Below are 57,671 nucleotides of genomic sequence, written 5' to 3'. Positions count from 1 at the left end.
CCTGAGCTAGCTCAAAAAGTTGCAAAACGTTTGTTTATTGAGTTAGGTGATGCCGTTGTTGGCCGTTTTAGCGACGGTGAAATTAGCGTTCAAATCAACGAAAACGTTCGTGGTTCAGATGTATTCATCATCCAATCAACATGTGCTCCTACAAATGATAATTTAATGGAGTTAATCGTCATGGTTGATGCGCTACGTCGTGCATCTGCTGGTCGTATCACAGCCGTTATTCCTTATTTCGGTTACGCACGTCAAGACCGCCGTGTGCGCTCTGCTCGTGTTCCAATTACTGCTAAAGTTGTTGCAGACTTCCTTTCAAGCGTAGGTGTTGACCGTGTCCTTACCGTCGACCTACACGCAGAACAAATCCAAGGCTTCTTCGACGTACCTGTTGACAATGTATTCGGTAGCCCAGTGCTAATCGAAGACATGAAAGAGCGTAAGTTCGAAGATGTAGTAGTAGTTTCACCTGATATCGGTGGTGTGGTTCGTGCTCGTGCGATTGCAAAACTGTTAGATGATAAAGACCTAGCGATCATTGATAAGCGTCGTCCACAGGCTAACGTTTCTCAAGTTATGCACATCATTGGTGATGTTGCTGGTCGTGACTGTATCATTGTCGATGACATGATAGATACAGGCGGTACTTTATGTAAAGCAGCAGCAGCACTTAAAGAGCACGGTGCAAAACGCGTATTCGCTTATGCAACCCACCCAGTACTTTCGGGCAATGCTGCGGAAAACCTACGCAACTCAGTTATCGATGAAGTTATCGTGACTGACTCAATTCCACTTTCTGATGAATTGAAAGCGCTTGATAACATCAAAGTACTAACACTTGCAGATATGATGGCCGAAACTATCCGCCGTATCAGCAACGAAGAGTCAATCTCTGCGATGTTTCAACACTAATCGGCACCAAAACTGATTAGCCAAAAAGCACCTCTGGTGCTTTTTTTGTTTTATAGGTTTCATTGCAAGTGCGTTAGTGGTATATTGGCGCGCCTTTTTTAGGCAGGGAGCTTGGTCGCGAGCTCTCTGACACATTAACTTAAATTATTTTGGAGACATCCATGTCTGTATACAAATTAGACGCTGAAGTACGTTCTGACCTAGGTACTGGTGCGAGCCGCCGCCTACGTCGCGCTGACAAAGTTCCTGCAATCCTATACGGTGCTGGTAAAGATGCAGTTTCACTAACTCTTGATCACAACAAAGTATTGAAAGCGCAAGAAGACGAAGGTTTCTACACTCACATCCTAACGCTAAACATTGGCGGTGAGTCTGTTGAAGCAATTCTTAAAGATATGCAACGTCACCCGTACAAGCCTAAGATCACTCACTTAGACTTCCAACGCGTTGATGCTTCTCAAAAGCTTCACACTAAAGTTCCTGTTCACTTCATCAACGAAGAGAAAGCAACTAAAGGTGGCAACACTATCGTTCACCAACTAACTGAAATTGAAATCACTTGTCTTCCAGCAAGACTTCCTGAGTTCATCGAAGTTGACGTAGCGACTCTAGCTGTTGGCGCAACTCTACACCTATCTGATATCAAGCTTCCAGCTGGCGTTGTTTCAGTTGAACTTGCTAAAGGTGCAGATCACGACCAAGCGGTTGTTTCAGTAAACGCTCCTAAAGCAGCTCCTGCTGAAGAGTCTGCTGAAGACGCAGCTGAGTAATTGTTCAGGTGTTAACACCTTGAATAATATTCAAATGCTTGTGGGCCTGGCTAATCCAGGCCCCGAATACGCAAACACCCGTCATAACGCTGGCGCTTGGTTTATCGAAGAACTAGCCAGAAGATACAACTGCCTCCTAAAACCAGACGCTAAACATCACGGCCTCACTGGCAAAGTGCTCATCAATAATCAAGAGTTTAAATTGCTGATCCCTACGACTTATATGAACTTAAGTGGTAAAGCGGTCGCGAGTCTTGCCAATTTTTATAAGATCCCCGTTGAGAGTATTCTTGTTGCTCACGATGAAATGGATTTAGAACCCGGTATCGCCAAACTCAAAAAAGGTGGTGGTCACGGCGGTCACAATGGCTTAAAAGACATAATCGCTAAAATGGCAAATAACAAAGAATTTATGCGATTGCGTGTTGGTATTGGTCACCCAGGACACAGAGACAAAGTCACAGGGTGGGTTTTAGGCAAAGCACCACAAGCTGATCAAGAGAAAATTGATGCTGCTGTGGATGAAGCAGTCCGATGTATGGAAATACTCGCAAAAGACGGTGTGTTAAAAGCGCAAAATCGACTACATTCATTTAAACCGTAACAGTTCACTGCTGCGATTGATTGAGTAATACCTAAGCTTCTCGTTCGCCATGATGCGTGCTTGAGATAATACGGTAGAAATTTAGGAATAAACACTATGGGTTTTAAATGTGGCATTGTTGGTTTACCTAACGTAGGTAAATCTACTTTATTTAATGCGTTGACTAAAGCGGGCATTGAGGCCGCAAACTTTCCTTTCTGTACTATCGAACCGAATACCGGTGTAGTACCTGTACCAGATGCTCGTCTTGACCAGCTAGCTGAAATTGTAAATCCTCAGCGTACTATCCCAACTTCAATGGAGTTTGTGGATATCGCCGGTTTGGTAAAAGGCGCATCAAAAGGCGAAGGTTTAGGTAACCAATTTTTGGCAAACATCCGTGAAACGGATGCTATCGGTCACGTAGTTCGCTGTTTTGAAAATGAAAATATCGTTCACGTTGCTGGCCAAATCGATCCTGCTGAAGACATTGATGTTATCAACACTGAGCTGGTACTTGCAGACATGGATACTGCTGATCGCGCAGTGTTACGTAACGCGAAGAAAGCGAAAGGCGGCGATAAAGACGCGAAATTTGAACTAGTTGTACTTGAAAAAGTAAAAGCGCACTTGGACGAAGGCTTAACGCTTCGCTCACTTGAGCTAAATAAAGAAGAAGCGGCAGCAATAAGCTACCTAAACTTTTTAACGATCAAGCCAACTATGTACATCGCCAATGTTAACGAAGATGGCTTTGAAAACAACCCATTCCTAGACAAAGTACGTGAAATTGCAGCAGCAGAAGACGCGGTTGTGATCCCTGTATGTGCAGCAATTGAGGCTGAACTTTCTGAACTTGAAGAAGAAGATAAGAAAGAGTTTATGGATGACTTAGGCTTAGAAGAGCCAGGCCTAAACCGCGTGATCCGTGGTGGTTATGAGTTGTTAAAACTGCAAACTTACTTTACAGCTGGCGTAAAAGAAGTGCGTGCATGGACTATCCCTGTTGGCGCGACAGCACCTCAAGCTGCTGGTAAAATCCACACAGACTTTGAACGTGGTTTTATTCGTGCACAGACTATCGGCTTTGATGATTATATCGAGTTCCGTGGTGAATCTGGTGCGAAAGACGCAGGTAAAATGCGTCAAGAAGGTAAAGAATACATCGTGAAAGATGGCGATGTGATGAACTTCTTATTTAACGTGTAACCATAGTTACTACACGCTATTTCAATAAAAGGAGCTTCGGCTCCTTTTTAGTTTTATCAACTCTGCTTTTTAATCAAATAAGTACCTTGTTCTTCAGAGTAAGTTATAGACTTCAAAGGAATAAAAATTCACAGGTTTTGTTAAAAATTTGCAATTGCCCCGCTTGATTTGATATAAAAACAAGCCGTTTCGCTTAATTTATCTGCAAACAAACTGTGTTAGCAGATTTTTTGCAAAAAAGGTGTTGACGGCTTGGGGGCATATACGCATAATACGCCCCGCATCAGCGATGATGAGAAGTTAAAGAGATGGCTATGTAGCTCAGCTGGTTAGAGCACATCACTCATAATGATGGGGTCCCCTGTTCAAATCAGGGCATAGCCACCATGCTTTAACTACTACCAAAACTCATCGATTTTTTGTTGCAAAAAATATGCGGAAGTAATGGAATTGGCAGTTGTCTTAATATAGACGCTGGATTTAGGTTCCAATAACTAATGCAAAAAGATGTGCGGAAGTGGCGGAATTGGTAGACGCGCTGGATTTAGGTTCCAGTATCTTCGGATGTGAGAGTTCAAGTCTCTCTTTCCGCACCATGTTCTCGATTGGAACTAAAACAATCAAATTTTCGTTGGAGTATCGCCAAGCGGTAAGGCAGCGGGTTTTGATCCCGCCATTCCCAGGTTCAAATCCTGGTACTCCAGCCAATGGCTATGTAGCTCAGCTGGTTAGAGCACATCACTCATAATGATGGGGTCCCCTGTTCAAATCAGGGCATAGCCACCATTTACAAATGCGGAAGTGGCGGAATTGGTAGACGCGCTGGATTTAGGTTCCAGTATCTTCGGATGTGAGAGTTCAAGTCTCTCTTTCCGCACCATGTTCTCGATTGGAACTAAAACAATCAAATTTTCGTTGGAGTATCGCCAAGCGGTAAGGCAGCGGGTTTTGATCCCGCCATTCCCAGGTTCAAATCCTGGTACTCCAGCCAACTTTCTGAAGTTGAGGAATGAGCAGATGTCTTGAAATAGGCGCTGGGTTTAGGTTCCAAATACTCCAGACAATATAATGCGGAAGTGGCGGAATTGGTAGACGCGCTGGATTTAGGTTCCAGTATCTTCGGATGTGAGAGTTCAAGTCTCTCTTTCCGCACCATGTTCTTTCAAGTAGAACTCAAACTCTTGAACTTACCTCTATTGCTGGGTATCGTCTCGACACAAAGTGGAAGCGGTAAGGTAGCCTAACTCAAATCTGGGCTAAATAAGATTTGAACTTACCTCTATTGCTGGGTATTGCCTCGACACGAAGTGGAAGCGGTAAGGTAGCCTAACTCAAATCTGGGCTAAATAAGATTTGAACTTACCTCTATTGCTGGAGTATCGCCAAGCGGTAAGGCAGCGGGTTTTGATCCCGCCATTCCCAGGTTCAAATCCTGGTACTCCAGCCATCTCTTTTTGAGATGTTAGGTACAAATAATATATCTACTGTGCGGAAGTGGCGGAATTGGTAGACGCGCTGGATTTAGGTTCCAGTATCTTCGGATGTGAGAGTTCAAGTCTCTCTTTCCGCACCATTTAGTAACAATTTCTTTCCTCTTTATTCATTCCTAGCTCATTTTTCTAATGTTACTTTTAAACTTTCTCCATGTTAGGAAAGAAAGTGCTAAAGTCTTTATTTCTTTTATTCTCATTAATCATTTTCAGTATACCTAGCTTTGTAGAAGCAAAGGCTAGCTCGATTTGCTCTCCATCACACATAGAAATAGCACTCAAGCATTTTAGCTACTGTCAGCCCTCGGAGCAGGCAAATAAAGTTTCATTTCAAACTTTCATTAGCGATACCTACTCAGTTGTAATTAGCGACAACTCTTCTGAACTAACGTTAAGCTGGATAACTGGCGCGACTGCACTTGCTGGTCTACCTAACAAGTACGATTTAACACCTCTTGAGTTTATGACACGAGCTTTCAATGGCACCTTTGATATACAGAGTGAAGACATGCAGAAAGTCAGTGCTGAGCTTGGCGTTATAGACGAAGCAAATGTGTTTACCGCTACTCACGGAGCAAAACATATTTTTTCTTCTATCAGACCTTCAGGAGTTCAAACTGCTTACATTTTGCAGCCCAACAGTGATTGGTTATTAAGGCTAGATGGCAAATTTGATATTAATACCTTGATGTATGTCGTCGATAAGCTAACACTGATGAGATGATTTCGGCACTAAATAATGAAGCGTGCAGTAATACCAATTTATCTTAATACTTGCCCCTTCAAAAAGATCACTTAATTAAGTAAATTGGTGTAACACGCTCAGTGTAGAGAACAAAGATTAAAAACCAACCCCTCCCATGGCGTGCTTAAGCACTTCTTTTTTTAACGGTCCGGCTTTATTCGCCACATTCAGCGCCAGATTTCTCAAATGCTTTAACGGTGTTACTTGATTCGAAAAGCCAAAATAACACGCATCCATCATACTCATCATCAAGAGGTTGTCTTTTCTACGCTTTGACTCGTAATGATGTAGTGCACTGCCGTCACCAATATCTTCTTTTGACTCAATCGCTTCAGCAAGTGCCGCTACGTCTTTAAAGCCAAGATTTACTCCCTGCCCTGCTAACGGATTAATGGTATGAGCTGCATCTCCTACTAATACCACTCGTTCGCTCACGTATTGGTTAGCATGTTGCCTTGCTAAAGGAAAAACCGCCACTTCTTCAATCTCAAAATCACCGGGTAGCTCAAAAAATGCAGCCTTTACTTCTTGTTTTAGCGCCTGCTTATCTAGTTGCTTAAGTAAATTGAGTTTATTGCCGTTGTCATACCAAATCAGATTGGCATACGGATACTGCATAGGTAAAAAGGCAATGGGACCTGATGGCTTAAATTGCTGCCATGTTTTTTCTTGTTGCGGCGCGTCGAGTTTAATCAGCAGCCCCATACAATGTTGCTCATATTGCCACCCCGTCACGCCTATACCACTCATTTGTCTGACGATAGAACGGCCACCATCAGCAGCAATTAACAAATCAGCGGTAAAGGATGCTGCTTGATACTCAATCGTCACGGAATCCTCATTATGAACAATGCGCTTTGGGATCCCCTCTGGTGAAACCACTTTGATATCAAATTCCTCAAACTGTTGCCACAATGCAGCTTGGATGAGGTTATTCTCAATTAAGTGGCCTAAGTGCGAGGCGTTTAGCGCTTCACAATCGAATATCAATTGTCCTGGCTTATCCTCATAGGCTTCTAGCTGCTTGTAAACCGCGGCTCTGGTGCTTCTTAACACAGGCATAGCACCAAGCTCATCTAGTAACTGCTCGGAAAAGCGATTGATAGCAGAAACGCGAATATCTACCTTATCACTTGCGAGTATTTCACCAGGTGAGATGGGAGAATGTTCAATAATGGTTACGTCAACACCTTGCTTCGCTAGCTTAACAGCACACGCCGCACCAACCATGCCACCACCGACTATCAGAGCCTTGTTTTTCATGCCTTATTCCACTTAATTGAGTCTTTGCGCATTGTAACGCATATAAAAACAGATGTTTGCTTAAAACACCCTGTATTGATCCACATTTTGAAAGTTAAAATCTATACTTGGCTAGACAAGATAGGTCATATAAAATACGCGTCCTTTAGGCATAATGATATCAATTCAGCATCGCCTGCACGAGAAACGCGTAGTGCTAAACACCGAGTTGTAAACGAGGCAATATTTAAATGAGTAAAAAACTGCATATTAAAACCTGGGGTTGTCAGATGAACGAGTATGACTCCCAGAAAATGGCGGATCTTTTGGATTCAACAAATGGCTATCAGCTTACAGAAGAAGCTGAGCAAGCTGATGTGATCCTACTCAATACTTGCTCGATTCGTGAGAAGGCACAGGAAAAAGTATTCCACCAACTTGGTCGTTGGAAACTACTAAAAGACACAAACCCTGATCTTGTTATCGGTGTTGGTGGCTGCGTAGCATCACAAGAAGGCGACACCATTCGTCAGCGCGCTCCATTTGTTGATATCGTGTTTGGCCCACAAACATTGCACCGTCTACCAGAGATGATCAAGCAGGTGCAAAGCAAAGAAGGTGCTGTCGTTGATATTTCATTCCCTGAAATTGAAAAATTTGACCGTCTCCCTGAACCAAAGGCTGAAGGCCCGAGTGCATTTGTTTCAATTATGGAAGGTTGCTCTAAGTACTGTACGTTCTGTGTAGTACCGTACACGCGTGGCGAAGAAGTAAGCCGTCCTTTAGATGATGTGATCCTTGAAGTTGCTCAGCTTGCGGAGCAAGGTGTACGTGAAGTGAACTTACTCGGTCAGAACGTAAATGCTTACCGTGGTGAAATGCACGATGGTGAAATTTGTTACTTCTCTGACTTAATTCGCTACGTTGCAGCAATTGACGGTATTGACCGTATTCGTTATACAACATCTCACCCAGTTGAATTTACACCAGATATCATTGAAGCCTATGCGGATGTGCCAGAGCTTGTTGACCATTTACACCTACCGGTACAAAGTGGTTCAGACCGTATTCTAAACCTGATGAAACGCGGTCATACTGCGCTTGAGTACAAGTCAACGATCCGCAAGCTACGGAAGATCCGTCCGAACCTAAGCATGTCTTCAGATTTCATCATTGGTTTCCCAGGCGAATCGAACGCAGACTTTGAAGCAACGATGAACCTGATTAATGATATCGGTTTTGATATGAGTTTTAGTTTCATCTACTCAGCGCGGCCTGGCACACCAGCAGCCGACTTACCTGATGATGTTGCAGAATCAGAAAAGAAAGAACGCCTGTATCTGCTACAGAACCGTATCAACCAAATGGCGCAGGATATCAGCCGCAAGATGCACGATACCGAGCAGCGTATTTTGGTTGAGGGCCCATCGAAGAAAAACCCAATGGAACTGCGTGGTAGAACCGAAAATAACCGCGTTGTAAACTTCGAAGGTCCACACTCAGTGATCGGCCAATTCGTCGATGTGCGTATTACTGAGGCGTTACCAAACTCTTTACGTGGTGAACTTATCCGTACTGAAGCAGAAATGGATTTACGTCGTGACGTAAAACCGTCGGATATCTTAAATAAAGCACCACAAGAACCTGAAATTAATGAATTAGGTGTTGGTACTTTTACCCCCTAGCATTTTTAAATTGTGCGCTAGCTTCGGCTAGCGTCATTTTTATAGGAAGACATTTTGAGTAATCAGATAAAGAATATAGAAATTTACTTAGAACCCGCAGATAACCACCGCCTTTCTTCACTTTGTGGTCCGTTCGACGAAAATCTAAAACAAATAGAACGTCGCCTTGGAGTTGAAATCGCGCACCGTGACAATTGGTTTAAAGTGACCGGACAAGCGGTAACGGCAAAAGCAGCTGTGGATATTCTGAAATCTCTATATGTTGATACTCAGCCTGTGAAAGGAAAAATGACAGAAATCGAACCGGATCAGGTTCATCTGGCCATCACAGAAGCGAACGTACTTGAACAAGACGCCCCAACCGTGTGGGACAAAGAAGTCTATATTAAGACTCGTCGCGGTGTGGTTAAGCCTCGTAACCCAAATCAGAGCCAATATGTCGCTAATATCTTAACTCACGATATTACCTTTGGTGTTGGTCCTGCGGGTACTGGTAAAACCTACCTTGCTGTTGCAGCAGCGGTTGATGCGCTAGAACGTCAAGAGATACGTCGCATCCTCCTCACTCGTCCAGCGGTTGAAGCTGGTGAAAAGCTGGGCTTCTTACCGGGTGATTTAACACAAAAAATCGACCCTTACCTTCGTCCACTTTATGATGCCCTATTCGAGATGCTTGGTTTTGAAAAAGTTGAGCGCTTAATCGAAAAAAATGTCATCGAAGTTGCACCTTTGGCGTATATGCGTGGTCGAACACTCAATGACGCGTTTATTATCTTGGACGAGAGCCAAAATACCACGACTGAACAAATGAAGATGTTTCTAACGCGGATTGGCTTTAATTCAAAAGCGGTGATCACCGGTGATATCACGCAGATCGATTTACCTCGTGGTGCGCGCTCTGGACTTCGTCATGCGATAGAAGTGCTCAATGATGTAGAAGAGATTTCATTTAACTTCTTTAAATCTCACGATGTAGTTAGACACCCTGTGGTTGCTCGTATCGTCGAAGCATACGAGAAGAAAGAAGAACAAGAGCGTCTCGCTAAAGCTGAAAAGCATCAAGCGAAACAGCAACCTTCTGAGGAATAAACCATGGACTTAATGCTAGATTTGCAATTGGCTTGTGAGTTTGAAAACTTGCCATCCGAAGCACAATTTCAATTATGGGCAGAACATGCATTAACGCAATTTCGCGAAGAAGCGGAATTAACGATTCGCATCGCTGACGAGCACGAAAGCCAAGAGCTCAATAGCCAGTACAGGGGCAAAGACAAGCCAACCAACGTGTTGTCTTTCCCATTTGATGCGCCACCGGGGATTGAGTTGCCACTTATTGGTGATTTAATTATCTGTCCCCAAGTGGTATACCAAGAATCCGTAGAGCAAGAAAAGACCTTTCATGACCACTTCGCCCATATGGTTATCCATGGTTGCTTGCATTTACTTGGATTTGACCATATAAATGAACAAGACGCGGTAGAAATGGAAACAATAGAGAAGCAAATTCTCGCTTCTTTGAATATCGCAGATCCTTACAGAGACGATTGTTAAATTAACGGAGCAGACACAACTAATGAGCGACGATAACTCGCAAAGTAGTCAGGGTTCTTCTAGCAAGACCTGGCTGGGACGCATCACACAGATGCTGCAAGGGGAACCCCAAAATAAAGAAGAACTGGCTGAAGTCATCGCTGATGCGCAAGAGCGCCAGCTGATTGACCCAGAAACCAAAGATATGATGGAAGGTGTACTCAGCGTTTCAGAGCTGAAAGTACGTGACATCATGATCCCACGTTCGCAAATGATTACACTTGATGTAGATGAGCCGCTCAGTGCTCAACTCCCTATGATGGTAGAATCTTCACACTCGCGTTTTCCTGTGATTTGTGAAGACAAAGACCACGTAGAAGGCATCTTACTTGCCAAAGATCTCTTACCTTTGATTTTGCGCGAAGAGAGCGATTTGCCAAGTATCCGCGAATATCTTCGTCCCGCTGTGGTCGTGCCTGAAAGTAAGCGTGTCGATACCCTGCTCAACGAATTCCGTCAAAAACGTTACCATATGGCTATCGTGATTGATGAATACGGCGGTGTATCTGGACTGGTTACTATCGAAGATATTCTCGAAACCATTGTTGGTGAAATCGAAGATGAACATGATGACGACGAAGAACAACAAGATATTCGTCAGCTGTCTAAACATGTTTATACCGTACAAGCACTCACGCCCTTGGATGAGTTCAACGAATTCTTCAAAACCAACTACGACACCCAAGAAGCCGATACCATTGGCGGTATTATTCTTCATGCATTTGGCCATATGCCAAGCCGTGGTGAAACTATAGACATAGATCCCCTTCAGTTTAAGGTAACTAACTCCGATAACCGGAGGATCTTACAAATTCAAGTAAGTGTACCTAAATCTGAACATGTTGAAGACTCTAGTATCTAACCTGAGTAATCTCGCAAAAGATAAGTTTGCATGGCTGGCACTCATTTCTGGCTGTGCGCTTACTTTTGCTTATTCCCCTTTTGGTTTTTGGCCTATCGCGTTTGTCAGCTTGATTATAGCGACTTGGCTTACCGATAAACCCTGTCCAAAGCTCGCGGCTAAGTATGGCTTCTTATTTGGCTTTGGCTGGTTTGCCCTTGGCATAAGCTGGGTGCATGTCTCTATCGCTGAATTTGGTGGTTTACCCTTACCTGTCTCAGTGCTGTTGATGGCATTACTATGTGCTTATCTTGCCATCTACCCGACATTGGCATTTGCTTTTGCTAGCTACTTTACTCGCACACCTTGGCAACGGGTGCTGGCACTTGTTGCGGGGTTTGCCATTACTGAGTGGCTGCGAGGCCACATGCTCACAGGTTTCCCTTGGCTTAGCTTTGGTTATACGTTAACTGACTCGCCATTGAGCAGTTTGGCCCCTTGGATCGGCGAATTTGGCTTAACATTGCTAGTTATTTTAGCGACAACAAGCCTTTACTATCTACTTAAACAACGTGCTATTTATCTCACCATAGTCAGCTTTGCTAGCATTGCCGGTCTATACAGTGTGCCAATCATTCAAGGCCCACTAAAATACTCGGGAGATGAAATCATCACCTTACTTGTACAAGGTAATATCAAGCAGAGTCTGCGCTGGGAGCCTGAGCAATTTTGGCCTACCATGTCTAAATATCGAGATATGACTAGACCTAACTGGCAAGGCGTTGATTTAGTGGTGTGGCCGGAAGCGGCTATTCCTGAATTTGAAGATATCGCCTACCCATTTTTAGAAGGGCTGGACAAAGCAGCCGCGTTTAATGGAACTGCACTAATAACGGGTATTCCCGATTATCAGTTTGATACCAGAACCGCGTACAACACGCTGATCACCCTTGGTAAAAAGGAAAAAGAAGACAGCGAAGGGCAATATCACTACCTGCACAAAAACCGCTACCAGAAGCACCAATTGTTGCCTATTGGTGAGTTTGTACCGTTCGAAGACCTATTGCGTCCTATAGCCCCTCTTTTTAACTTAGCGATGTCGTCATTTACTCGAGGTGATGCGATACAACCGAACCTACTTGCGAACGGTTTGCATGTGTTACCCGCTATTTGCTACGAAATCGCGTTTAGCGAGCTTGTCAGAGGTAACTTTACCTCTGAGTCAGATATTCTTTTTACTGTGAGCAACGACGCTTGGTTTGGTGATTCCCACGGCCCACATCAGCATATGCAGATCGCTCGCATGCGTGCCTTAGAATTACAGCGCCCATTAATTCGAGTAACGAATAATGGTATCACTGGTGTTTACGATCCACTTAGCAAAGTTCAGCATGCCATTCCACAATTCGAAGCCAATATACTGAAAAGTGATGTAAAACTCATTAGTGGAGTGAGCTGGTATGCAGAGCATGGTAATCACCCCATCTGGTTTATTGTCGCTTTTATTATGCTGATACTCACCGCTGCAAAGGTAAAGCCCATAGTGCTTAAGCGATTTGAGCGCAACTTTTTGTAGCTGCGGTTGTTTTAGCTATCGCGATGTGAAATCGCTCCTACATGCAATAAATAACCTCTGGTGGGAGCCGCTTTACGCGGCGAGCTTTTATGCCATATCGCGATGCAAAATCGCTCCTACACGCGATATATAAACTCTGGTAGGAGCCGCTTTACGCTGCGATTTTTTACCATATCGCTATGTAAAATCGCTCCTACACGTAATATATAACCTCTGGTGGGAGCCGCTTTACGCGGCGAGCTTTTTTGTGTCATATCGCGATGTAAAATCGCTCCTACATGCAATATATAACTCTGGCCAGAGCCACTTTACGCGGCGATTTTTTACCATATCGCGATGTAAAATCGCTCTTACATGCAATATATAACCTCTGATGGGAGCCGCTTTACGCGGCGATATCTTATGTCATATCGCGATGTAAAACCGCACCTACACGCGATATATAAACTCTGGTAGGAGCCGCTTTACGCGGCGATCTTTTGTGCCCTATCGCGATGTAAAAGCAGGTTTGTGTTATTACTCACAAGGTATAATAACACTCACTTTCAACCCACCTAATTCGCTATGCGCAACGGCAATGCTGCCACCGTGCAATTCAACCAGTTTTTGACAAATAGATAAACCTAAGCCGGAGCCACCAAGATCTCGGCTACGTGATTTATCACAGCGAAACAAACGTTCAAACAATCTTCCTAAAGCTTCATCGCCCACACCTGGGCTTGAATCTTCAATAACACATTGGATTTGCTGGCTTTGATAGCTAATATTCACGGAGACTTCTCCCGGCTTGTCGGTATAATTCACACTATTACGAGCCAAGTTGTTGAATACCTGAGCAAATCTAGTTACATCAATATCGATTTCCAGTTCATCTGGTAATTCTATATTGGCATTAAACTCAAGCCCTTCATCCGTTACAAAGTCATCAATATCTTCAACAAGACCAATAAACGCTTGTTTGGCATTGACACGCTCTAGCGCTAAGTTAAGGCTGCCAGTATCTGCCTGCGCGAGTTCATAGATATCTTTAATTAATGTGTTAAGAGTATCGAGACGGCGGTTAAGCACTTTGTAGCTCTGCTTTGGATTTTCCACCAAATTATGTTCCAGAGATTCAATATGCAGCTTAAGTACGGTAAGCGGTGTTCTTAATTCATGAGAAATATCTGCAAGTAGTTGCTGCTTTAAATCCAAGGTTTTGTTGAGAAGCTGCTTCTCGAGTTCCAGTGCACGACGTTTGTTTCTCGCAAGTAATAAGAACGCGCTCAGTAGAATGACCAAAACTCCCACCACTGCTGCCGTTACTATTTGTTCTACGCGCTGTTCGGCCAGCTCTACATCACGCTGTGTTTTTAGACTTTGTAGCTCATATTGATTCTTCTGGTACTCTGTATCCATCTGATATGCCAAGGCTTTTTGACTGGCTTCTTTTTCAAGCTGAGAAACCTTAGATTCCGCATATTGCAAGTGATAATTAAGCGCAGACTCAAAGTCACCTTTCGCGCTGTAGGCGTCCTTTAACACTCGTAATGCGGTTTCCTTGAGGCCAAGATAAACCTCATCTTGAGCAATAATTTGCTCCATACTTTGAATAAAAAAATCAGCTCGTTCAGGTAAAACAATTTGCGCATAGGTAGTCATCGTCTCTTGATAAAGCACTTTACTTTGTACCGGATCAATTAACTCTAACGCCTGTTCAACATACTCTTTAGCCTTAGCTTTTTCATTTGCTTTTAATTGAACTTCAGCCAAATTGCTCAGCGCCCAGCCCTGATTTCTGGTGTGCTCATTCTCCTCAAAAATCGTAAATGCTTTTTCAAATGACGCTTGTGCATTGTCATATTGGCTGAGTTTCATTTGTTCACGACCAATGCGGATCAACGTGTAAGCTGAATAAACGATATTGCCCGCTTTAATGTCATAGTCATATGCGGTTTGATAGGCTTCAAGCGACTTTTCATGGTCGCCAATCACTTGATGTGCACCACCTAGGTTATAGTAAACTTGTCCAAGTAAAACCGTATTTTCCTGTTTTTGGTTTTTTAGTACAGCTATCGATTGCTGCAGTAATTCAAGTGCCTTGTCCGGTAATGAAAGATCCGAGTAAACATCTGCTAACTGAGTGATCGCAGACACTTGCAAATCTGGGAGTTCATACTTCTTTGCCACTTCAATTGAGAGTTCATAACTCTCTATCGAGTCTTTATAACTGCCATTGCTTTTGTAAGCAGCAGCCCGAAAGCGATAGGCATGGCTTAACAATCGATGCATATCAAGCGCAGATAGCTGAGATACGGCTAGGTTTAAATAACTAATCGCGTCGCTAAATCTCCCCTCTTTGAGCATGAGGTCACCATACGTTAAAGAGTATTTAGCTTCATATTCGGGTAAATGATGCGAGAGTAATACCTGTTTAAAACGCTCCGCCCATTTATATGCCTCTTCGAGCTGGAAACCGTTTTTTAATGCAACCGTGGTCTTATGGTGAACGTCTGCAATTTCTTCCGGTGTTAAGCCCGACTCTAATACTTGGTCGACTTTTTGAAGTGCGCTATCACGTGTTTCTTGTTGCTGAATTTCTTTAATAAAAGCATCGTATAAACGCTCATTGGCATAAACTAGCGGGCTTAATAGTAGGCAACAAGTAAGCAGTATTATCTTAAAGTGCAACACGTAATCGTCTCTTTGTTATTATCGTTATAAATTGAGCAAAACAACAGGCGAATAGGCTATCATATTGCGTGAGCATTAAATAATAAATTGTGGTTCTATGTATGTCGAATAATAGTCTAACTCAGTTTTTGCTAGCGTTAAAAAGCGCGGATATAGAAAAAATAAAAACCGTGTACGCACACGCTCCCAAAGACGAGCAGATTGAAGTCCTCAAGTTTCTTTTTCAAAGTGCGCAGAGTAACACTACACTCTATGGCCACTATCAAGATATAGCGAGTATTTGCTTACAAGCAGCATGCTTTCCAGAAGCGATGATAGCTGCGATTAACTCTTTAGAGAAGTTTGCCTTTTTCTCCACACCTTTGATCCAAGCTGAGCAAATCAATAACCTTAACCCGCAAGGAAATAACATACTACATATTCTTTTATCGCAAATGCCTGCGAAAGATAACGGTCTAAATTATCTTAGAACCTTATTGCACTTTGAAAGTAAAGAGCTACTTCAAAATGCACTGAGTCAAAGAAATGCAAAAAAGTTAACACCTCTAGAATGCTACTTAGCTTTTAATAGCCATACTGCGCCACTGAGTATTCAAGAATTAAGCGCGTTACTTGGCTTGATGGAAATCGAAAGGCGACATATAAGCGCAGTGGAACCCCACAACGCTAAAGTGATTGAGTCCCATCTCGTACAACAACGCCGACTCAGTGAATATAAACAATTTCTGCTAGCCACTTACTACCAAAGCAATGCAGGCTAACTTTCCTCAGGCTTTACATTAAGAGGTTGGCAAACTGGCGATATATTCACTTGCCGTCATGCGGTGATAGGTGACTTGTTCGTAAAGTAAGTGCGCAGGGTTTGGGTCAACCACTTCAATTGGAATTGCTTTGTGCCTTGCTATTTCCAGGGCCATTTGAGTGATATTGACACTAAAGGAAGTGCCCATAAAAATCATGCGATCCGCAGCATACATTCGTGACTGTGCTTCGCTAATACGATACAGATCGGTGTAGTATTCGTCGAATAACAATACATAGGGTTTAAGTGACACGCCTTTTTCAGGCCCTCGTCGCGCGATCTTGAAAAGTGCTAACAGCGACTCAGCTAATCGACTTTCGTCTACCTCATCCCAAGGGGCAGTAAAGCACTCCGTGGGCTCACCTTGGGTATGAAAGGATGTCACCTGATCAACGCGTCCATGGATCGCAATAAAATGATTATTTCCCGCTTTACCATCTAAACCGTCGATATTTTGCGTGATCACATTTTTATCACTAAGCCATTGATGAACTTGATTGGGGCCGTGATTACGGTAAGTCACAAAACGATGGTAATACCATTTTAAGAATTCCGCCGGTTGTGATTTATACATTGCGCGCGTTGCCATTTCTTGAGGAGTGTAATTAGCCGAACCTATCGTCCAAAAGCCATCCTCTCCTCGAAAAGTTGGAATACCACTTTCAGCACTCACCCCAGCCCCCGTGATATACAACGTTTGCAACATGACATAACCTCAATGCTAGTAAATTCGACTCACGATAACGTAAAGTAAATGCCGAGGGCTAACAACACAAGTACACCCGCCAACCCAAACATTGGTAGTTTGCTAGCGGGCTCGGATGTTTCAAGTGTATTTGTAGATGTTACAGTGGCTCCGCTTTCAGACGATTTATCATCTACTTTAGCTGCTGTCGAGGTAATTGGTTGAGGCGAAGACTGCGGTGAGGCCTGAGCTTCTGCTGTTCCCTCAAAAGCAGTACAAGGGATCTGCCATTGATATCCTTTTCGTGAAAAGGTTTTGATAGCATCATCACCAAACAAAGCACGTAAATGGCCAATATTTTGAAATACGACCTGATCTGTGACTTTTCTATCAGGCCATACCTTTTCTAAGATGTCTTCTTTACTGTGGATAGTTTGAGGAGCGGATAAAAATAGCTCCAATATCTGAGCAGGCTTTTGTTTTAGATTTAGCTTTCTATCGTCTTTATAAAGCTTAAGTTCTTTGCTATCAAACAAAAAATCCTTAAAAGCAAATTTCATTTCCCTAGTTCCCAACTTGGTCTTAATTACTATAATAATTATTGTTTTATTCGAATTTACTACGACATAACATTGCATTTATAGCGAAACATGCCACGAAAATATAGGGCAATGTTACATCGGTTTACAAACTATTGATAAAATCGGCCTTTAGTATAGAGCGATCACTCAGAAAATCACTACCTAATCCTTAGAATAATTCGAATAGACTCAAAACCTAAGCGTATATAAACTGCGTTTTCCGTAATTGTTAGGCTGGCTCATGTTACTTGCTTTTATCTATGCCATCGTGTTGATCAAAACCTCATTACTGGGGTTAGGGATTATCAGTATTTTGCTCTCGATAGCCTTTATCGTCGCGTTACGCCTCAACCTCCCAGCCCTGCCAGTCAATGCAAAAAGCAAATTCATTAAATCCTTTAAGTTTGTTCTCTTCGCGCACCTACTCGGATATTTGCTGCTAGTGAGTAAACTTTTGTTAATTGATGGCTGGCAAGACGTGCCTATGTTCATTGCAAGTCATTTGATCATGCATCACATATGGAGTGGGCTTATTGCTGCGATTTTGACATTGACGACCATACTAAAATACCAAACGTTCATTGCAAAACCTACGGCAGCTAAAAGCACTTAGCAAGTGCAACTATTTATATTTGTAAAATAATAACAACCAAATTCGACGCCTTCTTACACTTTATGACAGCCCCCCAACAGACCTTGACACCCCCGCTATTTATACTGTCCTCAAGTTAACCACAACGGACATTGATTATGAAAATTAAAGCGCTTTTATCTCTTGCATTACTCACAACAAGTTTATCATCCTTTGCAGAACAAAATAACGAGACGCATCGCGTTGGTTTAGACATCTCTGGCGGTGGCGCTTCTTATAAAAGCTCAAGTAAAGATGGTGATGGTGTAGGCCAAGCCTACCTGTATTACAACTATCACTTTACGCCAATTTTAGCGCTTGAATTAGGTTACAACAGCGGTGAAGACTTAGATGATTGGAAGTGTGAAGACGAAAACGATCGCAAGTTTACCTGCACACAAAACAACAAAACTTTATTTGGCCTTGGTGCTAATAACTTAGAATTTGATAACTTTGTCGTTGCGGCAAAAGGCTACTATCAAATTTCTGATAATAGCTACTTTTATGGCAAGTTAGGGGCGAACTACTACGATTACGAAATCACTCGTGGCCGCAGCAAATTAGTTACCGACGACGGTATCGGCTTTGTCGCTGAAGCAGGTTGGCAATATGACTGGGATAACGGTATGGCAGTTAACCTTGGCTACAAGTACCTTGATATGGGTGACTTGGATACATCGAGCCTATCTCTAGGTGTCAGCTACCGCTTCTAAAGCGACCTCCCCAACCAATAAAAAAGCATGTGGTCTACACATGCTTTTTTATTATTTAACACCGAGTTTTAGCCCTAGGCTTTAATCAAACGCTTTTGTAAGATCTGAACTTGATCTCGCGCTTGAGCTGCTTTTTCAAACTCAAGCTCTTTAGCAAACTTCATCATTTGTGCTTCAAGTCGGTCTATTTCTTTAGCAATTTCTTTCGCATCCATTGCAGGCATACCTGGTTTAAATTTGGCATCGATATCCACCACTTTGTCATCAGCCACTTCCTCACCGAGATCCATCACATCCGTGATCTTCTTATTGAGTGCGGTTGGTGTAATGCCATTGGCCTCATTGTACGCCTCTTGCTTTTCTCTACGTCTTTGCGTTTCATCTATAGCTTGGCGCATCGAGTTCGTCACCCTATCACCATATAAGATTGCTTTTCCATGTAAGTGACGTGCCGCGCGGCCAATTGTCTGAATAAGAGAGCGCGTCGAGCGTAAGAAACCTTCTTTATCTGCATCAAGAATGGCAACCAAAGAAACCTCAGGCATATCCAAGCCCTCTCGTAACAAGTTGATGCCGACTAGTACATCAAAAACGCCTTTGCGTAGGTCTCGAATGATCTCCATACGCTCAACGGTATCAATATCAGAGTGTAAGTAACGCACCTTAACGTTATGATCGTTAAGATAATCGGTCAGATCTTCTGACATGCGTTTTGTTAGCGTAGTAACCAGTACACGCTCATTCACTTCCACCCGTTTGTAGATCTCAGAGAGCAAATCATCAACTTGAGTTGCAACTGGACGCACTTCTACTTCTGGATCTAATAGCCCTGTTGGGCGGATCACTTGCTCAGCAACATCACCCGCTGATTTATTCAATTCATAATCACCGGGTGTCGCCGAAACATAAATGGTCTGCGGCGAAATCGCTTCGAACTCTTCAAACTTTAGTGGTCTATTATCTAGTGCAGACGGTAATCTAAAACCATATTCAACTAAGTTTTCTTTACGACTGCGATCGCCTTTATACATCGCCCCCACCTGCGAAACGGTAACGTGAGATTCGTCGATGATCATAAGCGCGTCATCCGGCAAATAATCTAACAAAGTTGGTGGTGGCTCGCCTGGTGCTCGTCCCGATAAATATCGACTGTAATTTTCAATACCAGAGCAATAGCCAAGCTCTGTCATCATTTCAATATCATATTGTGTACGTTGAGCGATGCGCTGCTCTTCGACTAAGCGGTTTTTATCCAATAATTGAGTGCGGCGGTCTTTGAGCTCTACCTTAATGCGCTCAATGGCATCAAGGATCTTTTCTCTTGGCGTCACATAGTGAGTTTTTGGATAAATAGTCGCGCGTACTAGGTGTTTTTCAACTGCACCAGTCAAGGGATCAAATAAACTGATCCGCTCTATTTCATCGTCAAACATCTCAACCCGTACCGCGATGGTTTCCGATTCCGCAGGAAAAATATCAATAACTTCACCGCGAACTCGGTAGGTACCACGACTAAAGTCCATATCATTACGCGTGTATTGTAGTTCTGCCAAGCGCCTTAACATGTCGCGCTGATCAATGGTTTCACCGACTTTCAATAACAGCATCATTTTCATGTAAGAGTCGGGATCGCCAAGGCCGTAAATCGCTGAAACAGAGGCGACGATGATAGTGTCTCTGCGCTCAAGCAAGGCTTTAGTCGCAGATAAACGCATTTGTTCTATGTGATCGTTGATAGACGCGTCTTTCTCAATAAAAGTGTCGCTGGCAACGACATAGGCTTCGGGTTGATAATAGTCATAATAAGAGACGAAATACTCAACCGCATTATGAGGAAAGAACTCTTTCATTTCGCCATACAATTGCGCTGCCAGCGTTTTATTATGCGCCATAATAATCGTCGGGCGGTTAAGGTTATTAATGATGTTGGCCATGGTAAAGGTTTTACCCGTCCCTGTAGCCCCCAGCAAGGTTTGATGTGCAAGGCCTGATTCTAAACCATCGCACAGCTGAGCAATCGCTGTTGGTTGATCACCGTTTGGCTGAAACTCAGAAACTAGCTGAAACTTATCTTCCATTACGCCTCCTTTTGAACCTCGCTTGCTGCAATTTCATTAATCACTTTCTTAAACCAATTGTAGGCAATGGCTGCGGTAAATAAATTCCCCAAAGCAGCGCCTGCAAATAGCCCTGGCAACCCAGCCAACTGTGAGCCTATATAAGCAATAGGTACATAAAATATGAACAGTCGGATCACACTTAGAATGAGCGCATTCATCGGTTTATGCAACGCATTAAATGATGAATTAGTTAATATGATCACGCCTTGAAGACCGTATCCAAGCGGCATGATATAAATAAATAGCTGTATGGTTTCAACAACAGCAGGCTCATTACCAAAAGTATGACTAATGTAGTAAGCGCTCAATACCAGTAATAAGTAGACAGCAAATTGAAAACCAAGTACAAATTTAAGTGTTTGGGTATAGGCATCAGACACACGCTGATAGTGCTTTGCACCAAAGTTTTGACTTACAAAGGGAGGCAAGGTCATAGAAAGCGCTAATACCACCAGACTTGCGATAGACTCAATACGACTTCCAACACCAAATGCGGCCACAGCTTCAGGTCCATAACTGGCTATAAGTGCTGTCATTACCGCCATTGCTAACGGCGTTAGCATATTTGCGCCAGCTGCAGGCAGGCCAATGGTGAGAATTTTTTTCGCCGCGTTTGTGAAGCTGGTGTATTTTGCAGACAGTGAGATAAGACGTTTTTTAACTATCAGCAAATATAAAATGATAGTTACCCCTAGACTCCAAGACAACACACTGGCCACTGCTGCCCCTTTTACACCCATTGCATCAATAGGCCCAAATCCGAAGATTAATATCGGGTCCAGCACCGCATTTACTAATCCCCCGAGTCCCATAACTAAGCTTGGCGTTTTGGTATCACCACTGGCGCGCAGCACTGAATTACCAATCATCGGCGTTATCAATAAAATCGAACCAATAAACCACACCGACATATAGTCGTGGATAAATGGCATAACCGCTTCACCAGCACCGAGAAGAATGAAGATCTCATCGACAAAAATGAAACCGAGAATAGAAAGTAATGAAACGAATATCGCAGAGATAATAATAGCTACTGCGGCATCAAATTTGGCTTCCTCGAGCAAATTGCTACCTAAAGCCTTCGCGATAACGGCGGATGTTCCAATACCTAACCCGATGGCTAAGCTAATTACAGTAAAGGTAACAGGAAAGGTGAAGCTGATTGCCGCGAGCGGCTCGGTGCCAAGCATACTAATAAAGAAAGTATCAACGAGATTAAACATCATCAGCGTGATCATCCCGAATATCATGGGGATCGTCATTCGCTTTAAAGTCGCCCCAATATCACCAAAAAGGATATCGTTGCCATTGGAATTTGACTTAGCTTGAGTCATAACAACCTATTTCTGATACTTTAAGCGGCTCATTGTATGCTATTCAAGATGTTGACGCTATGCGGTAAACGTTAAGAGTCGTTATAAAGTCTAAATTAGCAACAGTTACCTATAAAAAGCTTGTATTACGCTACAGGATTGAGGTTTAGTGTTAAAAATAACGATTCAGTATGTTTTGACAAAAAAGTTACAATCCAGCTTGCAAAGTAGCATGTTTTTTGCACAGCCAAAATGGTAAAAAGTTCATAAAAGCTTCACACTGAACAACAAATAAACAAAAATAACCAACCAAATATAAGTCATTGATATTATTAAAATTAAATATTTATCGAATTTTACTTGAAACGGCTGCAGCGCCCTAATTTCATAGTCTTGCAATACTTCTCAAATAATAATAAACAATGTTATCCACAGATTCCGTGGATAAGTCGCTCCAAGCCAATAGAATAAAGGTTTTCAGCTTGGAGTAATTTTGATCAATGGCGTGTTTAGTGTGATCATTCTTAAAACAACAACTGGATCAATTTAGATCTCTAGGCTAACCTTGCTTCTGGAAGTAAAAAGCATTTAACGACTAAAAATAATAAGGAACACATATCCAACTGTTTTAATTCAACTTTTTATTAAATCATTGATTCTCATTTTAATGATAGTAACTACTTACTGTTTGTCACGCCGCGTTTAGATAGAGATTATCAATACCACACTATTTATGCTCATTGATCTCATTCACGTGATAATTGCAATGATTTAAAGATCTCAAGAAAACATCATAAAATGAGCAGTTAGGGATATAATTCAAACAAAACGTTCAAAAAATACATTAATCAGAATATATCACTGTATAGATAAACAGTAAACACTGTATATGTTAATTTTATTCGACATCCCCTATACGGTGATTTAGGAATTTTATACAACAGCCCTATCTTTCATGTTTTGCAGATTTTCATCATGTAGGCATATTGAAATCAAAACTCACTGAGAGTCATTATATGAACGATGGATAAATTACGTATTGCTCAACTTTTGCTTAGATTACTAGGCGGCAAGTCGAGCGCTGCGATCAAAACCCACTCAGGGGGAGCCAAAATCGTACAGCAAAGGTCAATAGGCCCTATATCAAGAATCCAAAACTAGCTAAAAAGCCAACAAATAGCGCATTAATTCATCGCTTAGTAGAGTTTTTTACGTTTCTGTGATTTTAGTGGTTGACACCTTGCAATGTCGTCATTAATATTTCGCCCCGTTGAGAGATACGCTTCCCCCTTAGCTCAGTTGGTTAGAGCGACGGACTGTTAATCCGCAGGTCCCCCGTTCGAGTCGGGGAGGGGGAGCCAAATTCTCACACTTGACTATTCCCCCTTAGCTCAGTTGGTTAGAGCGACGGACTGTTAATCCGCAGGTCCCCCGTTCGAGTCGGGGAGGGGGAGCCACTACTTTACCGGAAAGTCAAAATCTTATTGTAGTTCCCCCTTAGCTCAGTTGGTTAGAGCGACGGACTGTTAATCCGCAGGTCCCCCGTTCGAGTCGGGGAGGGGGAGCCAATCAATAAGATATTGCTCAAAAAGAGCATTCCCAAAGTTCCAAATTGTTCCCCCTTAGCTCAGTTGGTTAGAGCGACGGACTGTTAATCCGCAGGTCCCCCGTTCGAGTCGGGGAGGGGGAGCCAATTCCACGAAAGCATTAGACTTTTTCCTGCATTTACACTACTCTACAAGCAATATTCTCACTGCATTTGCTCAGATAACAACCTTCTCTGTAATTTATCGACCAGACAAAAATCAAACCGATGAATTTGATAAAGAAATTGGCAATGCACCCGATACTATGGAATAACCCTCTTTAAGAAGCGTACTATGGCTGGTTTTAAAAAACTTATCGTACTCCAAGTCACCTCTTGGCTATTATTCTCCTTGATTGGTAGCTTTTTTTTCGCAACAAGTTTTGACTCTGCAATCAACAAAGCACAACAAAGTGCCCATACCATGGTGACAGAGTATATAAAGGATAAGAAACTCACTGAAGTTACTCCTGAACATATCCGCCAAGCTTTAAATAGCGGAGATGTTTTCTCAACTTTTATTGTACGAGACTTTAACGGTCAAACCGTTTTGCAAGTCAATACACCGAGCAACCTCCCCTTTATCGCCGAACTCATAGAATCAAATATCAATGCTATTCGCCCCCAATTTGCTGTTAACGATAGCAAAGACATCAAAATCGAATTCTTGATCAATGCACAAAGTCAGGCACAATTACTACAACAAGCCCTACTGCTACTTATCATTATTTCAGCGTTAGTTGCCTTTATTCCTGTTTTCTTTATGCAAGGCGTGTATAAAAAGCTAAATCGCAACGTTAGCATGACAGTGGCCAATGCTGTAGATTCATATATCACGCAAAATCAAGTTACCGACAATATTGAATTTGACTTTAACGATGGCAAAGTTGCAGAACTCGGCCAAGATTTAATCCCATCTTTTAAACGCCTAGCCAGCTTTTTAAAGTCAAAGCAAGAAGACATCAAAAATGCCGCCCACTCTATCAAGCAAGAAGCGTATAAAGATGTGGTCACCGATCTTGGCAACCGTAATATGTTTGTTGAGTACTACGAGCAATATATCGAGTCGTCTGCCAAAAAGGCATTTGGCTCACTGGCGATGATCCGCTGTTCTGAATTGCAGGTCATTAACCAAACCCGCGGCTATCAAAAAGGCGATGAATACATTAAGTCAGTATCGGATATCATCAAGCACGTCACCGGCACTTATGCTGGCAGCCAGGTGTTCCGTTTAAATAGCTCGGACTTTGCAGTGATATTACCCAATGTGCCAAGTAAGGAAGCGGAAGAGTTTGGTGAAACACTGCAAGCCCGCTTTACTCAGTTCCAGCAAAACCAAGAACTATCATCGGTTGCAAACACTGGGATCGTGCCTTATGAGAACGGTAAACCACTTGGAGAACTACTCTCGGTCGTCGATAATGCGATGAGCATGGCGCAAAGCAAGCAAGCCAATGCTTGGCATATTCAACGTGAGTCTGACTTAGTGAATAATGTCAGTGCTGGATTTGGCAATCAAAACTGGCGTCGCGTGATCCGCGATGTGATCAACAGCAAGCGTGTTAGCTTGATGATGCAAAATATCATGCCAATTGGTAAAAACTCTAAGGCCTATGCAGAGATCCAATCCCGCTTCAAAACCGAAGAAGGACAAATGCTACCAACTGCGTCCTTCCTTGCCATGGCGGAAAAGCTAGAAATGGCCATTGAGATTGATCAGCTGATCATCGACACCTCGCTAGAACTTATCAAAACGCGTAACTTTAATGAAAAGTATTTTGGGATCAACGTTACCGCATCGAGTGCTCATAATGATCAATTTGTGATCTGGTTAGAGCGTCGTTTGTTAAAAGAAACCAATCTGGCCTCTAAACTGGTATTTGAAGTTAGCGAGTTTGGCTTACAACAAAATATTAAAGCCAGTAAGCGCTTTATTGATATGGTTCATCGTGCCGGCGCTCGTATCACCGTCGAGCGTTTTGGTGTGGGTTTAACGTCGTTTAAGTTCTTTAGAGACTTAAAGCCTGACTATATCAAAATGGATGCAAGCTATACTCGTGGTCTAGAAGAAGACAAGAATAATCAATACTTTATGCGTTTAATGGTTGACCTTGCACACCGTATCGGTGTCAACGTATTTGCCGAAGGTATCGAGAGCCAAGAAGAGAAACACATCGTCGAAACGCTTTGTTTGGACGGTGTACAAGGCTATTACATCGAAAAACCAAAAGAAATCTAGGAAACCTGAGCTTGGATAATTCTCCCATTATCTAAGTTTAACGAAAGTTCCAAGGGCAACGTATTTGCCCTTCCCTTTCCCGCTGCCATTGCGCTGATTTTCGTACACTATCATTTGCCACACCAGTTACAATCTGTGTTACTATTGGCAGGAATTATCATTCAAATTTATCCATGCGATCTAAGAAGTTCACAAAGATAAGCTTGAAGATTATTTCGGCGCTAGCGGTAATCCAAGATCTAGCAATAGAATCACTCTATCACCATGATTCTATTGCTAAAAGCTCATATATTTAGCCTGATAAGCAAACTCTGAATTTGGATTACTTGCTAATAACTGAATGAAAACTGTCAGCATTACATGACAAGCTACAGCCTCACACTATTTGAGAGGCTAGCTTAAATGATAGCAAGGCACATGTTTTCACTTAAAAAATTCAAAGCGGAACGGTGCTATCGGTTTAATTCTACTAAAAAGTATTTTTAGCAAAATTAAATCCAGTCAAAACTTGCACCTAGTAAGTTCTTTAATACAGTTAACTATCACCTCGATTTGACGGGAAAACCCGCATAAAGTGAATAAGTTATAGAGGCAGGAATGACCGAATACATTTTGTTGCTCATTGGCACAGTGCTGGTGAATAACTTCGTTTTAGTCCAATTTTTGGGCTTATGTCCATTCATGGGGGTATCTGGAAAATTGGATACCGCAGTGGGAATGTCGTTAGCGACCACCTTTGTTCTTACGCTAGCCTCAGTCACCAGCTACTTGGTCAATCAGTATATTTTATTGCCTCTCGACCTCACTTTTTTAAGAACGATGAGCTTTATTTTGGTTATCGCGGTAGTGGTACAATTTACGGAAATGGTGGTGCGTAAAACCAGTCCAACCTTGTATCGGTTACTGGGGATTTTCTTACCTTTGATCACCACCAACTGCGCTGTACTAGGCGTCGCACTACTTAATATCAAAAAAGACCACACCTTTTTAGAGTCTGCAGTCTATGGTTTTGGCGCTGCGGTTGGCTTTTCTATGGTTTTGGTGCTATTTGCCGCTTTGCGTGAGCGTTTAGCCGTCGCTGACGTGCCGACACCGTTTAAAGGTGCATCGATAGCAATGATCACCGCAGGACTTATGTCGCTTGCGTTTATGGGCTTTTCTGGATTGGTTAAGTTTTAGATATGACATTACTTTACGCATTACTTGCGCTGGGTGCGCTGGCGCTTATTTTTGGTATTGTGCTTGGCTATGCCGCAGTGAAATACCGAGTTGAAAGCAACCCAATTGTTGAACAGATAGACGCCATTCTGCCACAAACTCAATGCGGCCAGTGTGGCTATCCCGGCTGTCGACCCTACGCTGAAGCGATTGCGAATGGCGATGACGTAAATAAATGCCCTCCCGGCGGTGAAGCAACAGTGAAAAAACTGGCGGACTTAATGGGCGTAGAAGCAAAGCCACTAGCTGGCGGAGAAGACGCAGAGCCGGTCAAGAAGGTGGCTTACATTCGTGAAGACGAATGTATTGGCTGTACCAAATGCATTCAAGCTTGCCCCGTTGATGCCATTGTTGGTGCAACCAGACAAATGCACACCGTGCTCATCGACGAGTGCACAGGCTGCGATCTGTGTGTCGAGCCCTGCCCGGTCGATTGTATTGATATGATCCCGGTTGCACAGACCAAGCAAACGTGGAAGTGGCAGCTAGACGCCATTCCTGTGACACAGATTGATTAAGAGGTTTAAGTGGAAACATTACTTGAACAAATAGAAAGTGGAAAACTGTGGCAGTTCCCGGGTGGCATCCATCCACCAGAGCAAAAGACATTATCCAACCAACAACCGATTGCTCGTTTACCTTTGCCTGATAAACTAATTCTGCCCCTAAAGCAGCACATTGGTGCCAATGGTAGCCTGTTGGTTAACTCTGGCGATCACGTCCTTAAGGGTCAAGCATTGACGGCTCCCGGCACGAACTGGTCACTGCCCATCCACGCTCCCACATCTGGCACCATTGAAGCGATAAAGCCGATGCCGTCGGCGCATCCATCCGCGCTACCTGAGCTCAGTATTATTTTGCGCCCAGACGGTGAAGATAAGTGGACACCACTGAACCCAATTAGCGACATTAGCACGCTTGATAACAAACAGCTTATCGATATTATCCACCAAGCTGGTATTGCCGGTATGGGCGGTGCGGGATTCCCAACCTATGTCAAAGCAGACAGCCCAAAGCCCATTGAGTTTTTAGTCGTCAATGGCATTGAGTGCGAACCATATATTACAGCCGATGATCGTTTGATGCGTGAGCGCGCCAAAGAAATCATCGCAGGCGTCGAAGTGCTACAAGGTATATTGAAGCCACAAAAAGTGCTATTTGGCATTGAAGATAATAAACCTGAAGCCATTGCGGCGATCGCCGCAGCGGCTCAGCATAATCAGGATATCTTAGTCCGTAGTGTGCCAACCAAATACCCCTCTGGTGGTGAAAAGCAACTGGTCAAGCTATTAACTTCCAAAGAAGTACCAAGTGCTGGAATACCAGCGGATATCGGCGTACTGGTGCAGAACGTTGGAACACTGTTCGCAATTTGGCAAGCCATTTTTGAGGGTAAACCCCTTATTGAGCGTGTAGTTACCGTGACCGGTAATACCATTACTCAGCCAAGCAACGTGTGGGCTTTACTCGGCACTGAAATAAAGCACCTGCTAGACTCACAAGGCTTTTCGCCAGTAGAGGCGCAGCGCGTCGTCATGGGTGGTCCAATGATGGGCTTTACTTTACCATCGGTTAGGATCCCTGTGGTCAAAACCACCAACTGTATACTCGCGCCAGACAACCAAGAACTTGCGATCCCGGGTGATGAAAAGGCATGTATTCGCTGTAGTGCCTGTGCAGATGCCTGCCCTCAAAGCTTATTACCACAGCAGTTACAATGGTTTGCTAAAGGCAAAGAGTACCAAAAGTTAGAGGAATACAACCTCTTTGACTGTATCGAATGTGGTGCGTGCTCTTATGTTTGTCCAAGCGAAATCCCCTTGGTGCAATACTATCGTGTAGCCAAAGCCGATATTCGCGAACAAAAGCTCGAACAAGTCAAAGCAGAGCGTGCTAAAGAGCGTTTTGAGGCAAGAAAAGAGCGCTTAGAGCGCGAACAAGAAGAACGCCAAAATAAACATAAACGCCGTTCGGCGGGCGCTGCACCAAAAGCCGCAGATAAAGAAAAAGTGCAAGAAGCACTCTCACGCGTTAAAGATAAGCAGTCAGATAAATCCGCGGTTCAAGCTGCGATTGCACGCGCCAAAGCCAAACGAGGTGAGAACGGCGAGTTAGAGCCGGATAACAGCGCCATTGCTGAAGAGCGTGCAAAACGCAAAGCGCAGGCGCGTAAATATAAAGAAGAAAAAACTGACCAGCCTGAAAGCACAGATAAAAAAGATGCAGTAGCCGCCGCCATTGCTCGCGCCAAGGCGAAAAAAGCCGCGGCCCAAACTGCGCCTGAATCTGAGCCAGCCGCAGCAGATGATAAAAAGGCAGCCGTAGCTGCTGCAATCGCCCGGGCTAAAGCCAAAAAAGCAGCCGCAGAAGACACAGCTGAGCCTGAAGCCAATGCAGCGCCAAGCGATAAAAAGGCTGCCGTTGCTGCCGCAATTGCCAGAGCTAAGGCCAAGAAAGCTGCTAAAGAGGCGGAAGAAGCTGACGCAAGCGTGAGCGAACAAGCAGAAGCCGCCCCAACGGAAAGCGCCGAGGAAGATCCACGTAAAGCCGCCGTTGCTGCCGCAATTGCTAGAGCTAAGGCCAAGAAAGCTGCCAAAGAGGCGGAAGAAGCTGGCGAGAGCACAAGCGAGCAAGCAGAAGCCGCTCCAACGGAAAGCGCCGAGGAAGATCCACGTAAAGCCGCCGTTGCTGCCGCAATTGCCAGAGCTAAGGCCAAGAAAGCCGCTAAAGAAGCGGAAGAAGCTGGCGCAAGCGTGAGCGAACAAGCAGAAGCCGCCCCAACGGAAAGCGCCGAGGAAGATCCACGTAAAGCCGCCGTTGCTGCCGCAATTGCTAGAGCTAAGGCCAAGAAAGCCGCTAAAGAGGCGGAAGAAGCTGGCGCAAGCGTGAGCGAGCAAGCAGAAGCCGCTCCAACGGAAAGCGCCGAGGAAGATCCACGTAAAGCCGCCGTTGCTGCCGCAATTGCCAGAGCTAAGGCTAAGAAAGCTGCCAAAAAGGCGGAAGAAGCTGGCGCAAGCGTGAGCGAACAAGCAGAAGCCGCTCCAACGGAAAGCGCCGAGAAAGATCCACGCAAAGCCGTCGTTGCCGCCGCAATTGCCAGAGCTAAGGCCAAGAAAGCTGCTAAAGAGGCTGAAGAAGCAGGCGCAAGCGTGAGCGAACAAGCAGAAGCCGCTCCAACGGCAAGCGCCGAGGAAGATCCACGCAAAGCTGCAGTTGCCGCCGCAATTGCCAGAGCTAAGGCCAAGAAAGCAGCTAAAGAGGCTGAAGAAGCAGGCGCAAGCGTGAGCGAACAAGCAGAAGCCGCTCCAACGGCAAGCGCCGAGGAAGATCCACGTAAAGCGGCCGTTGCCGCCGCAATTGCCAGAGCTAAGGCCAAAAAAGCCGCTAAAGAGGCACAAGAAGCTGGCGAAAGCGTGAGTGAGCAAGGCGAAGAAACAAATGAGCCAACGGCGGGATCAGAAACAGACTCCAGCCGTACAGAGCAAGGTGCTGAGGGCACATCTGAGCAGCAACAAGCACTTAGCCCTGAAGCACGTAAAAAAGCCGCCGTTAAAGCCGCAATTGCGAGAGCAAAAGCGAAGAAGCAAGCGAAAGAACAAGAAGGAAATGAACCGTCATGAAACTAACCATGGCCTCATCCCCGCACAATCATAGCCATAAGTCGGTCAACAAAATCATGATGACCGTCATGGCAGCCTGTATTCCCGGGATCTTAGTCCAAACCTACTATTTTGGTTTTGGTGTATTGATCCAGTTGGCTTTGGCGCTTATTACCGCAAGCCTTGCTGAAGCGCTAGTGCTAAAGCTAAGAGGTCGAGCGATATGGTCCAGCCTCAGCGACGGCAGTGCTTGGCTCACCGCTGTGCTGCTGGCCATCAGTATTCCGCCGCTAGCCCCTTGGTGGATAACCGTCATTGGTGCATTTTTTGCCATCGCTATTGTAAAACAGCTATACGGTGGCCTAGGCTTTAATCTTTTCAACCCGGCCATGGCGGCCTATGTATTATTGCTGATCTCCTTCCCTGTACAAATGACTTCGTGGTCACCTATTCAAGCGCTCACGCTAGAGTCGCTAAGCTTTGTCGACCAACTCGCAATGATCTTTACCGAGTCCACCAGCCAAGGTGTTACACTTGACGTATGGCGTGCAGGCGTGATTGACGGTGCGACTGGTGCAACGCCATTAGACTCGGTAAAAACCGCTGTCTCACAAGGCTTAACCGTGAATGAGGCGATGAGTAAGCAGGGTTTTGGAGCGCTTGCGGGACTTGGTTGGCAATATGTTAACCTCGCCTTTTTGCTAGGTGGTCTTTATCTGCTAAAAGCCAAAGTGATCAACTGGCATATTCCAGTGGCCTTTATTGCCAGTCTTGGCCTTGCTAGCGCAATTGGCTATATCATTGCCCCTGAGTCAGAGCCCGGCACCCTATTCCACTTGTTAAGTGGCGGCGCTATGCTTGGTGCCTTTTTTATTGCCACCGATCCAGTGTCTGCCTCTACCACTAACTTAGGTCGCCTGATTTACGGCGCGGCAATCGGCTTTACTGTCTATGTTATTCGTCAATTTGGTGGCTACCCAGACGCCGTTGCATTTGCAGTTGTGATCATGAATATGGCAGTACCACTTATCGATCATTACACTCAGCCTCGTACTTATGGTCATGGAGCTAAATCATGATAATTCAATCGATGCAGAAAAATGGCCTCATCCTCGCGGCATTTGCACTGGCAACAACAGGAGCGGTCGCACTGATTAATGACCTCACCAAAGATAAAATTGCCAGCCAAGAGCAGCAGCATCTGATGCAACTACTTTCTCAGGTTATTGCAGCAGATAAGTACGACAATACTTTGTATTTGGATTGCACCACCAGCAACGCCTTAGAACTCGGCCCAGGCGGCCCGCACACCATTTACAGAGCCAGACTCAATGGCGAACCCTCAGCTCTTTTAGTGAGACATATCACACCGAAAGGCTACAGTGGCAATATCGATGTCTTAACCGCTGTCGATAGACAAGGTCTGATCTCAGGTGTGCGTGTAACGCGCCATGAAGAAACTCCGGGTCTTGGTGATAAAGTAGAGCTGGCAAAATCGGCTTGGGTAACGACTTTCAACGGCGTTCAAGTTAAAGGTGAAGCAGATCCTAAAATGAATGTGAAAAAAGACGGCGGTCAATTTGATTCATTTACTGGCGCAACCATTACCCCACGTGCCGTGGTAACCTCGGTAAATCAGGCCGCATGGTTTGCCAAAACGCATTTTGATGCGCTATTTAACGCGCCTAATACTTGCGAGGTGTCGCAATGAGTCAGTTAAAATCGCTCTTTCAAGAAGGTACATGGCAAAATAACCCTGCACTGGTACAGCTTTTAGGGCTGTGTCCGCTCCTTGCGGTGACTTCAACGGTAACCAATGCCTTAGGGCTTGGTATTGCCACATTACTGGTACTGGTTGGTTCTAACTTTACCGTATCCGTGGTGAGAAACTGGGTGCCAAAAGACATTCGTATTCCCGTGTTTGTGATGATCATCGCCGCCTTTGTTACGGTTATTCAACTGCTCATGAACGCTTATACCTTTGGTCTGTATCAGTCCCTTGGTATATTTATTCCGTTGATCGTGACCAACTGCGCCATTATTGGTCGTGCAGAGGCATTTGCTTCGAAGAATAGTCCGTTGTTATCGGTTTGGGATGGGTTAATGATGGGACTGGGTTTTGCACTGGTGCTATTTGTACTGGGTGCAATGCGCGAATTGATTGGTCAAGGAACACTATTTGATGGTGCCGAGCTACTCCTTGGCAACTGGGCAAGTGTATTGCGTGTTGAGATCTTCTCATTCGATCATCAATTTTTAGTTGCAATCCTGCCACCAGGCGCCTTTTTAGGCCTTGGTTTTTTGATTGCCGCTAAAAACATTATCGACGCTCAGCTCAAAGCCAAAGCAGCGCCAACAGCCGAAGAAGTAAAAGGTCCTAGAGCACGGGTCACTAACTTAAACTAATGCGGTAATAATGATGCCATTAAGCAGCGATACCGTCACTATCGCTGTTTAATGAAAATAACCGCATGCTACCGTCATTGAAATTAGCAAGTAAATCTTATGAATAAACAAAAACGTATAGAAATACTCACGCGACTCAGGGACGAAAATCCGCACCCTGAAACTGAGCTAGAATACTCGTCACCCTTCGAGCTTTTAGTTGCCGTTACCCTCTCAGCACAAGCCACTGATGTTGGGGTAAACAAAGCGACACGCAAACTCTTCCCTGTTGCCAACACGCCTGAGAAAATTCTGGAGCTTGGCCTTGAAGGCTTAAGAGACTATATCAAAACCATTGGTTTATTTAATTCAAAAGCCAATAACGTCTATAAAATGTGTCAGATCCTCGTCGACAAACACGGCTCCGAAGTTCCTGAAAACCGTGAAGCACTAGAAGCACTGCCGGGGGTCGGTCGCAAAACCGCCAACGTGGTACTAAACTGCGCTTTTGGCTGGCCGACAATTGCCGTAGACACCCATATATTCCGCGTCTCCAACCGCACCAAGTTCGCCATGGGTAAAGATGTGGTGGCAGTCGAGCAAAAGCTAGAGAAGGTTGTACCAAAAGAGTTTAAAGTGGATGTCCACCACTGGCTAATTCTCCATGGCCGCTATGTGTGCACCGCGCGTAAACCTAAATGTGGCAGCTGTTTGATTGAAGATTTGTGTGAGTTTAAAGAGAAGACTGATAGCTAATCTTTGTTTTAGCATAAGCACAACTTTTATTTGTGGTGGTTACCGTGAATTTGTTGTTTCGTAAAATTATTCAAGCGATATGAAAACACAGCTCGCTGCGTAAAGCAGCTCCTACTTCACGCCACATTCGTATCGACGTGATGGCTAGCCTAAGGCAATACCACTGCTGAATACCCTATTCCATCTGGTCCGTTACCAGTAGGGAGTTCAAATAAGGTTTTGCCAGATACAATATCTATAACAAGGACCTTATTTTTTTGGTAAGCGGATAAAAATAAAGTGCGATCGTCTGGATGGAGGATCACGCCTTTTGGTCCTGTTCCCGGCTCAAACTTTATTTGACGCAGCTTTTCTTTGTGCATTGCATCGATCACATCAAGGGTGTGATTCCTATAGTCTGGGATCACAGCAAACTGCTCATCGCGGGTAAGTAACACACGGTATGGAAAGCTATAGCCTTTCCATTGCTTAATTATACGCTCATTTGCTACATCAAACACGGTAACTAAGCCATCATCGTTGCTACCAACCCAGAGCTCTGAGCCACTTTTATTTATGGTGATAGCCTCTGGTACTTTTGGCATTGAAATTTTGCGAAGTAAGGCACCTGACTTTACATCTAATTCAGACACTGAATCTGCGCGCATATTTGTGGTGTAAACACGCTCGCTAGACGCCGGCAGCGCCACCATATGAGAACCTCTTTGCTCTGTTGCTATTACTTTATCAATTTTCCCCGACTCTATATCAACGATTACCACACTGTCGGAGCCTTCAGACGATACTGCAACGCGTTTTTGGTCTTTTAAAAACAACACGCCATGTGGCCTTGGATAACGAGACAAATCAATGGTTTTTACTTTTTTTGCTTGCCGAACGTCAAAAACACTTAGACTATTGCCACGTGCATAATTAGTGACAACAGCCGTATGCCCGTCGGCACTCATTGCTAATTCATGTGGTCCTCTGCCGGTTGCGAGCGTCAGCTTAATTTTTCGGCTGCTAAGATCGATGAAATCAACCGAGTTCCCCTTTTTATTTACAACAACCAATGTTCCCGACAAGTTATTTGTATCAGCCCATGAAGGGAAGCTGATTAAACACCCAAATAAGAACACATACACAACATAATTAACCAATCTCATTTTGACTCCTTTTGATCTGTTAGCTAGTACTGTTGTTTTTATCACTACTGTATTTATCATTGAAAAGCAATCGTAATACAGCCTTCAAAAACACCCTATCCCAAATTTAACTCAGACACGCCTGATACTCGAAACCTTCCTGTTTCCTATGTTGAATAGCACACTTTCCATCACTCGCAACAACTTCCTCGCCTACATCCGTTTTACAATTTCTGGAACATTTTCAAAGTATTGATTTCACAAATCACTACGCTTTCTTTATGCTAATGAAAGTCTTTAAATTTTAATGCGAATATCATTATGCTACCTGTCCTTCGTATCTTGTTGATAGAACAAGAGCCAGCTGTATTGCAATCGCTCTCAAGCAATCTGTCAAAAACGATCCCTAATTTTGAGCGAGAGGATGTTCAAATCGATATTATTGAATGCCTCGAACTTTCAAAAGCCTTGGAGCATGTCACTGAAGATGGTGATATTCAAGCTGTCGTGCTGAGTTGGGATGTGCACAACAAAAGTGGCGAACAAACCTATAGTCGCTTTATCGAGCAATTAAAAAGTATTCGTCTAGAATTACCGGTTTACGTTATTGGCGATGACACTAAAGGGCTTGAGATAGTCAACGAATCCGAGGAAATCGAGTCTTTCTTCTTTAAAGATGAAGTTATCTCAGATCCTGAAGCCATTTTGGGATATATGATCAATGACTTTGATGACAGAGCCGAGACGCCATTTTGGACCGCGTATCGCAGTTATGTCGGCGAAGCGAACGACTCTTGGCATACTCCGGGTCACAGCGGCGGTTCGAGCTTTAGAAACTCTCCTTATATCAAAGATTTTTATCAATTCTATGGCCGTAATGTCTTTGTCGGAGACTTGTCTGTATCGGTTGATTCGTTAGGTTCACTGTCAGACAGCACCAATACCATTGGCCGCGCTCAGGAATCCGCTGCGGCAACGTTTGAGGTTAAACGCACCTACTTCGTGACCAACGGTTCGTCCACCTCGAATAAAATTATTTTGCAAACCCTACTTCGCAAGGGCGATAAGGTGATCATCGACCGCAACTGTCATAAGTCTGTGCACTATGGCATTTTGCAATCGGCCAGTTTCCCAATCTATTTGTCGAGTATCTTAAATCCAAAATATGGCATATTTGCACCGCCTTCACTGGCCGATATTAAGCAAGCGATTGAACAAAATACCGATGCAAAACTACTGGTGCTCACCGGCTGTACCTATGATGGTTTGCTGAGCGACCTGAAACAAGTCGTAGAATTTGCCCATCAGCATGGCATCAAAGTCTTTATTGATGAAGCTTGGTTTGCTTACTCGCTATTTCACCCTAGCTTGCGCCATTATTCCGCCATTCATGCAGGTGCCGATTATGTCACTCATTCGGCGCATAAAGTCGTATCGGCATTTTCGCAGGCATCTTATATCCATATTAACGACCCTGATTTTGATGCTGATTTCTTCCGTGAGATTTACAGTATCTACGCCAGCACCTCGCCCAAATACCAACTTATAGCGTCTTTGGATGTGTGCCAGAAGCAGTTGGAGATGGAAGGCTATAAGTTACTCAATGCGCTGCTGAACCATGTTGCAGAGTTCAAACAGCAGATGGCCTCGCTCAAACATATTAAAGTGCTTGATAAGCAAGACTTTATGAACATATTCCCACATTTTAGTGGCGATAATATGGGGCATGATCCGCTTAAAATCCTCATAGATATTAGTGAACTACCATATTCGTTAAAGGATATTCATAAATTCCTGTTAGACGAAATTGGGCTGGAGATTGAGAAATATACGCACAGTACCATCTTAGTCTTACTAACCTTGGGTGGTACACGCTCAAAGATCATTCGTTTATACAATGCCTTAAAGAAACTTGATGGCGGCAAGGTAAAACTATCGAAGTCAACGCGACGCTCACGCTTACCTGAGAACTTACCCGCAATTGACCTTGCTTGTATTCCTAGTGATGCCTTCTACGGCGAGCGTGAATCTGTACCTATTAGCAAGAGCAACAACCGAATTTGTGCAGGCTTAGTCACCCCGTATCCTCCGGGTATTCCGCTTTTGGTGCCGGGCCAACATATTACCCAAGAGCATATTGAATATCTCAAGGAGCTGGCAGGCCAAGGATTGACCATTCAAGGTAGTTTCGATGGTGAGATCTACGTGCTGAAAGAGGAAAAATAACGCGAGCTAATATCATAATCCAGTACTAGGCAGCCCTGCTGTAAGATATCGCTGCCTAGTATAAACAACTTAAAGCACTTTATTTTTCTTTCCATATCCCAAATACTGATTCACCGATTTAATGTTAACCACTCACTAATTTAAGCGCTCGTTTGGCACACCTATTGCTTATAAAACCACAGATGTCATTTTTTTGATTTGGAGTTTTGTATGGAATTTGCGTTACTTGCTATTTTGGCTCTAGTGGTCGTTGCTTCCATTGTCGCTTCTAAGTACACCGATGTGGGTGGCAATCCTTATCCGTTTAATCGTAAAGAATCTGTTTTTACCACCGTTGAAGCATCGTTTCTACACTTATTAGAACGTGCAGTTGGCGATAGATATAAAATCGTAAGCCGCATTAAACTCATTGATGTGATTGAGTGCAAGCCGGGGATCTCTCCAAAAGCGCGTCGTGCCGCGGTAACTAAAGCTAAGAATAAGCAGTTGGATTATGTTTTGGTAGACAAAGAGACACTGAAAATTGTTGCCGCTGTTGATTTGGTCAATAACGCCAATAAAAACGGCCACAAAGCACAAAAAGACTGGTTTGTCAGTGGCGCTCTGGAATCTGCGGGTATTCCACACATTCGCATGAAAATCAAAAGTGGCTACCAAAGTGCGGAGGTTCGTGCGGCAATCTTGTTCAAGCTTGGCCAAAAAGTGGAGATGCCAAAGAAAACCAGAAACCGCACCTACAAACCTGCGGTACTGTCACCTTCACAGGCAAAAGCACAGTCAACTCAGTTGGCAGAAATCTAGCAAAACGGGCGTCAGCCCGTTTTTTGTTTTACCTATCAAAACCCCTTTCGTATAATAAAAGCAATTTTGACACTGGGGCTTTCCCCACCACAAATTAGGAATCTTTTGATGAAAGTAGGCATTATCGGCGCAATGGAGCAAGAAGTTACCATTTTGCGTAACACCATGGAAAACCCGCAAACATTGACCAAAGGTGGCTTTACTTTTTACACCGGCAAACTGGCTGGTCTTGACGTAACGCTTGTACAGTCTGGCATTGGTAAAGTGGCAGCGACGGTTGCGACAACTTTGCTTATCGACAATTTTGCACCAGATTGCGTGATCAACACGGGTTCTGCAGGTGGTTTTGAACCATCACTAAACGTCGGCGATGTGGTGATTTCAAATGAAGTACGTCATCACGACGTAGATGTTACTGCGTTTGGCTATGAAATTGGTCAAGTTCCGCAAATGCCTGCTGCGTTCACTTCGCATGCAAAATTAGTTGAAGCTGCAGAGCAAAGCGTACATGAGCTTGAAGGCATTCAAACTATGGTTGGTTTGATCTGTACGGGTGACTCATTTATGTGCGACCCAGTACGCATCGACAAGGCGCGTGCAGACTTCCCTACGATGTTAGCAGTAGAAATGGAAGGTGCGGCAATTGCGCAGGCTTGCCATTCTTTAAACACGCCATTTGTTGTGATCCGTTCGCTATCTGATATCGCCGGCAAAGAATCACCGCAATCATTCGAAGAGTATCTAGAAGTCGCTTCTGTTAACTCTTCTAAGATGGTGATGGCACTACTTAATAAGCTGGATAAGGTTACGCTTTAGTGCTCGACAGCTTGCTTCAGGCCCATGAGGGCCTGATCATTTTCTTACTGGCGATTTTTGCCAGCCTAGGGGTAAGGTTATCAACACTTTACCACCCTAATCTTATTCTTAGCCTTATATTTAAAGCGATTGCCGAAAAAGTTTATCGCCCTAAGGCCGCTTCTAGCTATCAACTTTTATCCGGTACACTCGGCTTCCTCCTACCAATATTAACCATCACTGTATTAACTTATGCGATTATTAGCTTTGCTTTTTATCCTAATTGGCTCGGTGGGTTGGTGTTATTTTTATGCTTAGATATTAGCCATGAAAGCCGTGCTAAGCGTATTTCCGCGCTGATAAAGTCAAAGCAAAAAGTGACTGCAAGAGCCGTGTTGCAAGGAATGGTAGCAAGAGATGTAGAGAAGCTAACAGAGCTTGGTATTTGTAAAGCCACCATAGATAGCACCGCATTAAATACCCTGCGCCATTTTTTTGTCATTGCTTTACTGTATCTAACAGCAGGCCCCTATCTCGCGCTATTTTATAAACTGTTACTACTGTGTGACCATGCTTGGCGGCAAGTAATGCTCCCCTCAAGCCGTTTTATGGCAAGCCTTTCCCGCATGATTTGGCTCGTTGAGTTTGTGCCTATTCGATTATTAATTACCTGCTTTTCGTTGCTACTTAGACCAAAGCAAACTTGGCACTACATTAAATACTACGGCCGTCACTTTAGCCAAACGAATACTGGATGGGCACTGAGCTTTTTTGCAGCAAATTTACATACACAACTCGCAGGGCCGCGCTTTTATTTTGGTGAACGTTATGACGTGATGCGGGTAGGTGCAAAAACGCAACCCTCAGCTGAGCATATTCAGCATTTACTCGGACTACTTAATCAAATGCGCTGGCTATTTATTGCCACTTCCGCCTTACTACTTGTAATTATTAATTTTCTCAGGCTGATGGCTTAGCATACTTAGAAATAAGCTCCCCACTTAGCCAAAAACAAAAAACCCAGCACAAGGCTGGGTTTTTGAATGCTCAGAAAAACTTACTTTTTCTTCACTGCTTTTTTATTTGGAAGGTCAGTGATTGAACCTTCGAAGATTTCAGCAGCTAGACCGATTGACTCGTTCAGCGTTGGGTGAGCGTGGATAGTAAGCGCTAGGTCTTCACCGTCAGCACCCATCTCTACTGCTAGACCGATTTCACCAAGCATTTCACCTGCATTGATACCAACCATAGCACCACCGATCACGCGGCCTGACTCTTTATCAAAGATAAGCTTAGTTGAACCTTCAGTACGTGCAGAAGCGATTGCACGGCCAGAAGCAGCCCACGGGAATACCGCAGTTTCAATGCTTAGACCTTGCTCTTTTGCTTCTTTCTCAGTCACACCAACCCAAGCGATTTCTGGATCTGTGTATGCAATTGAAGGAATACACTTAGGATCGAAGTAATGCTTCTTACCAGAGATAACTTCAGCAGCAACGTGACCTTCATGAACCGCTTTGTGCGCAAGCATAGGTTGACCTACGATGTCACCGATAGCGAAGATGTGATCAACGTTAGTCTTCATTTGCTTGTCAGTGCTGATAAAGCCACGCTCATCAACATTTACGCCCGCTTTGTCAGCGTCAATTAGCTTACCATTTGGTGTACGACCAACAGCAACTAGTACTTTGTCATAACGAACTTGGCCTTCAGGTGCTTGCTTGCCTTCGAAAGATACGTAGATACCGTCTTCTTTCGCTTCAACAGCAACCACTTTAGTAGAAAGCATTACGTTAAACTTGTCTTTAACGTACTTTTGGTAAATCTTGATAACGTCTTTGTCAGCCGCTGGTACTAGTTGATCAGCAAACTCAACTACGTCGATCGCTGAACCTAGTGAACGGTAAACAGTACCCATCTCAAGACCGATGATACCACCACCTAGTACAAGTAGCTTTTCAGGCACGTCTTTAAGCTCAAGTGCACCTGTAGAGTCGATGATACGCTCGTCTTCAGGAATGAAAGGTAGGCTTACAGGCTGAGAACCCGCTGCAATGATTGCGTTATCAAAGGTCACTGTTTTCGCACCGTCAGCACCTTCAACAGCGATAGTGTTAGAACCTGTGAACTTACCGTAGCCGTTAACTACAGTTACTTTACGCATCTTAGCCATTCCGCCAAGACCACCAGTAAGTTGACCGATCACAGACTCTTTCCATGAACGGATTTTGTCTAGGTCAATTTGTGGAGCACCGAAAGAAACACCGTGAGAAGCCATTTCTGCTGCATCATCAATTACCTTTGCAACGTGAAGAAGGGCTTTTGAAGGGATACAACCAACGTTCAAGCACACACCACCTAGCGTGTCGCGAGATTCGATTAGTGTAACGTCTAAACCTAAGTCTGCTGCACGGAATGCTGCAGAGTAACCACCAGGACCACCGCCTAGTACAACAACTTGAGTTTTGATTTCGTTGCTCATGTTATTACCTTAACTGTTATTTGAACGGGTTTACTCGTCGAGAGTAGCCGACCCAAAGTGCCTGCCAAACACCCGATTCGGGGCACAGGGCAGAGAGAGTTATTATTGCTCGAAAGTGTATCATTCACACTCTCTATTGTCCCGCCTAATTATCAAGCGGAACAACAAAATACAAGAAAACCGCATCACCTAAGTCATGCGGTTTCTATTCTTACATTACTAGCTGGCGAATATCGCTTAGGTAGTTTGCAAGTGTCACAGTAAAGCGAGCTGCTAGCGCGCCGTCAATGACACGATGGTCGTATGAACAGCTTAGCGGCACCATTAGGCGCGGCTCGAACTCTTTACCATTCCATTTCGGTTTGAAGTCTGACTTAGAAACACCCAAAATCGCAACTTCAGGAGCATTTACGATTGGCGTAAACGCCGTACCGCCGATACCGCCTAGGCTTGAAATAGTGAAACAGCCGCCCTGCATATCAGCAGACGTCAGTTTACCGTCACGTGCTTTCTTAGAAATTTCCATCAACTCGCGTGATATCTCAATGATGCCTTTCTTGTTCACGTCGCGAACAACAGGAACCACTAGACCATTTGGTGTATCAACCGCGATACCGATGTGAACATATTTCTTCAAGATTAAGCTCTCACCATCTTCAGATAGTGAAGAGTTAAACGTTGGGAACTCTTCAAGTGCTTTTGCAGCCGCTTTCATCACGAATACTAATGGCGTGATCTTCACACCCATTTTCTTCTTCTCAGCTAGCACGTTCTGTTCTTTACGGAACGCTTCAAGCTCAGTGATATCTGCTTCGTCAAACTGCGTAACATGTGGGATTTGTACCCAGTTACGGTGAAGGTTTGCACCCGATAGCTTGTTAATGCGAGAAAGTTTCTTCTCTTCTATTTCACCAAACTTGCTGAAGTCTACTTTTGGCCAAGGAATAAGACCAAGCTCACCGCCGCCAGTGTTGCCACCTTTTGCGATTTGACCAGACTCAACTTGCTTAACCAGCTCTTTCACGTAGTTTTGTACGTCTTCTTTTAGTACACGGTTCTTACGACCTGTACCTTTAACGCGAGCTAGGTTAACCCCAAACTCACGCGCTAAACGACGTACCACAGGTGAGGCGTGGGCATACTGATCATTGGCCACAAAATCATCTTTTTGTGCAGAGGCTTTTGGTGCTTCAGATTTTGCCGCTGGAGCCGCTGGAGCCGCTGATTGAGCTGATTTTGCTTCAGTTTTAGCTGCTGCCTGAGGTGCAGGTGCCGCGCCTTTCACTTCGAATACGAAGATTAAAGAACCCGTTGATACTTTGTCGCCAGCATTGACTTTGATCTCTTTAATCGTACCTGCAAACGGAGCTGGTACTTCCATTGAGGCTTTGTCGCCTTCAACCGTGATAAGAGATTGCTCTTCTTCAACGCTGTCACCAACAGCAACCATGATTTCAGTGACTTCAACTTCGTCGCCACCGATATCTGGTACATGCACTTCTTTTTCAGCTGATGCCGCAGGTGCTTGCTCTTCAGCTGGCGCTTCTGCAACTTCGGTAGTCGCAGGTACATCACCGCTACCAGCCACTTCGAAGATGAAGATCAACGAACCGGTTGACACTTTGTCACCCGCGTTGATTTTCACTTCTTTGATAGTACCTGCAAATGGTGCTGGTACTTCCATTGAGGCTTTGTCGCCTTCAACCGTGATAAGCGATTGCTCTTCTTCAACAACATCACCCGCAGCTACTAAGATTTCAGTGACTTCAACTTCATCGCCACCAATATCTGGTACGTGAACTTCTTTCACTTCTGTCTTGCCAGAGGCGCTTGCTTCTGGCTTAGCTTCTTCTGCTGGTTGCTCTGCCGGTGCTTCTTCACCTGCCGCTTCAAAGATCATAATCAAAGAGCCAGTCGATACTTTATCGCCTTCCGCTATTTTGATTTCTTTAACTGTACCCGCCACTGAGGCAGGTACTTCCATTGATGCTTTGTCGCCTTCAACAGTGATAAGCGATTGCTCTTCTGCAACCGTGTCACCTACGCTTACTAGGATCTCGGTTACTTCAACCTCATCGGCACCAATATCTGGAACATGAATTTCGATTGCCATCACTCGTCCTCTTATGCGTAAAGTGGGTTAGTTTTGGTGGTGTCGATATCAAATTTCTTGATAGCGTCAGTCACTACTGATTTTTCAACTTTGCCTTGCTTAACTAGCTCGCCAAGTGCAGCAACTACGACGTAACCGGCATTTACTTCAAAGTGACGACGTAGGTTTTCACGGCTGTCTGAGCGACCATAACCGTCTGTGCCAAGCACTTTGTAAGATGCGCTCGGCATAAATGCACGTACTTGATCAGCATAGTTTTTCATGTAATCCGTAGCAGCAATTGCTGGCGCGTCACCAAGTACGCTGGTGATGTAAGCCACTTTTTGCTCTGCTTCTGGGTTAAGCATGTTGAAACGCTCTGCATCTTGACCGTCACGAGCAAGCTCGTTAAATGACGTTACAGAGAATACGTCTGAACCGATACCGTAGTCGTCGCTTAGGATCTGCGCCGCTTTACGTACTTCGTTCAGGATAGTACCCGAGCCCATTAGCTGAACCTGTGCTTTGTCGCCAGTGTAGCTTTCAAGCTTGTAAATACCTTTACGAATACCTTCCTCAGCGCCCTCAGGCATTGCTGGCATATGGTAGTTTTCGTTCATTAGCGTTAGGTAGTAGAACACGTTCTCTTGCTCTGGACCGTACATACGACGGATACCATCTTGCAGAATAACCGCTACTTCAAATGCAAACGTTGGGTCGTAAGAAATACAGTTAGGCACTGTACCTGCTTGAATGTGTGAGTGACCGTCTTCGTGCTGTAGACCTTCACCATTTAGCGTTGTACGACCAGCGGTTGCCCCTAATAGGAAGCCACGCGCTTGTTGGTCGCCCGCCATCCACGCCATATCACCTACACGTTGGAAACCAAACATTGAGTAGTAGATATAGAACGGGATCATTGGTAGGTCGTTCGTGCTGTATGACGTTGCTGCTGCAACCCATGAAGACATCGCACCTAGCTCATTGATACCTTCTTGTAACACCTGACCTGACGTTGCTTCTTTGTAGTAAGAAACGATATCGCGGTCTTCTGGGCTGTAGTTTTGGCCGTGCGGGTTGTAAATGCCGATTTGACGGAATAAACCTTCCATACCAAAGGTACGTGCTTCATCAGCAATAATTGGAACAATGCTCTTGCCGATATTCTTGTCTTTTAACAAGATATTAAGCGCACGAACGTATGCCATTGTGGTTGAGATATCACGCTTTTGTTCTTCTAGAAGCGGTTTAAATGCATCTAGTTCAGGTAGCGTAAGCGTTTCTGTGAAGTTAGGTAAACGCTTAGGTGTATAACCGTGAAGCGCGTTACGGCGAGCATGTAGATATTCGTGCTCTTTTGACCCTTCTTCTAGCGTCAAGTAAGGTAGCTCTTGTAATTGCTCATCAGATACCAAGTCATCTAGGCCTAGACGTGAACGTAGGTGTGCTACGTGTGTCATGTCCATTTTCTTAACTTGGTGAGCAATGTTTTTGCCTTCAGCCGCAGCGCCCATGCCGTAACCTTTTACAGTTTTAGCTAGGATAACCGTTGGACGACCTTTGGTGTCTTGTGCCGCTTTAAATGCAGCAAATAGCTTAGATGGCTCATGACCACCGCGCTTCAACGCGAAGATTTCGTCGTCAGTCATATCAGCAACAAGCGCTGCTGTTTCTGGGTAACGACCGAAGAAGTGCTCACGTACGAAGGCACCATCTTTTGCTTTGTAAGTTTGGTAATCACCGTCAACTGTTTCATTCATCAGTTGCAGCAATTTACCCGTAGTATCTTTGGCAAGTAGCTTATCCCAACCAGAACCCCAAACGACTTTGATCACGTTCCAACCAGCACCTTTAAATAGGCCTTCTAGTTCTTGGATGATCTTACCGTTACCCATTACTGGGCCGTCAAGACGCTGTAGGTTACAGTTGATTAGATAGCATAGGTTGTCTAACTTTTCACGGGCAGCGAAAGAAATCGCACCACGTGATTCTGGCTCGTCCATTTCACCATCACCAAGGAAGGCGTAAACGCGTTGCTCAGACGTATCTTTTAGACCACGGCCATCTAGGTATTTAAGGAAACGCGCTTGGTAGATAGACGCGATTGGACCTAGACCCATAGAAACCGTTGGGAACTGCCAGAATTCAGGCATTAGCTTAGGGTGTGGGTATGAAGAAATACCGTTACCGTCTACTTCCTGACGGAAGTTATCTAGCTGCTCAGCGCTTAGGCGGCCTTCAACAAATGCACGAGCATAAATGCCCGGAGAGATGTGACCTTGGTAATACACTAAGTCACCACCGTCTTTCTCGTTTGGTGCACGGAAGAAGTGGTTGAAACACATTTCATAGAATGCAGCTGATGACTGGTAAGAGGCCATATGCCCGCCCAGCTCAAGATCTTTCTTCGAAGCACGAAGTACGATCATGATCGCATTCCAACGGATGATAGAGCGAATACGACGCTCAAGGTTCACATCCCCTGGATACGCAGGTTCTTGATCTGCTGGGATTGTGTTGACATAGTTAGTCGTAGTGCCTGTTGGCATATCTACGCCATCAAGACGCGCTTGCTCTAATACTTGCTCTAACAAGAACTGAGCGCGCTCTACGCCTTCTTCTTTTACTACCGACTCAAGCGCCTGTAACCATTCTTGGGTTTCTAGCGCGTCTACGTCAATTTTATTGACTTCAGACATATGGAGTGTTCCTTATGTTTAAAATACGAATTTATTCTATTTGTGCCAATTCTTACTGAATCAAGTCCGATTACTGCTGTTTTGTTCTACGCAGTGAACGTTCTATTCGCGAACGCTCTTTACCGGCTTCTAATAACGCTTCTTCGATAAAGGCTAAGTGGGCGTTACTAGCAAGTCTTGCTTGTTCAGGGTTACCATTGATCACCGCATCTAATAACAACTTTCTGTGCTCACCGAGCTGCTCACTCACATCTGATTTTTGCACCAAGACCGTTAAGTTTTGCAACACGTTTTGCTCAAGCAGTGACTGCATCCCTTTTACAAGATGAAGCAGGACGACGTTATGTGACGCTTCTGCAACGGCAAAGTGAAAAGCATTAATTGCCCTTGCCTTTTGCATCAGGTCATCACCTATCTCTGCAATATTGTCAAAGCTTTGTTGTACCTTTGCAAAGTCATTCTCTGTGCCCCTGAGTGCCGCATAGTAGGCGGCGATGCCTTCTAATGCATGACGAAACTCAAGTAAATCGAACTGAGATTCTGGATGCTTACTGATCAAGTCGAATAACGGATCAGTCAGCCCTTCTTCTAGCTGATTCTTAACATACGTGCCACCACCTTGCCGACGGGTAACAAGCCCCTTAGCTTCCAATTTCTGGATAGCCTCACGAAGTGATGGACGCGACACTTCAAACTGCTTAGCTAGTTCACGCTCAGGCGGCAACTTTGCACCGGGTAATAACGAGCCCTCGAGGATCATATTCTCAAGCTGTTCTAGTATTACGTCGGATAATTTTGCTGCTTTAATCTTTAAAGACATTGAAATAACGCCAATTTTTTATGATGTGACCTAGCCAGACCGCTGACTTATTCTAATCAATTTGGTAAGAATTAACTTCATAGGTAAATTGGTCATACCAAATTTGCACAATACGTTATCAAAATCCATGACAACTGTCAAAATTCAGCCCAATTCAATAATTAGCTGAGTGTAAAAACAACAGTTGGCGTGCATAAACTTTAACCAAGAATCGGGCAAATTTAAAAGTCGATTTAAATGGTCAGACCAGATAGACATATACCATTTAACGCTAAATCAAGCTGCCAGAAAGGCGGTTTGGATAAGGCAAGTCTTAATCTAAAGCGGCCAATGACGATTCAAGATAGTCTTTACGATTGTTGTCTGCAAAGCATGCTCTAAAATCCCACTGAATACACTATTAGGCTTTACGTGTAATAACATTCTTTATGCTTTATATACCGTCAAAATAGGCAACAGGCTATGAAAAACATTAAAAACAAATTTGGATTCTAACTTATGAATGATTTCGCAACGAATCAGGACATTATTTGGTTTTAGCAAAGCCAAAAAGCAATCAATCGGTAAACACACGAGAGCAGCGAGCACGATACTGAGCAACATAGTCTTCATCCGCCCATAGTTTTTTTAGCCCTTCGTTATACAACTCGACATATTCTCTATGATGCTTATTGATAAGCAAATAGCCTTTTTGGATAAAAGCAGGGATCGCTTGCGCCACTAATAACTCCGCTTCCTCTGCTGGCAGTTCCTGCTGATAAGACTTCGCCGATTTTTCGTCCATAATCATAATATCCGCACGGTTTCGTAGGATCAGTGCCACATTTTTACTGGTATACGTGGCATATGAAGTTTTGATTTCAAGCGTCTCTATCGCCTCTAGCAGAGAAGGCGGATAAGTTAACCCTTGATTGAGCAACAATCTAAATGGCTTAAGATCTGCGTAACTCGTATAGGTAAACGCTAAATCTCGATGGTGATAAAAGCGTGCCGTTTCTTCAGTAAGTGGGTGTTGAGTGTAAATATAGTCTTTGCTCCTTTGCTCACTGTAATACCAATAAGCACTACCAATGTAAGCTGCCTTCATTCCCTCTTGATAGGCGCGTTCCCAAGGCATAAATAAAAATCGGACTTTGATATCAGAGAGCGCAAAGACATCTCGGATCACCGCAGCCACACAACCTTGATCTTGTTTCGCTTGATCTAAGTACGGCGGCCATTGCCCCGTCGTAATATTCACCTGAGTATCAAGCGCGCTCGCACTCCCGCCCACACAACACAGTAAAATCAACGACCAAACTACTTTCATCTGTATGCTCTGTTATTTTTTCAAAAAGTATAGGCAACGAATTAGATTATGGGTACATTGTTGTAGAAAAAAGAATGGCAAATAATGCAAACGATACGCTATGACACACTAAAGTAGATGGTATTTAATGCCATGGGAGTATGCCGATAATCAAATTACCCATTGCCAAGTTTACCGATAATCGAGTATAACCAGAGTCTCTGGGTATGTATTAAACAAGGATATCACTTTGGTTTGGCGGGTCTTTGTCCTACTACTTATCATCACGCTGATATTGTTTGCGCTTTATTTTATCTATCCAAGTGCAGCAGCAAACTCGATCAGGTCTATCAAACCTTTATTGACGGAATTTGGCATACAGCTAGACGCCCATATAGAAAAACGTTTAAGTCAGCCAGGCACTACTACTCACCTAACGGTTGCACCACCAGAAGTAACGAAACAACAGCTACCTGAAGTACCAAAAAAAGCCTTTCATAATCTAAACGGGCACAGTGATATTGTTAATATGTTCAGCGGTATCTCAACACCTACCTGCGGGGCACTAAAGCGCGAAGTATTTTCCTTGCAAACGCAATTCAACGACATTGAAAATTTTAAACTTAATCTAACGGGTGAACCCGTGAGCCCTTATGTTGAGTATCAGGCGCAGCAAGCCCTCAACGTGGTGTATATGATGTTTAAGCACTTTTTTAACCAGCTAGCGCATAAAAAAGCCTTATCTCCCATCCAGTTGAACATGCATATTGCCGCCAATGACGCTGACTACAATGAGTTAATCCTCTCTCGCGATGCAGAACCCGCAGGCACCTTGGGCATGTACTTCTTGTTTCAAAACCAAGGCTTTATCAATGGCGATCGCACTGAAGAAGAAACGCTAAGAACGCTCATTCATGAGTCCGTGCACGCCCTCGTTTTTTACTATTTCGGCGTAACCCCTCGATGGGTAACGGAAGGCTTAGCCGAGTATTTTGAGCACCTAAGAATTACCGAAACAGGTCAATTTTCAGTTTACCTCTCTGACGAAGATTGGTTGACGAAAGAAGGGATTTTGAAATCGCGCTTCGCCAAGCTTGATATTAACACCCTATTCAATAGCGAAAATCAGTGGCAAACCATGCAAAGTGCCACCTTATATGCCAATAGTTACCTGTTTACCGGATTTATGGTCGAGCACAACAGCAACGCTTTTTTCGAGTATTTACGACAAGAAAGCAGCAACCCGTGCAATATTGTACCTGCACAAAATATCGAGCAGCTCTTTCGTAATTTTAATGAAAACGTCGAATCACAATTTGAGGGATGGCGTAACACACCTCGCCAAATTCAAAGCGGTACATGGCAATAGCCCCGAGAGTGAGCGCAGGTTATATAACACCCCGACTAGACCCCCTATCACAATATATCTGAAAACGCATTTATGCGTATCGAGTTCATTTTTTGCAAAAATGCGCTCGCTAAATACAAATGCGAATTGAAAAAATAGATCACATAAACTTATGTATTCAACTCCAGCCAAAACTCTAGAAACATAGAGACCACTGGGGTAAAGTTAATGTTTATAACATAATACTGAAGTCAAACACTATTGAGCTGAACCAGCAACGGCTAAAAGAGTACCTTAATGACATCTAATCAGCTAAATAAAGTAAGTAAATTTCTAAGTTTTGTACTTCGTCACAAGCCCGATGCCATTGGATTGGAATTAGATCAATATGGCTGGGCTAACATTAATGAGTTAATAAGTAAGGCGTATACCTCAAATGGTTTAAGTAATTTATCATTTGATCTAATCCAACAAGTTGTAGAAACTAACGAAAAAAAACGATTCATAATTTCTGACGATAATTTACGCATACGAGCAAATCAAGGTCACTCTGTTGATGTTGATTTGCAGCTAAGGCAGATGGAACCTCCTGAATTTTTGTACCACGGCTCAGCTACACGTTTTTTGGATAACATATTGGCTCAGGGCTTGATCCCCCAAGAACGCCTGTATGTTCACCTTTCGTCGAATATTGATACCGCAAAAGCAGCAGGACAACGATACGGAAAACCTATAATTCTCAAAATAAAAGCCCGAGCTATGTACGAATCAGGTTTTAAATTTTATCTCTCTGAAAATGAAGTTTGGTTGACTAAGCAAGTACCCGCGGAACTAATATGCATTTAAAGGTTAACCTTTTTAGCGCAATTAATAAGAGTTAAACACTCACCAGAATCTCTTGGAAGATGCTCAATATTTGTCAACCCGACTTGGTCTACGATAGCGGTGACAATACCAATATTATCTCCTCTAAACCATTCAGCTACTTGACCTTGGTTCAAAGAATTTTTATCACTGAAGCCGAAGACTAACCTTTTTGATTCATCTCCACCAAACGAGTTATCCCAGTAATAAATACCAGTATCAAAAATTTCAGGGCTACTTTGATAATTCCAAGATTGTAGCAGTGCCTCAATCCGAATGTTTGAAGCGAGCCATTTACCATGCCATTTAGCATAGGCTTTTGCCTCTTCACTATAGATATCCGTTGCATAATCAGACTTATCTATACCAAAAGGGCGAGATGTAAGTATATCATCAACTTGTAAAAACGAGTCATCTCTAACTGTATACTTTACTAAACGCTGGAACACATGGTATTGCCAGTAGAATACTGGGTGTATTGACAGCCAACCTATAACACCTTTTCCAAAACCTAACGGGTTAGTAGTTTTGACCATAAAGACTAACTCATAAGGATCAAACCATAACTCTCCTGCTTCTGCACTACTAGGTGGTATCTCGCTTACATAGCAAACCCCTCCTCCAAGCAGATCTACTTCAATAGAAATATTTGTTCCTGCTTCGAAGTAGGCTTTAAGTGCCTTTTGGTGATGAACCATTCCGTATGCATTAAGTGCGTCACATAATTCCCTTTTCATTTTTAGGCCGTTTGATTCTAAATATGAGCAATAGGTATCACATAATTTAATTAGGTGCTCTGCTTTACTACTTACCATTATAGACGTTTATCCTTTTTAATTGATTGATATATTTTGCCCATTCATTCTCATTTTTAAATGTGAAAACTGGTGGTGACGAGCTCCCGGTTATTGGAAAGTATCCAATTATTTGCTGTTGTTGTATGTTGTAGTGGTCAACTAATTCCAGACAGTGAATTAAGTATTTCTTCTGCTACTGCTGGAGCTTGCATATCATTATGGCTATGTGGCCTTGAGCGAACAAAAGACGGTCGTCAATGTTACCTTCATCCTACAAAGTGGCCGTTCAGTCAACTCGTTTCTGCCCCAAAATGCGTTAACGTAAATGGTCTAAGGGTGGCTTTGAGCGAAGAACGGACATTAGTAGCGAGCAAAGTTATGCAACTTTGACACAAAGTGCCGGATTTTGTCCTATAACATTATTACTCGCCGTTTTGGTGCGTTATAAACTACCAAAGTGGGACAGAATAAGCAGTTAAGCGTCAATGTGGCAATTTTTAAACTAGGAGTATTTATGGATTTCGATGCACTGGCATATCCAGAAGTGGTTTTCATTGAAGGGCAAGAATATAAAGCTCAACGTAATATGTCTAAAGGGCAGGTTTTGGTACCTTATACTGAGACTCCTGATGTAGGGATAGGCGATGTAATTACGCAAAAGTCCGGTAAACGTGAAATCCATTTGAAAGTCCTAGACGTTCAATTTTTAGAGGGTGGCACATTAAATATCGGTACTAATCATCCTCATATGTTGACCTTACATGTGGAAAACTCGACTTCTCAACCACACAAAACAAGCTCCTCTAGCAATACAACTTTTAATATTGGTAGTATCTCAGGCGAGCAGCTTCAAGTTGGTAACAATAACACTCAATCAGTTACTATCAATGTCCAAAAGTTGGTCGAAGAAGTTGCAAGAAGTAATGATCCTGAAGCAAAAAGCTTACTTAAACAATTGTTAGAAAACAGTACTGTTGGAAGCGTTATTGGAGCAGGAGCTTCGGCATTGATAAGCATGCTTTGAGTTGACGCTTAACAATCTGTTTAAGAGTTATTTGTAATGCTTGGCATTTTGCAATGCGTTGCGTTTAGTGTTTAAGGTGGCATGCGGAGGCATCGGTATTGCGTTGCTCACACCTTAACAGGGCGTTAGCACTATTAGGAGTAACGTTGAACGTTCAGAATATCAAAAAGAATCAGAATGGTAAGTTTGTCGCTGATGTTCACTATAACAGTGGAGAATACTATTTCACAACTCAAGAATTTGAGACTTATGAACTTGCTGAAAACTGGATTTCAACTTGGTCAGATTGGGCTAATCATGTGTGCCTTGGCACGATTGATAGTATTTACTACATAATTCAAGTCCCTGATACATGGGCTGGACCACATGAAAATACCCATCCATTTCAAGGACTGTTCGTCAAAATCGGGCGCTCAAAAAATGTATTGACGCGATTAAGAAACTTACAAACCGGTACTTTTGGTCAGTTGGTAATTGGTGCGCTTGAGCCTGGTGGCTCCAAGCGAGAAACGGAATTACATAAAAAGTTTGCAAGGTTACGACGCCAAGGTGAATGGTTTTCTTGTAACCAAGAGCTATGTGATCATATTTTTAATACTTGGTATCGAAACAAAATGTTGCCACCTGAGCATCAGCACGAAATGCTTAGGTTGGCGGAGCGTATTAACGCATATAAGCAAGTTAAGAAGTTACTCGGCAAAACTCCTGACACGATTAATCCATCACTTGATGAGGATTGGCATGGGGTAACGTTTGTAGATTTGGTGTATAGCTCATTAGCAAAACCAAGCAAGAAATAGTGCTAACAACAGAATCAATGACACCCACCACTATTTTCACTTATGCAGGGAAAATAAATTTTAAAAAAGGGTTGAAACACATCATTCTCAGAGGTCAAAAGTGCTAACAAATGGAAGGGCTTTTAGCGTTCAAGCGTATCCCATCATTAAAACTGCTTTATCGCCCACGACAACGCACTTTAAATACAGCAGTTCAAAATTTAGAGTTGAGATTGTTCGGTTTACTAAGCCAACAAGCGCTCGCAGTTTGCTAGGTTTGTTCGTCGTCGTTTTTGAAGCGTTTGGCAGTAAGCGGTTATTTCTCGCTCTCGGCCAACAGCACCGTGAAATACCCGAGAAAATTGCGTGGTGAGTTTTATCCAATTCTTAGGTTCTATATTTAGCCGAGTGAGAATGGGTTGCGCTTCGTTGATATAACCGTGAATCAATGGGGTCACAATTGTTGATTTTAATAATACTATTTAACGGCTGCTTCTGGCACGAAGCCGTCCTTTGGCTCTAACTCACTTCTGTCCAAATACGAGTTTGTCCGCTATTCGCTCTTGTAGGCCATTAATCAGTTGCGAACTGTCAGATTTGATTAAGCCTTAACAATCAAACCTGTGTTCAATTTAAAAGACTTAAAAAGGTGCTATTGGTTATGGGGTAATTGGTTAAATAGCGTAACGATATCAACCATAACACGCTTCTCTCCAAAGTCTGTTAAGAAAGCCGTGTCCCGTGGCTTTTACTTTGCTAGGTCAAAGTTCGTCTTCATTTTTTTCTAGGATAGCTAAGAACTCATGGAAATTTGAGCTAATATGCCTTATTGCTTTATCTCCATCTTCAAGTTGCGAAGAGATAATAAATATAACTTCAGGCTCAGTTATTTTATGACGAAAGTCAAAAGCGATTAGGTTTGAATCAAAAGTTATAGCAAAAGGTACTATTTTATCCGATAGAAATTCATCTATTTCTTCTCTTTGATCTGAAATACTATAAATTTCGAAATCATCATTTACTAAATTTTGGCAGTGAAGGAAGTGTGCGATTGAACAAAGTCCTTTTCCTACTTCAAAAGATGAATAAACAGGCTTATCTCCAAAGTATAATTCCATGCAGTTCAAAAACTCTATCGGAAGTTTAATCTGAAGTTCTAACTCAAGCTCCTTTAGGTAACTTGGATTATAAGTCGGCTTATTTTCTTTCCACAAATATGGTTCACATTTAAACATAATTAATATCCTCTTCCCCAAATAGACATACCACCTGTATGTCTAAATGTATCATGTGTAGTTCTGTCAATAAGCTGCATTCTGCCAGTGTCTGATGATGCTATGTCAAACCATCTGAAGGATTTTGTTTATGATAGTGTCGCTTTTAGTTTTATATCACTTTGGATAACGCAGCAATGACTACGACGTCATCGGCAATCTCCAGCTTTTAAGTGAATTATGGTGCTAGTACATCGTCATTATTGATAATCGATTATTTGCCCGATCATTTACTCCAAATGTAGCCAGTTTAAAAAGTACTGATCTGACTACAATATTCTATTCTTAGTCATTTAAAAGGAAAGGAAAGACTTATCTTCGTCTATTTTCGAGGCATGATCAGTTGCTTCATCTTCATCCGGCTGTAGCGCTTGAAAAAATGAAGATAGGTTCGTAGAAACCTCATAAAATTCCTGTTCGCTTTCACCACTTTCATGATCCCAGCAGTAGACTTTGAGATCTCTTTTTCCCAAACAAAGTTGATCGCCACCACAAGAGGAGCCAAAAATAAAATAGCCTTTTTGCTCAAGTTCTTCGTACATGGCATTTTTCTGGAGTATATTGTTATCTTGATTATCAATACCATAAAGAATTTCCACCGACTGATAGCCATCATGATCAGTCAGTGGGGTAGCTTGATTAGGCTTAATTTTTGCACCTGAATCAAAAATAACTGATGAATTAAATAGTGAATAAAGTTCCTTTAGTTCATCTGGTATTTCGAACTTAAATCTATTTTCAAGCTCATTGATATCAATAACTTCATCGCTGCATTCATGCAAAGGCATGGCTCCAAGAGAGTCAAGAACATTCTTAATCATAACTTACTTTCCTTTTCTTAAATCAGAAGCTGATCCTATATGAGGTATATTACCATGCAATTTCGTAGGTATAAGCTGGATTATTGTAGCACTAGCGTGGTGTGGAGTTAAATCTAGCTTACTCAGCAATTGCCTAGCGGCATTTTTACTTTTCAGGCCTTTTTGATCAGCTATATATTTGTATACTTGACCAAAGTCTTGCCGTGTACCATTTAATTCATTTGGTGCGAACGCAATTTGGCCCTTAGACCATGGTGTAAAGTCAGGCCTACCATTTTTAAATGTGATTGGCTGACCACCAGTAATTTCATTTACTTCTTTGAGTGTTGATTGCCACGTACCATCACCGGGCACACCTGTAGCCCACTTACCATTTTTTCTTGGTAGACGAGATACTAGTGTTTTGGGCTTGTTTCCAGCCCCCAGCAACTCATTCCCTTTTGGCGGCTCCAATTCATCGGCTTTGGCTTTGGTGGGCTTATCGGTAATGCCTCGAATTGGTGGTTGGCCTTGATACTCATCCAGTGCTTTATTAACTCGCTGTCCGATTTCTTGGGCGGCTTGTTGCATATGCTGGTCGATTTTGGGGGTGACGTCGTCTAGGCGTTTTACCGTGGCTTGCATGCCTTCGATGGCAGCGTCAGGGAGTAGTAGGTCGTAGTGCCAACTGGTAGACATGTCATCGAGTGAATCGCGCAGGCCTTTGACGATGTTTTTCACTTCCGTGGCGGATTGTTTTCCTAGGTCTTGCCAGTTGGTGTCTCTTAGGTATTTAACTGGGTCGCCTTTACCGAGCTTGCGTAAAACGGCAAGCGCAGCAGAGAGCGATTCTCCGGTATTTTTTTAAGATAACTTTGACTATGGTTATGATATGTCTTGGGTCTTTATTTACGGCTTTGTCTTACCACTGCATACCATTTCAATAAAGCAGTTGAAAGTTAGCTACCTCGGTTTCTCTAATTAAAAATGTAAACGAAAGCAGCAGAAGAAATGTGGTGAGAAATGTAGGCTAGGAAGACGACTGAACCTAGCCTCACAACATCTATGTATTTAAAGGACTTAAAAATGTGCTATTGGTTATGGGGCAATTGGTTCGAGAGTGCAACAATATCAGCCATAACACGTTTTTCTCCTAGAGCAGCTAGGAAAGCTAAATGTTCCGTGGCTTTTACCTTTTGGAGATTCTCAAGCTTAGGTTCGCCACCAAGGGCAAGAGCAGGCGCGAAGCCATAGATCTCTCCATTTTCAAGAGGGCCTAGCTTTTCGACAGCTCGTTCAAAAAGAGGCTGATCATTGATATCGTCTAAATCAATTTCTGAAGTTGTTTTTATAGAAAAGAAAAGGTCTAGGCTTCTAGTTTCACCTCTACTAACATATTTTTCATTATCAAAGGTCGGGAAAATCATGCCATAACTACTTGTTATTGAAATGCTATTCCCTGAATTCTTTCCCCAGACATAGATCTCACCGAATGCATCTAGTGCAATTACATGGAAGCTGTCTATACCGTCATTTTGCATTTTTTCAAACTTCGTGCCTCTTAACCATTCAGTCAAGATATCTTGATAATCCCTTGGGTTGACCATCCACAAGCGACCACTCCCCCAACCACAAAAGCCGTACTCCTTCCAATACTCTAGTAAATTATTAGGTAAAATACCTTGGTAATACTGGAGTTGCTCATCTGTTGGTTGAATCGCTTCTATCGCTGGACCAAACCCACCAAAGTTATAAAAATTGTCAAAAAACTTGTTCATTATTTGCACCTATGTAGATTCATATTCAATTTTGCATCTGGGCCCAATGCTTTTAGTGCTTTCTCTGCCTCATTATCCATTAGCTCAACACGACTTAACTTAGTCTTTTTACCTGAGTCATCAAAACCTTTTTTATTCCATCGCGCGCCAATAGATTGGTTAACACTAGCGTCACCTAAATCAACTACCTCATCTAACCCCCCTGCAATCATATCAGGGTTATGTAAAGCATTGAGGGTTTTCATGTCCCTTTTTGCTAATTCTTCAGCTTTTCTAACAGCTTCTTCGCCGAAGTACTCTCCACTTTCTTGGAGCTCTAATTTGTATTTGTCAATTAACTTTTTCTTAAACTTTTCTCTAGCCGCCTTCTGCGCCTTACCAGTTCCTTTTCGGCCAATCTTTTTATAAGCATCGCGATTTTCAAGATACTGTTTTACTGTCATGCTATTTAGCCCGTCCATTTGTCCTTTTAATTGGCGGTCATATTCAACAGCGGTTCCTTTGGCATTCTTTTTAAAACAAGGCACATTGTATTGCGGCATACGTTTTATTGCCGCCCCCGGCAACTCATTCCCTTTTGGCGGCTCCAATTCATCGGCCTTGGCTTTGCTGGGCTTGTCGGTAACACCTCGAATTGGTGATTGACCCTGATACTCATCCAGTGCTTTATTAACTCGCTGTCCGATTTCTTGGGCGGCTTGTTGCATATGCTGGTCGATTTTTGGGGTGACCTCGTC

Annotated in this window: 47 protein-coding genes, 13 tRNA genes and 1 pseudogene (1 of these 61 running past the window's edge); 42 read left to right on the top strand and 19 right to left on the bottom strand. The window is 43.5% G+C overall.

What is annotated here, in order from left to right:
• The 14 genes from MHN30_RS20655 to MHN30_RS20590 all read left to right on the top strand — a co-directional run.
• Positions 1–912 carry the 3' portion of a ribose-phosphate pyrophosphokinase gene (locus MHN30_RS20655; RefSeq protein ID WP_010370444.1) on the top strand. Its footprint begins 36 nt before the window's first position, so 912 of the gene's 948 nt are visible here — the last part of the coding sequence; its start codon lies off the left edge, out of view; its stop codon occupies positions 910–912.
• A 161-nt stretch (positions 913–1,073) separates the two neighbouring features.
• Entirely contained in the window at positions 1,074–1,682 is a 609-nt protein-coding gene (locus tag MHN30_RS20650; RefSeq protein ID WP_017217941.1) for a 50S ribosomal protein L25/general stress protein Ctc, read from the top strand.
• 19 nt (positions 1,683–1,701) lie between these two features.
• Entirely contained in the window at positions 1,702–2,286 is a 585-nt protein-coding gene (gene pth / locus MHN30_RS20645) for an aminoacyl-tRNA hydrolase (RefSeq protein ID WP_010607356.1), read from the top strand.
• 96 nt (positions 2,287–2,382) lie between these two features.
• Positions 2,383–3,474: a redox-regulated ATPase YchF gene (gene ychF, locus MHN30_RS20640; protein ID WP_010370435.1), complete on the top strand. Its 1,092-nt coding sequence runs from the start codon at positions 2,383–2,385 to the stop codon at positions 3,472–3,474.
• 310 nt (positions 3,475–3,784) lie between these two features.
• Positions 3,785–3,861 (top strand) — tRNA-Met (locus tag MHN30_RS20635).
• A gap of 124 nt (positions 3,862–3,985) precedes the next feature.
• Positions 3,986–4,070: transfer RNA gene (locus tag MHN30_RS20630), tRNA-Leu, on the top strand.
• Positions 4,071–4,106: 36 nt separating this feature from the next.
• Positions 4,107–4,181: transfer RNA gene (locus MHN30_RS20625), tRNA-Gln, on the top strand.
• Positions 4,182–4,183: 2 nt separating this feature from the next.
• Positions 4,184–4,260 (top strand) — tRNA-Met (locus MHN30_RS20620).
• Positions 4,261–4,269: 9 nt separating this feature from the next.
• Positions 4,270–4,354, top strand: a tRNA-Leu gene (locus tag MHN30_RS20615).
• A gap of 36 nt (positions 4,355–4,390) precedes the next feature.
• A tRNA-Gln gene (locus MHN30_RS20610) sits at positions 4,391–4,465 on the top strand.
• Positions 4,466–4,544: 79 nt separating this feature from the next.
• Positions 4,545–4,629 (top strand) — tRNA-Leu (locus MHN30_RS20605).
• A 217-nt stretch (positions 4,630–4,846) separates the two neighbouring features.
• A tRNA-Gln gene (locus MHN30_RS20600) sits at positions 4,847–4,921 on the top strand.
• A 41-nt stretch (positions 4,922–4,962) separates the two neighbouring features.
• Positions 4,963–5,047 (top strand) — tRNA-Leu (locus MHN30_RS20595).
• An 86-nt stretch (positions 5,048–5,133) separates the two neighbouring features.
• Positions 5,134–5,688, top strand: coding sequence for a hypothetical protein (locus MHN30_RS20590; protein ID WP_239360953.1), 555 nt, complete (start codon positions 5,134–5,136; stop codon positions 5,686–5,688).
• Positions 5,689–5,805: 117 nt separating this feature from the next.
• Here the strand turns inward: MHN30_RS20590 and MHN30_RS20585 are convergent, their stop codons facing one another.
• Positions 5,806–6,972: an FAD-dependent oxidoreductase gene (locus MHN30_RS20585; protein ID WP_239360951.1), complete on the bottom strand. Its 1,167-nt coding sequence runs from the start codon at positions 6,970–6,972 to the stop codon at positions 5,806–5,808.
• A gap of 230 nt (positions 6,973–7,202) precedes the next feature.
• Here MHN30_RS20585 and miaB point away from each other — a divergent pair, with 230 nt between their 5' ends.
• The 5 genes from miaB to lnt are packed head-to-tail and all read left to right on the top strand — an operon-like array spanning position 7,203 to position 12,643.
• The gene (gene miaB / locus MHN30_RS20580; protein WP_010607359.1) at positions 7,203–8,636 is read left to right on the top strand and encodes a tRNA (N6-isopentenyl adenosine(37)-C2)-methylthiotransferase MiaB; all 1,434 of its coding nucleotides are present in this window, start codon (positions 7,203–7,205) and stop codon (positions 8,634–8,636) included.
• Between the two features lie 54 nt (positions 8,637–8,690).
• Positions 8,691–9,725: a PhoH family protein gene (locus MHN30_RS20575; protein ID WP_010370423.1), complete on the top strand. Its 1,035-nt coding sequence runs from the start codon at positions 8,691–8,693 to the stop codon at positions 9,723–9,725.
• A gap of 3 nt (positions 9,726–9,728) precedes the next feature.
• The gene (ybeY, locus tag MHN30_RS20570) at positions 9,729–10,187 is read left to right on the top strand and encodes an rRNA maturation RNase YbeY (RefSeq protein WP_039491932.1); all 459 of its coding nucleotides are present in this window, start codon (positions 9,729–9,731) and stop codon (positions 10,185–10,187) included.
• A 22-nt stretch (positions 10,188–10,209) separates the two neighbouring features.
• Complete coding sequence (gene corC, locus MHN30_RS20565) at positions 10,210–11,088, top strand: CNNM family magnesium/cobalt transport protein CorC (protein ID WP_010370418.1); 879 nt, start codon at positions 10,210–10,212, stop codon at positions 11,086–11,088.
• Positions 11,066–12,643 (top strand): apolipoprotein N-acyltransferase, encoded by a 1,578-nt coding sequence (gene lnt, locus MHN30_RS20560; protein WP_239360949.1) that lies wholly within the window; start codon positions 11,066–11,068, stop codon positions 12,641–12,643. Before corC ends, lnt begins: the two co-directional genes overlap by 23 nt.
• 516 nt (positions 12,644–13,159) lie before the next feature.
• Here the strand turns inward: lnt and MHN30_RS20555 are convergent.
• Positions 13,160–15,316, bottom strand: a complete 2,157-nt coding sequence (locus MHN30_RS20555; RefSeq protein ID WP_239360947.1) for a tetratricopeptide repeat protein — start codon at positions 15,314–15,316, stop codon at positions 13,160–13,162.
• Between the two features lie 101 nt (positions 15,317–15,417).
• Here MHN30_RS20555 and MHN30_RS20550 point away from each other — a divergent pair, with 101 nt between their 5' ends.
• Positions 15,418–16,077, top strand: coding sequence for a hypothetical protein (locus tag MHN30_RS20550; RefSeq protein ID WP_239360946.1), 660 nt, complete (start codon positions 15,418–15,420; stop codon positions 16,075–16,077).
• An 18-nt stretch (positions 16,078–16,095) separates the two neighbouring features.
• Here MHN30_RS20550 and MHN30_RS20545 read toward each other — a convergent pair whose 3' ends face one another.
• Entirely contained in the window at positions 16,096–16,824 is a 729-nt protein-coding gene (locus MHN30_RS20545) for a Sir2 family NAD-dependent protein deacetylase (RefSeq protein WP_239360945.1), read from the bottom strand.
• A 29-nt stretch (positions 16,825–16,853) separates the two neighbouring features.
• Positions 16,854–17,363, bottom strand: a complete 510-nt coding sequence (locus MHN30_RS20540) for a winged helix-turn-helix domain-containing protein (protein WP_239360944.1) — start codon at positions 17,361–17,363, stop codon at positions 16,854–16,856.
• 262 nt (positions 17,364–17,625) lie between these two features.
• Between MHN30_RS20540 and MHN30_RS20535 the strand changes: the two genes are divergently transcribed.
• Together MHN30_RS20535 and MHN30_RS20530 are read left to right on the top strand one after the other, a co-directional pair.
• Complete coding sequence (locus MHN30_RS20535) at positions 17,626–17,997, top strand: hypothetical protein (protein WP_239360943.1); 372 nt, start codon at positions 17,626–17,628, stop codon at positions 17,995–17,997.
• Positions 17,998–18,134: 137 nt separating this feature from the next.
• Complete coding sequence (locus MHN30_RS20530; protein ID WP_069022915.1) at positions 18,135–18,728, top strand: porin family protein; 594 nt, start codon at positions 18,135–18,137, stop codon at positions 18,726–18,728.
• Between the two features lie 74 nt (positions 18,729–18,802).
• Here the strand turns inward: MHN30_RS20530 and uvrB are convergent, their stop codons facing one another.
• Together uvrB and MHN30_RS20520 are read right to left on the bottom strand one after the other, a co-directional pair.
• Positions 18,803–20,806 carry an excinuclease ABC subunit UvrB gene (gene uvrB / locus MHN30_RS20525; protein ID WP_010607369.1) on the bottom strand — a complete coding sequence of 668 codons (2,004 nt, stop codon included), beginning with the start codon at positions 20,804–20,806 and terminating at the stop codon, positions 18,803–18,805.
• Positions 20,806–22,182, bottom strand: coding sequence for an MATE family efflux transporter (locus MHN30_RS20520; protein ID WP_239360942.1), 1,377 nt, complete (start codon positions 22,180–22,182; stop codon positions 20,806–20,808). The genes uvrB and MHN30_RS20520 overlap by 1 nt, the downstream gene beginning before the upstream one ends.
• A gap of 1,263 nt (positions 22,183–23,445) precedes the next feature.
• Between MHN30_RS20520 and MHN30_RS20515 the strand changes: the two genes are divergently transcribed.
• From MHN30_RS20515 to nth, 12 genes are all read left to right on the top strand, one after another.
• A tRNA-Asn gene (locus tag MHN30_RS20515) sits at positions 23,446–23,522 on the top strand.
• 19 nt (positions 23,523–23,541) lie between these two features.
• Positions 23,542–23,618: transfer RNA gene (locus tag MHN30_RS20510), tRNA-Asn, on the top strand.
• Positions 23,619–23,652: 34 nt separating this feature from the next.
• Positions 23,653–23,729 (top strand) — tRNA-Asn (locus tag MHN30_RS20505).
• A gap of 48 nt (positions 23,730–23,777) precedes the next feature.
• Positions 23,778–23,854 (top strand) — tRNA-Asn (locus MHN30_RS20500).
• 187 nt (positions 23,855–24,041) lie between these two features.
• Positions 24,042–25,985, top strand: coding sequence for a GGDEF domain-containing protein (locus MHN30_RS20495; protein ID WP_239360941.1), 1,944 nt, complete (start codon positions 24,042–24,044; stop codon positions 25,983–25,985).
• 597 nt (positions 25,986–26,582) lie between these two features.
• Positions 26,583–27,164 carry an electron transport complex subunit RsxA gene (gene rsxA / locus MHN30_RS20490; protein WP_010370383.1) on the top strand — a complete coding sequence of 194 codons (582 nt, stop codon included), beginning with the start codon at positions 26,583–26,585 and terminating at the stop codon, positions 27,162–27,164.
• A 2-nt stretch (positions 27,165–27,166) separates the two neighbouring features.
• Positions 27,167–27,721, top strand: a complete 555-nt coding sequence (gene rsxB / locus MHN30_RS20485) for an electron transport complex subunit RsxB (protein ID WP_010370380.1) — start codon at positions 27,167–27,169, stop codon at positions 27,719–27,721.
• Positions 27,722–27,730: 9 nt separating this feature from the next.
• Entirely contained in the window at positions 27,731–30,823 is a 3,093-nt protein-coding gene (rsxC, locus tag MHN30_RS20480) for an electron transport complex subunit RsxC (protein ID WP_239360940.1), read from the top strand.
• Complete coding sequence (gene rsxD / locus MHN30_RS20475; RefSeq protein ID WP_239360939.1) at positions 30,820–31,881, top strand: electron transport complex subunit RsxD; 1,062 nt, start codon at positions 30,820–30,822, stop codon at positions 31,879–31,881. The genes rsxC and rsxD overlap by 4 nt, the downstream gene beginning before the upstream one ends.
• A complete protein-coding gene (gene rsxG, locus MHN30_RS20470) occupies positions 31,878–32,513 on the top strand; it encodes an electron transport complex subunit RsxG (RefSeq protein WP_239360938.1) in 636 nt (211 codons plus the stop codon). Before rsxD ends, rsxG begins: the two co-directional genes overlap by 4 nt.
• Positions 32,510–33,208, top strand: coding sequence for an electron transport complex subunit E (locus tag MHN30_RS20465; RefSeq protein WP_239360936.1), 699 nt, complete (start codon positions 32,510–32,512; stop codon positions 33,206–33,208). The genes rsxG and MHN30_RS20465 overlap by 4 nt, the downstream gene beginning before the upstream one ends.
• A gap of 99 nt (positions 33,209–33,307) precedes the next feature.
• Positions 33,308–33,943 (top strand): endonuclease III, encoded by a 636-nt coding sequence (gene nth, locus MHN30_RS20460; RefSeq protein WP_039491909.1) that lies wholly within the window; start codon positions 33,308–33,310, stop codon positions 33,941–33,943.
• A 149-nt stretch (positions 33,944–34,092) separates the two neighbouring features.
• Here the strand turns inward: nth and MHN30_RS20455 are convergent, their stop codons facing one another.
• Positions 34,093–35,088, bottom strand: coding sequence for a YncE family protein (locus MHN30_RS20455; protein WP_130164731.1), 996 nt, complete (start codon positions 35,086–35,088; stop codon positions 34,093–34,095).
• A 300-nt stretch (positions 35,089–35,388) separates the two neighbouring features.
• On the opposite strand from MHN30_RS20455, the gene MHN30_RS20450 reads away from it, so the two are divergent.
• The 4 genes from MHN30_RS20450 (at position 35,389) to MHN30_RS20435 (ending at position 39,866) form a co-directional block, all read left to right on the top strand.
• Positions 35,389–37,293, top strand: a complete 1,905-nt coding sequence (locus MHN30_RS20450; protein WP_239360935.1) for an aminotransferase class V-fold PLP-dependent enzyme — start codon at positions 35,389–35,391, stop codon at positions 37,291–37,293.
• A gap of 210 nt (positions 37,294–37,503) precedes the next feature.
• Complete coding sequence (locus MHN30_RS20445; protein WP_010605979.1) at positions 37,504–38,094, top strand: DUF2726 domain-containing protein; 591 nt, start codon at positions 37,504–37,506, stop codon at positions 38,092–38,094.
• Between the two features lie 108 nt (positions 38,095–38,202).
• Positions 38,203–38,910 (top strand): 5'-methylthioadenosine/S-adenosylhomocysteine nucleosidase, encoded by a 708-nt coding sequence (gene mtnN, locus MHN30_RS20440; protein ID WP_017217969.1) that lies wholly within the window; start codon positions 38,203–38,205, stop codon positions 38,908–38,910.
• On the top strand, positions 38,910–39,866 hold the full coding sequence (locus MHN30_RS20435) for a cobalamin biosynthesis protein (protein WP_239360933.1): 957 nt from the start codon (positions 38,910–38,912) through the stop codon (positions 39,864–39,866). The genes mtnN and MHN30_RS20435 overlap by 1 nt, the downstream gene beginning before the upstream one ends.
• An 80-nt stretch (positions 39,867–39,946) precedes the next feature.
• Here MHN30_RS20435 and lpdA read toward each other — a convergent pair whose 3' ends face one another.
• The 5 genes from lpdA to MHN30_RS20410 form a co-directional block, all read right to left on the bottom strand.
• The gene (lpdA, locus tag MHN30_RS20430) at positions 39,947–41,371 is read right to left on the bottom strand and encodes a dihydrolipoyl dehydrogenase (RefSeq protein WP_010607389.1); all 1,425 of its coding nucleotides are present in this window, start codon (positions 41,369–41,371) and stop codon (positions 39,947–39,949) included.
• Positions 41,372–41,582: 211 nt separating this feature from the next.
• Entirely contained in the window at positions 41,583–43,484 is a 1,902-nt protein-coding gene (aceF, locus tag MHN30_RS20425) for a pyruvate dehydrogenase complex dihydrolipoyllysine-residue acetyltransferase (protein WP_239360931.1), read from the bottom strand.
• Positions 43,485–43,495: 11 nt separating this feature from the next.
• On the bottom strand, positions 43,496–46,162 hold the full coding sequence (gene aceE / locus MHN30_RS20420; RefSeq protein ID WP_130126793.1) for a pyruvate dehydrogenase (acetyl-transferring), homodimeric type: 2,667 nt from the start codon (positions 46,160–46,162) through the stop codon (positions 43,496–43,498).
• A 70-nt stretch (positions 46,163–46,232) separates the two neighbouring features.
• A complete protein-coding gene (gene pdhR, locus MHN30_RS20415) occupies positions 46,233–46,982 on the bottom strand; it encodes a pyruvate dehydrogenase complex transcriptional repressor PdhR (protein WP_010370324.1) in 750 nt (249 codons plus the stop codon).
• 556 nt (positions 46,983–47,538) lie between these two features.
• Positions 47,539–48,291 carry a transporter substrate-binding domain-containing protein gene (locus MHN30_RS20410; protein ID WP_130164735.1) on the bottom strand — a complete coding sequence of 251 codons (753 nt, stop codon included), beginning with the start codon at positions 48,289–48,291 and terminating at the stop codon, positions 47,539–47,541.
• A gap of 229 nt (positions 48,292–48,520) precedes the next feature.
• Between MHN30_RS20410 and MHN30_RS20405 the strand changes: the two genes are divergently transcribed.
• Together MHN30_RS20405 and MHN30_RS20400 are read left to right on the top strand one after the other, a co-directional pair.
• Positions 48,521–49,639, top strand: coding sequence for a DUF1570 domain-containing protein (locus MHN30_RS20405; protein ID WP_130164736.1), 1,119 nt, complete (start codon positions 48,521–48,523; stop codon positions 49,637–49,639).
• Between the two features lie 276 nt (positions 49,640–49,915).
• Complete coding sequence (locus MHN30_RS20400) at positions 49,916–50,464, top strand: RNA 2'-phosphotransferase (protein ID WP_130164737.1); 549 nt, start codon at positions 49,916–49,918, stop codon at positions 50,462–50,464.
• Here the strand turns inward: MHN30_RS20400 and MHN30_RS20395 are convergent.
• Complete coding sequence (locus MHN30_RS20395; RefSeq protein WP_130164738.1) at positions 50,461–51,297, bottom strand: hypothetical protein; 837 nt, start codon at positions 51,295–51,297, stop codon at positions 50,461–50,463. The genes MHN30_RS20400 and MHN30_RS20395 overlap by 4 nt on opposite strands.
• 496 nt (positions 51,298–51,793) lie before the next feature.
• On the opposite strand from MHN30_RS20395, the gene MHN30_RS20390 reads away from it, so the two are divergent.
• Together MHN30_RS20390 and MHN30_RS20380 are read left to right on the top strand one after the other, a co-directional pair.
• The gene (locus MHN30_RS20390) at positions 51,794–52,303 is read left to right on the top strand and encodes a hypothetical protein (RefSeq protein ID WP_130164739.1); all 510 of its coding nucleotides are present in this window, start codon (positions 51,794–51,796) and stop codon (positions 52,301–52,303) included.
• A 146-nt stretch (positions 52,304–52,449) separates the two neighbouring features.
• On the top strand, positions 52,450–53,103 hold the full coding sequence (locus MHN30_RS20380) for a GIY-YIG nuclease family protein (protein WP_130164740.1): 654 nt from the start codon (positions 52,450–52,452) through the stop codon (positions 53,101–53,103).
• 224 nt (positions 53,104–53,327) lie between these two features.
• On the opposite strand, the pseudogene MHN30_RS20375 reads toward MHN30_RS20380, so the two are convergent.
• The 6 genes and pseudogenes from MHN30_RS20375 to MHN30_RS20350 form a co-directional block, all read right to left on the bottom strand.
• Positions 53,328–53,522, bottom strand: a pseudogene (locus MHN30_RS20375) (transposase); the annotation flags it as partial.
• Between the two features lie 321 nt (positions 53,523–53,843).
• Complete coding sequence (locus MHN30_RS20370) at positions 53,844–54,317, bottom strand: SMI1/KNR4 family protein (RefSeq protein ID WP_039495476.1); 474 nt, start codon at positions 54,315–54,317, stop codon at positions 53,844–53,846.
• A gap of 332 nt (positions 54,318–54,649) precedes the next feature.
• Positions 54,650–55,177 (bottom strand): SMI1/KNR4 family protein, encoded by a 528-nt coding sequence (locus MHN30_RS20365; protein ID WP_069023626.1) that lies wholly within the window; start codon positions 55,175–55,177, stop codon positions 54,650–54,652.
• A gap of 3 nt (positions 55,178–55,180) precedes the next feature.
• Entirely contained in the window at positions 55,181–55,855 is a 675-nt protein-coding gene (locus MHN30_RS20360; RefSeq protein ID WP_239360966.1) for an HNH endonuclease, read from the bottom strand.
• A gap of 392 nt (positions 55,856–56,247) precedes the next feature.
• Positions 56,248–56,934, bottom strand: coding sequence for a GAD-like domain-containing protein (locus MHN30_RS20355; RefSeq protein ID WP_130127731.1), 687 nt, complete (start codon positions 56,932–56,934; stop codon positions 56,248–56,250).
• Positions 56,934–57,671 (bottom strand): polymorphic toxin type 15 domain-containing protein (locus MHN30_RS20350; protein ID WP_239360930.1); only part of this gene is annotated, 738 nt, incomplete at its 5' end. The genes MHN30_RS20355 and MHN30_RS20350, both read right to left, overlap by 1 nt.

The organism is Pseudoalteromonas sp. OF7H-1 (assembly GCF_022347825.1).
Taxonomy (GTDB): domain Bacteria; phylum Pseudomonadota; class Gammaproteobacteria; order Enterobacterales; family Alteromonadaceae; genus Pseudoalteromonas; species Pseudoalteromonas maricaloris.
The sequence above is the reverse complement of the archived record's forward strand: the minus strand, read 5'-3'. Positions and strand labels throughout refer to the sequence as shown.

What these genes read in the sequence shown, in the direction of transcription:
- MHN30_RS20455 (WP_130164731.1), bottom strand. Translation starts at nt 35,088, where the DNA reads ATGAGATTGGTTAATTATGTTGTGTATGTGTTCTTATTTGGGTGTTTA.
- MHN30_RS20495 (WP_239360941.1), top strand. Translation starts at nt 24,042, where the DNA reads ATGGCTGGTTTTAAAAAACTTATCGTACTCCAAGTCACCTCTTGGCTA.
- MHN30_RS20395 (WP_130164738.1), bottom strand. Translation starts at nt 51,297, where the DNA reads ATGGTAAGTAGTAAAGCAGAGCACCTAATTAAATTATGTGATACCTAT.
- MHN30_RS20550 (WP_239360946.1), top strand. Translation starts at nt 15,418, where the DNA reads ATGTCGAATAATAGTCTAACTCAGTTTTTGCTAGCGTTAAAAAGCGCG.
- MHN30_RS20400 (WP_130164737.1), top strand. Translation starts at nt 49,916, where the DNA reads ATGACATCTAATCAGCTAAATAAAGTAAGTAAATTTCTAAGTTTTGTA.
- MHN30_RS20450 (WP_239360935.1), top strand. Translation starts at nt 35,389, where the DNA reads ATGCTACCTGTCCTTCGTATCTTGTTGATAGAACAAGAGCCAGCTGTA.
- miaB (WP_010607359.1), top strand. Translation starts at nt 7,203, where the DNA reads ATGAGTAAAAAACTGCATATTAAAACCTGGGGTTGTCAGATGAACGAG.
- ychF (WP_010370435.1), top strand. Translation starts at nt 2,383, where the DNA reads ATGGGTTTTAAATGTGGCATTGTTGGTTTACCTAACGTAGGTAAATCT.
- aceE (WP_130126793.1), bottom strand. Translation starts at nt 46,162, where the DNA reads ATGTCTGAAGTCAATAAAATTGACGTAGACGCGCTAGAAACCCAAGAA.
- MHN30_RS20445 (WP_010605979.1), top strand. Translation starts at nt 37,504, where the DNA reads ATGGAATTTGCGTTACTTGCTATTTTGGCTCTAGTGGTCGTTGCTTCC.
- MHN30_RS20465 (WP_239360936.1), top strand. Translation starts at nt 32,510, where the DNA reads ATGAGTCAGTTAAAATCGCTCTTTCAAGAAGGTACATGGCAAAATAAC.
- MHN30_RS20520 (WP_239360942.1), bottom strand. Translation starts at nt 22,182, where the DNA reads ATGACTCAAGCTAAGTCAAATTCCAATGGCAACGATATCCTTTTTGGT.
- uvrB (WP_010607369.1), bottom strand. Translation starts at nt 20,806, where the DNA reads ATGGAAGATAAGTTTCAGCTAGTTTCTGAGTTTCAGCCAAACGGTGAT.
- MHN30_RS20540 (WP_239360944.1), bottom strand. Translation starts at nt 17,363, where the DNA reads ATGAAATTTGCTTTTAAGGATTTTTTGTTTGATAGCAAAGAACTTAAG.
- MHN30_RS20370 (WP_039495476.1), bottom strand. Translation starts at nt 54,317, where the DNA reads ATGTTTAAATGTGAACCATATTTGTGGAAAGAAAATAAGCCGACTTAT.
- MHN30_RS20365 (WP_069023626.1), bottom strand. Translation starts at nt 55,177, where the DNA reads ATGATTAAGAATGTTCTTGACTCTCTTGGAGCCATGCCTTTGCATGAA.
- MHN30_RS20355 (WP_130127731.1), bottom strand. Translation starts at nt 56,934, where the DNA reads ATGAACAAGTTTTTTGACAATTTTTATAACTTTGGTGGGTTTGGTCCA.
- MHN30_RS20535 (WP_239360943.1), top strand. Translation starts at nt 17,626, where the DNA reads ATGTTACTTGCTTTTATCTATGCCATCGTGTTGATCAAAACCTCATTA.
- pdhR (WP_010370324.1), bottom strand. Translation starts at nt 46,982, where the DNA reads ATGTCTTTAAAGATTAAAGCAGCAAAATTATCCGACGTAATACTAGAA.
- ybeY (WP_039491932.1), top strand. Translation starts at nt 9,729, where the DNA reads ATGGACTTAATGCTAGATTTGCAATTGGCTTGTGAGTTTGAAAACTTG.
- corC (WP_010370418.1), top strand. Translation starts at nt 10,210, where the DNA reads ATGAGCGACGATAACTCGCAAAGTAGTCAGGGTTCTTCTAGCAAGACC.
- MHN30_RS20410 (WP_130164735.1), bottom strand. Translation starts at nt 48,291, where the DNA reads ATGAAAGTAGTTTGGTCGTTGATTTTACTGTGTTGTGTGGGCGGGAGT.
- rsxG (WP_239360938.1), top strand. Translation starts at nt 31,878, where the DNA reads ATGATAATTCAATCGATGCAGAAAAATGGCCTCATCCTCGCGGCATTT.
- MHN30_RS20545 (WP_239360945.1), bottom strand. Translation starts at nt 16,824, where the DNA reads ATGTTGCAAACGTTGTATATCACGGGGGCTGGGGTGAGTGCTGAAAGT.
- MHN30_RS20390 (WP_130164739.1), top strand. Translation starts at nt 51,794, where the DNA reads ATGGATTTCGATGCACTGGCATATCCAGAAGTGGTTTTCATTGAAGGG.
- MHN30_RS20585 (WP_239360951.1), bottom strand. Translation starts at nt 6,972, where the DNA reads ATGAAAAACAAGGCTCTGATAGTCGGTGGTGGCATGGTTGGTGCGGCG.
- mtnN (WP_017217969.1), top strand. Translation starts at nt 38,203, where the DNA reads ATGAAAGTAGGCATTATCGGCGCAATGGAGCAAGAAGTTACCATTTTG.
- MHN30_RS20530 (WP_069022915.1), top strand. Translation starts at nt 18,135, where the DNA reads ATGAAAATTAAAGCGCTTTTATCTCTTGCATTACTCACAACAAGTTTA.
- aceF (WP_239360931.1), bottom strand. Translation starts at nt 43,484, where the DNA reads ATGGCAATCGAAATTCATGTTCCAGATATTGGTGCCGATGAGGTTGAA.
- rsxB (WP_010370380.1), top strand. Translation starts at nt 27,167, where the DNA reads ATGACATTACTTTACGCATTACTTGCGCTGGGTGCGCTGGCGCTTATT.
- rsxD (WP_239360939.1), top strand. Translation starts at nt 30,820, where the DNA reads ATGAAACTAACCATGGCCTCATCCCCGCACAATCATAGCCATAAGTCG.
- MHN30_RS20650 (WP_017217941.1), top strand. Translation starts at nt 1,074, where the DNA reads ATGTCTGTATACAAATTAGACGCTGAAGTACGTTCTGACCTAGGTACT.
- MHN30_RS20360 (WP_239360966.1), bottom strand. Translation starts at nt 55,855, where the DNA reads ATGTCTACCAGTTGGCACTACGACCTACTACTCCCTGACGCTGCCATC.
- lnt (WP_239360949.1), top strand. Translation starts at nt 11,066, where the DNA reads ATGTTGAAGACTCTAGTATCTAACCTGAGTAATCTCGCAAAAGATAAG.
- rsxA (WP_010370383.1), top strand. Translation starts at nt 26,583, where the DNA reads ATGACCGAATACATTTTGTTGCTCATTGGCACAGTGCTGGTGAATAAC.
- lpdA (WP_010607389.1), bottom strand. Translation starts at nt 41,371, where the DNA reads ATGAGCAACGAAATCAAAACTCAAGTTGTTGTACTAGGCGGTGGTCCT.
- nth (WP_039491909.1), top strand. Translation starts at nt 33,308, where the DNA reads ATGAATAAACAAAAACGTATAGAAATACTCACGCGACTCAGGGACGAA.